This is a genomic window from Anaerosporobacter mobilis DSM 15930 (assembly GCF_900142955.1).
Taxonomy (GTDB): Bacteria; Bacillota; Clostridia; order Lachnospirales; family Lachnospiraceae; genus Anaerosporobacter; species Anaerosporobacter mobilis.
The window spans coordinates 1-57671 of sequence record NZ_FRCP01000022.1 but is presented as its reverse complement, the minus strand read 5'-3'; the positions used below and the strand labels follow the sequence as shown (position 1 = coordinate 57671).

Genomic DNA, 57671 nt, shown 5'->3' with positions numbered 1-57671 from the left:
ATTGATTTCAATAAGGACATGGTTTTTCTTTGCTGCAAGTACTAATTGTTCATAATCAATAGGAAAACGGGAATCATCTGGATGCCCAATTACATTGATATGTGGATTTTCCATAGCTTTGATCAATGCATTGGTATTCTGCGCCATTGTTCCGGGTGCAAGGCAAGGAGTATGAAGACTTGCAATGGCATAATCGAGACCTTTAAGAGTCTCTTCATCTAAGTCTAGTTCCCCGTTATAACCAATAACATTTACTTCTGAACCAAGCATAAGTTCTAAATCCCCGTATTGTCTTTCGACTACCTTTAGATTATGGAAGTAGAATAAGTGACAAGTTCCAGGCATCGCAATGGCATGATCGGATACTCCTAATAATTTAAGTCCTTTTTCCTTTGCTGTATGGATCATCTCTTGCAAAGTATTATAGGCATGTCCACTTGCTATTGTATGTGTATGAATATCTAATTCGTATTTCATAGTATTATCCTTTCTGTGTGTAAGTTAGTGGCGTCAATGATAGAAATTCACGTTTTACTATCTATTTTATTGAATGAAAAATTACCTCTGATAGATGAAGTTTGTCTATATTAACTGTGATTCATTATATACCAATAGAAAAATGGAAACAAGGGGTTAGTATATAAGGTTTCTATTATGACTTGGTAAAAATATAATGAAATAATAAGGAAGATAATATATAATATAAGAGAAAGAAGTATAATATTGTATTTTATTCTGATTATCAGTTTAGGAGGAGTACATATGAAACAAAAGAGTCGGTTGTTTTTTTTGTTACTTATTATCACTTGCATTATACCTATTCATTCGCTAGGAAAAGAGCGCAAAACAATAAAAATTGGTTATATTGATTACGCTAGATTTATAGAAGAAGAAGCTACTGATGAGTATTCAGGTTATGGTGTTGCGTATCTTGAAGAGATATCAAAGTATACGAACTGGAATTATGAATATGTATATGATACTTGGGAAAATTGTTTACAAAAACTTGAGGATGGGGAAATAGATTTCTTATGCAACGCTCAGTATTCAAAAGAACGAGATGAGAAGTTTGACTTTTCAAAGTATTCCTGCGGTAAGGAGTATGGTGTTTTATTAGTGAAATCGGATAACAAGACATTTTATTATAATGATATACAAGCGTTTAATAATTGTGATATCGGTTTCCTAAAAGGCAGCTTTCAGAATAATGAATTTGCAGATTATGCAAAAAAGATGGGCTTTCAATATAATAATAAGGAATATGATACAGATGAGTTGATGCAGAATGCGTTGCAGGCCGGTGAAATCGATGCAATGGTTGCAGGGAGCCTTTCATGGAAAGATACATTTCGAATGGTTGCAAAATTCAGTGTAGATCCGTTTTATTTTATGACAAAAGAAGGAAACGAAGAGTTACTTGAACCATTAGATGATGCAATGAAGCAGATACAATGTAATAATCCTTACTTTGAGATGCAGTTATATGAGGAATACTATGGAACGAGTGTTACATCAACGCAGCCATTATTCACGAAAAGTGAAATGTCCTATATAAATGATACGGAAAATTTGAGAGTTGCATATCTAAAAGATTGGTACCCATATTCTTATTATAATGAAAAAGGAGAGGCAGCAGGTGCATTGATTCAATTATGTAAACGAATAGAGAAGCTGTCAGGTTTACAATTTACATATTATCCTTATGATTCTTTAGAAGATATGAATAGGGATATGGATACTGGGAAAATTGATCTAATATCGGTAATCCCCAATATAAAACAACAATTATCGAACAGGAATATAAACATTACATCGCCCTATTTTACAAATCAGGTAATGTTATTGAGTGTGAAAGAATACATTCATCAAACAAAGGACTTGAATCTTGTAGCAGTTAAGTCTATGAAACATCTTAGTAATTATTTTTATAAACAATTTCAAGTACGCCATATCCTTTGGGCAGATACACTAGAAGATTGTATAGAGGCAATAGAAAAAAAGACAGCAGATTTTGCAGTAATTGATTATTATAATGTTAACAAAGCTTTACGTAACAGTGGAGACGAAGAAATCTTAGTTAATCAAATGGCTAATGCTAAGATTGAAATTACTATGGGAGTACCAAGCGATGCAGATAGTCGACTTATAGGGATCATTAATAATTGCATTCAGTATTTGTCTCCGATGGATTCGTGTGAAACTATTAATATGGAACTTAGCAATCAACATTCCGTATTTAGCCTATCCGCCTTCTTACGTGAGTACAGTAAGATGATTTTAGTTGTTGCACTACTGTCATTATTCGTAATTGTTGTACTGATTATCATTCTACAAAGGTTGTACAGACGAATAGTCGCGTTTGATAAATTAACAGGCTGCTACAATAAACTACATTTTGAAAAACTTGTTCCAAAAATCTTAGCAGAGCAGGAGAATAAACAATACTACATCATGGTATTCGATATCTATCGGTTCAAGTATTTTATCCAGTATTATGGTAGAAAAGTAGGAGATGACTTATTGCAAACTATTATAAGTAAAGTACGAACTTTATTAATAAAGGATGAGATTATTTCCAGGATATCCGATGATGAGTTTGCAATATTAATTGAGAACACAAACTATATTAAGTTAATCCAAGAAATATATTATTTCTTAGATGAAGCAAGGCTAGAATATAAGCTAGATATTCCAATTACTATGAATTTCGGATTATATCAAATTGAGAATCGTAAGGAAGCTGTTGCTAACATGATTGATAAGGCCATCTTGGCACGAAAAGTGGATAAAGATAAAAGACATTCCTTATACGTAATCTATACGGACGAGATGGAGGAAAAGCTAATACTTGAAACACGGATAGAAGAAGAGATGAAGAAAGCCCTAAATGATAAGGAATTTAAAGTATTCTATCAGCCTAAAGTAGATCTTAAGACGAAAAAGCTAGTTGGCGCAGAGGCATTGATTCGTTGGGTAAAGCCAGATGAAACTATGATATTTCCAGATCAGTTCATACCTGTTTTTGAGCGAAATGGATTCATTGAGGAGTTGGATTACTATGTGCTTAATGAAGTCTCAGAGTATATAGTGAATAGAGTTAAGAATGATTTACCTACATTCCCAATTTCGGTAAATCAATCTAGATATCTCTTCTCAAATCCTCAATATGTAGATAATATATTTGCAATAATGAAGAATACGGGAGTAGATGGGCAACTAATTGAATTAGAAGTAACAGAAACTTTCTATATTGAGAATCATACTCGTCTGGTTCGAGTTGTAAATCAACTAAAAGAATGCAACATTAAGATTGCAATTGATGACTTTGGTAGCGGATATTCTTCATTAAATCTACTTACTGAGATGCCAGCGGATATACTTAAGATCGACAGAGAATTCTTAACAGATTCTGAAAAATCACAAGCGAAAAGAGATGTTATAGAAAACGTGGTTGAGCTAGCACATAAGCTTAATATGAAAGTAGTTTGTGAAGGTGTGGAGACAATAGAGCAAGAGAAATTCTTAGAGAATATATCTTGTGACATAGCACAAGGATATTATTATTCTAAACCAATATCAATCAAGGAATTTGCTGTGTATGTTGAGAATCATATATAAAGATCACGGAGGAAACAGATGAAGCGCTGTATTATTATACCAGATTCATACAAAGGAACGTTATCATCCATTCAAATATGCAACGTAATGGAAGCAGTAGTGAAGAAACATTTTCCCTCATGTGAAACGATTAAAGTACCAATAGCTGATGGTGGAGAAGGTACCGTTGACTGCTTTTTACATGCAACTGATGCTAAGAAGATTACGCTTAGAACGACTGGACCATACGGAGAAACAATTGAAACTTATTATGCTAGATTAGGAGATACCGCGGTAATTGAGATGGCGAGTGCAGCAGGTCTTATGTTAGCAATGAACAGTGAATACGGATTAAATCCAAGAAAAACTACCACATATGGCGTAGGTCAAATGATGAAACATGCTATTGAACAAGGTTGTAAGGAGATTATTCTTGGATTAGGTGGTAGTTGTACCAATGATTGTGGGGTTGGAGCAGCTAGGGCATTAGGTACCTGTTTCTTTGATACGATGGGAAAAGAATTCATACCTACCGCTGATAGCTTAACAAAGATAGCTGATATCGACAATAGTATAACACAGGAACTGTTACAGGGGATAAAAGTAACGGCAATGTGTGATATTGATAATCCGCTGTATGGGCCAGAAGGAGCAGCATATGTATTCGCACCACAAAAAGGTGCAGATGCATCTACAGTTGAACTACTGGATTACAATCTACAATCCTTAGCAGATGTAATCGCAGAAGTTTTAGGAAAAAGAGTTAGTAAAATGCCAGGTGCAGGTGCAGCAGGAGGCTTCGGGGCTGGTGTGGTTTCTTTCTTTCAAGGAAAACTTCGTTCTGGTATCGACACGTTATTAGATCTCATTAAATTCGATGAATTGTTAATAGGAACGGACATGGTATTCACAGGGGAGGGACGTATTGACAGCCAAAGCCTTCGTGGAAAGGCTGTAATTGGAATAGCGATGCGTGCGAAGGTAGAGAATGTTCCTGTGATCGCAGTGGTTGGTTCGATTGCAGAGGACATAGAAGCTGCTTATGATATGGGGGTTACATCAATCTTTAGTATTAACCGAGCACCTATGAGCTTTGAAGAGGCTAAGGACTTGAGTGAACAAAATCTTGCTGATACGATGGATTCATTGATGAGGTTTTATAAAATAGGATTAGGAAGTTAAGAGGTCCATTCTACTTAAAAAAAGTACTATGGAATATTTATTCATCTAAAGTTGGTTGAGTTTCTTATGTGATTTAAGTTTTTAATGCAAAGCTCTTATCCGGATAATATAGTTCATAATAATAAAAAGTGAGTTCATTAGTAGATACAATCATAATCGTACATACTTAATGAACTCATTTTTGTTTATTTTATATTCACTAATTTCTATTTTTAATTATAGTAGTTGCTAGCAACTATTAAGCGAATAATTTACTTACCATTTGGTTAACAAGAGCACTGTCTGCCTTACCTTTTACTTTAGGCATAAGGTTTTTCATGATGTTACCTTTGTCTTTGGCTGCGGGAGTGGTAATACCAAGTTCATCTAACACACCTTGAATTGTTGCCTTAATTTCATCTTCGGACATGAATACAGGAGCATATGCTTGCATTACATCAATTCGGAATTGGCAATCCTCGATGAATTCAGTACGATCAGCTGGAGAAGAATCAATACTTTCTTTTAATACCTTGATTTCCTTTAATACTACGCTGTCTTCTTCCTCTTGTGTTAAATCACTTCTTTTATCAATTGCTGCATTCTTAAGAGCAGTTAATAATGCGGAAAGAGCATTTTTCTTTTCTTTTTCGCCTGCTTTCATAGCAGTCATCATATCGCTTCTTACTACGTCAATTTTAGACATAAAAAAGCCTCCTTTATTAATTGAAATGTTTTGGTTGATATCGACATGTGCAAACGAAGTAAGTTATCAGCTAAAAAAGAAACTGTGCTTACTTAGCAAGCAGAGTGTAAATATCTCTTTGACTAGTTTTGCATTAACTTTAGTCACTTATAAGCTATCCATTAACTTTTAAGTAGCATCTAGAATTTATTATATATTCAGAAAGTATCAATTGCAAGGGGGGAGGCTAATCTATTAAAGGAAACTTGAAAGTAACGCCTTGTTAGATCGTCATAAAAGCGCCAAACTGTGCTAGGTATGCTTGGTGTGATTCGTATCTAGAATCAAAACTCCCTACTTTTCTCCAGAATGAGCGATCGTGGTTCAAGTGAAGTATATGGCAAAGCTCATGAATTACGACATAATCGATGGCAGCAGGAGCAGCCATTGATAAACGATAATTGAAGGTTAATTCCTTATTGGAATTGCAGGTTCCCCAAGTTTTTGGTGAATTAACTATAGTTACGCTCTTAGCTTTCACCCCGATTACTTTTTCATAGTATTTCACTCGTTCCTTGGTAATCTCTTTGGTACGCTTAGTGTAGAAAGAGTAAAGGGCGGCCTGAACCGCTTCTTCAGTTTCTGGAATTTCAGTCAACAACTCGCTCAGTTTACACGCTTTCCCTAGGAATAGAAAATTCTCCTCTTCGTCATACTTCTTCTCACGAGAGATATAGGTACGGTTCTCCAAACTCTTATATAACTTAAGGATAGGCTTTTTGTTACTAATTAGGAATTTCTCAAGTTCCTCTATCGGCGTCTTAAGTGGAGCTTTCAAGCTTACAAGTCCCTCTGGGCTTAACTCCATCGTGATCTTCTGACGCTTCGCATATTGCACTTGATAGGTAATTTCATAAGAATCTATTGTAAATTGCATTGGTATGTCCTCCGTTATTATAGACGGTTATTATAATTATAGTGTCAGCTGATGGTTCTAAAGTAAAATTCATTCAGAGTAAATCACATAGTATCATGGTATGAAGATACTATGCAATTCAGATTACTTAATTAATTTTACATTAGAGATACTTTACACAATACTCTTATTATAGAAGATAACACAGAAAAATGAAATATATAATTGTTGAATTGGGAATCCTATGTTAAAATATCATGAGGTATCTCTAAAGATACGGATTTATCAACGGCTATAATAAATATTGAATTAATATATAGAAAGAATAGGTAGTTAAGATGAAAAAAGGCGAAGTTTTCGAAGGCATTGTAGAAAGAGTAGATTTTCCTAACAAGGGAATTGTTATGATAGAGGACACGAAAGTTACCATCAAGAATGCATTACTTGGTCAGAAGGTACGTTTCTCCATTAGTAAGAAACGCCAAGGAAGAGCAGAAGGTAGATTAAACGAGGTAATTGAAAAATCTGTTTTTGAGAATCGTGATGCGTTATGTCCACATTTCGGACCTTGCGGTGGTTGCACTTATCAAACATTTTCTTATGATAATCAATTAAGTCTCAAAGCATCTCAAGTTAAGAAATTAATTGATGAAGTATGTGAAGAGTATGAATTCGAAGGAATCCTTGGAAGTCCTGTGGAATGGGGATACCGTAACAAGATGGAGTTCTCTTTCGGAGATGAAGTGAAAGATGGTCCACTTGCATTAGGACTTCATAAGAAGGGAAGTTTCCACGACATCGTAACCGCATCTCATTGTAAAATCGTAGACGAAGACTATAATCAAATCCTTACAACTGTATTGAACTACTTCAGTGAGAGAGGAATTAGTTTCTATAAAAAGAACTCTCATGAAGGATACTTAAGACATCTACTTGTTCGTCGTGCAGTGAAAACTGGGGAGATGATTATCAACTTAGTAACTTCATCTCAACAACAAGTTGCATTAGGGGAATTTAAGGATCAACTATTAGCACTTTCCTTAAACGGAAAAATTGTAGGAATCGCTCATACCATCAACGATAGTTTAGCAGACGTGGTTCAAAGCGATTCTATGGAAATCTTATATGGTCAAGATTTCTTCTATGAAGAACTATTAGGCTTAAAATTCAAAATCTCCACGTTCTCTTTCTTCCAAACTAATTCACTTGGAGCTGAAGTGCTGTATAGTAAGGCAAGAGAATACGTTGGAGAAACTAAAGACAAATTAATCTTCGATCTATACAGTGGAACAGGAACAATTGCTCAACTACTTGCTCCAGTAGCAAAGAAAGTAGTGGGTGTTGAAATCGTAGAAGAAGCGGTAGTTGCAGCAAGAGAGAATGCAAAACTTAACAAGCTTGATAACTGTGAATTCATCGCAGGCGATGTACTTAAAGTTATTGATGATATTAAAGATAAACCGGATTTAATTGTACTTGATCCACCAAGAGATGGTATTCATCCGAAGGCACTGAATAAGATTATTAATTATGGGGTGGATAGATTAGTATATATTAGCTGTAAGCCTACTTCATTGGCAAGGGATTTAGTAATCTTGCAGGAGAATGGGTATAAGGTAGAGAAAGTTTGTGCGGTGGATATGTTTCCGCAGACGGTGCATGTGGAGACGTGCGTACTTTTGTCCCACAAAAATTCGTAAACATCTCCACCGTTCTTATAAACCGGAAAATTGAATAAAATTGATTTCAGAGGTAGCTCTGATTCATCACATGGGAAAATCTCTATTTCTTTGATTAGTGAAGAAATTAGAGATTTTTTCTCTTCATCGCTGATTTTGTCATACACCTTTTCAAAGTTTGCCAACAGGGTGTAGATGTTCTCTAAAGTAATGGCATCCTGTTCCACAGCCTTGCGGCGTAGCTTGACGTCCTCGATTTTTTCTTCAAGCTCTACAATAACATCGTACAGTCCATCAAGTCGGAGCGTCATATCGTGAAGCTTACGTTCTCTAAAACGAGTATCCTCCGGCAAGCTGTCAATTTCATTTTCAAGACGAGTTTTATTCAAATCGACTTCTCGCAGTTTGATTTCATAATTTTTCAGCTCTCTATCAAGAGTAGAGGTATCAATTTGTTTTCCTATTTTTGATTTAACCTCTGTTGCAAAATCTTGATTTTTAATCAACTCTCTAATTGCTTCAATAACAAGTGGCTCAATATCCGTTTTCTTTAGCATTGCTTTGTAATCACAGCTTTTACCTCTGGCGGTACGAGCTTTACTGCATAAATAATAGTAAATTTCTCTATAGGTACCGTCTTTGTTTGTCCATGCGTGTTTGTTGGTATACATCGGACCGCCACATTTAGGACATTTTAAAATGCCACTTAACAAATGTGCTCTGTCCCGACCTATTTTTGATGGGGCTTTCACACCAGTTATTACACGCTTTTCATGTGCCTTTTGCCAAAGTTCTTCACTTATAATAGCTTCGTGCTGACCATCTGCAAGAATGTATTCCTCTTGATGTACTTGGCGGTATTCATTCTTAGTGCCTTTGACTTTTTCTCTTGTTCGTCTGCCAAAAGCGATTTTCCCAGAGTACACAGGGTTGTCGATTATCATTCTGACAAAATGCGTACTCCATTGTGAAAGAGTACCATTGGCACGTTTGATTTTTTGGATACCCTGCAAATTAAGATAGTTTGCAATTTTATAAAATCCCATATTACCATTTACATATTTATCAAAGATAATTCGTATCGCTTCTGCTTCATTTTCTTGGATATAGAGCTGCTTGTCTTTGAGGTAGTAACCATAGGGAGCAAACCCACCGTTCCATCCACCTTGACGAGCCTTTTCTTTTCGTCCGTTCATTGTCTGCTCTATGATATTTTCACGCTCTATTTCTGCAACGGCAGACAATACTGAAATCAAAAGCTTTCCGCTTGTTTGCGAGGAATCAATTCCTTCCTCAATGCAAATTAAGTTTGCACCAAAGGATTGAACATGTTCCAAAGAATTTAAAATATCGGCTGCATTTCTACCAAAGCGGGAGAGCTTATAGACTAAGATATAGTCAATCTCTAACCCATTTTCAATATCACCAAGCATCTGTTTAAATGCGGGTCTGCCCTCAATGGACTTGCCGGACTTGCCTGCATCTTCATAAATATTTACGATTTCCATTTCTTCTCTGTCTGCAAATCGCTTTAAGCTATTTTTCTGTCCGTCCAAGCTGAAGCCGTCAACCTGCATTTCGGTACTTACACGTGGGTAAAGTACACATTTTTTTCCACTCCTATTCATAGTAGTTAACCTCCAATATATTATTGGAAAATATCTTTACTTCTCATGATTTATCTCATTTAAAACTTCTGCACCATGCTTTTCAATAATCTGAGAAAGTACATTAATAAAATCCTGATATGCTTTGGTTTTCTCATAAGAATTAGGCGGTGCAGCAGACGTATCAGTAGGATTAGATATATTTTTGATATTTTCCATTCGCAATCACCTCCAAGTGTATTGCTTATATAAAGTATAAGCATAGATAACATTTATGAAAAGTTTGTCGTTTCATTATTTATAGTAAAACCAAGCACACCGCAAATTTTCATAAAACAAAAATGCGGTGCGGTTAGTTTTATCTGTTTGCCGTATTTGCCACGCTCCCCGACAAAGGGGATATTTTGAGTTGCTGTTGGCACAGCTATCATAGCCCCACAGTACCGTATGTGCTTGTCCCAAAAGCCACGCATACTGCAGGAACTCCCCCTCAAGTCTGTGGGAGGTCGTGAGAAAGTATCATTATCCCTTATGTGTGTTATTGCGGCGAACGTACCACCGTTCGGTCTAATGGCTGCATTTATCGCTCCGACTGCTGTAATACCCATGCTCATAAAGGCTCTCATCAATTATTTGGTTTCCTATTTTGGCAAGTGTGTTACAGCGGCCATCATGGCGATGCCCATTATATCGCTTTGCTTTTCAGCCACATAAGTTTCGTACTCAAAATATCGTATATTCGATTGTCAAGGAACATGGGGAAGATTATACCTCCCTCTATATACCCTGACTTTTTTCCTTGTGAAACGGAACGTGATTTAGAAAAAACTTTTTAAATATTTCTCTATGGTATGTAAACCTCTTTCTATTCCAATACGGACAGCTTTTTCACTTACGCCTTCTGCTTTAGCAATTGCTGATTTACTCATGCCCATAAAATAATGAGCATAGATTCGCTTTGCCTGCTTGTCCGGCAGAGAAGCAATGGCAGCGTGAAGTTGCTGGCTTGTAAGCTTACGTTCGTAAATCTCATCGAGCGAGAGAGAGACAAACAAGATGTTGTGCTCAATTCCATCGCCACGGTCAAGAGAGTAATGAGCTTTGTAACGGTATTTCTTTCTCTCATATGCTGATTCAGCTCTTACAAATTCCTCAAAGACAGCTAATAGCTCATCAGTCACTTCTACAAAGGTGTCTTGTGTGTAGTAAGGGTAATAATCTTTCAGATTAATTGTTTTCATGGTTTTTACCATCCTTTCGATTTTTTGGTTTGCTGAAGTCGAAAGGACAGCGGTGGAGAACGGCAGCGAGGCTCTATAAACGCAAAAATGCCCGACTGAAAATACAGTCGGGCATAAGTGGAAATATTAACCTTTACTTGATGATGTGTGTGTTCATATTGAAAGCCGTAATTTCCCGCTGGTGGGTGTAGGCTTTTTTTGATGAATAGAAATTAGGTGGAGTATGAGAGCTAAAAATAAACACAGCGATACCTCCTTGATACCGCCGTGTCTACAAAAAAGGGCAACACCCTCCGTTTGTCCAATTTTTCAAAAGGAAAACGGCGGCCTTGCGTTAAATGCGAGTTTCATATTACAAGTCTATTTTCTTCCTCTAAATTGTTTTTTTAGAAGTGACTCTTGTATCAAATACTGCCTGTATGAACCTATCACTTGCGTTTTTTTTTCGTCACTGACATACTGTAAAAAGCACTTAAATAATATTATCCATTCCTCATATGCTATTGCAGAGGTCTGATAATTTGATATTTCATGTCTTATTCTCAGTTCTTTTAATTGCCTGTACGAAAAAATCTTTTTGGAAAAGGTTCTATTATTTTTATAACAATAGCAAATAAAATCACGATATAGCTCAAATTCTCTCATGGTAAATTCGTCAAGTTTGCGCTTTTGAATGTGCAACAAAACAATATCCACATTTGGTTTTGGGGAAAAATCATTGCGAGAAAATCGGTGCACAATCATCATATTGAATTTGGGTTTAAGCAAAAGAGATTTTAATGTAGTTTCCATTGCCCCACAATATTTTATAGCTGCCTGTTTTTGTAATATTAAATAAGTATCAAGGGGCGGATTTTTTGCTTGTGTAATCTTATTAAGAATATCTGATGTAATAAAAAAAGGTATATTAGAAAAAATCTTATAGCTCCTTTCCGGTAAAGGTAATTCCATAAAGTCACCATGAAGCAAAGCAAAACGTTTTTCATTGCTGAACTGTTTTTTAAGATACAATATGTTTTTTTCATCCAGCTCAACAGCAGTAACTCTGCAACCACGGTCAAGTAATGCTTTTGTTATAATTCCTTTTCCTGCTCCAATATCAAGCACCTCATCATTTGAATTGATGTTTGACTGTTGAAGTAATCTATTTATGAGCATTGCATTAATCAAGTAATTTTGAGAAAAATGGATGGGTAATGAATGATTAATCTCTCTATTTTTTCCAACCAAAAAAACACCTCCACTCTGGAAGAATATCAAAATTGCACAATATAATTTAATATATCTTTAGCATACCATTCAGGGCTGGAAATTGATTCCTCCTTCTTGTTTGGCAAAAGAAGAAGCGCCATAAGCTATCAACAGCTTAGGCGCTTTAGTGTTATTCAGTCGATTGTCGTGAATATACAATTTTCTGTATAGTTTTTTCTGCCAAAAAGTACTTTTGAGCTAATTCGGACACGGTTAATCCATTTTGATGTTCAAGCCTTATTTGGTGGTTACGAGATGACACCAATTGCTTAGTGTCCGTATTGCTTCCCCATGATTTACGGTTATCTGCTTTTTTGGGAATATAGACCTTAACACCGTCAACATATTCTTGGATTTGCTCGACAATTTCTTTTGGCAAAACGTCATATATATTAATATAGCTCATTTTGCATCTCCTAATCACTCTATGTTATTTAGGATTAGCAAAGGCTATTTTTCAGTTGCTCACTTTTAGCGTGCAATAGCCCCTGCTATTGCACAGAAATAATTACTCCCATCGTAAATCCACCCTCCTTTGCTCAATTTAGCATAGGCTATTTCATATGGTACGATTATCAAGTGATTGTACTACGGGAAGTATAAACACCAAAAATGATATGGTTATAATTCCTATGCCAGAAATCAAAAACCATTTTTCAACACCTATTTGTTCCGCAAAAAGACCAGAACACAATAAGCCCAAAGGCATTGCGAATGACATTACACTTCCAAGCAAAGAAAAGACCCTCCCTAAATATTCAGGTTTAATTTTCTCTTGGAATAGGGCATTTTGCACTCCATAAAATGGAGCTGACACTCCCATAACCATACAGCATATCGCAAAGGCAATGAAGGCATTTGAGGGAAGTATTCCAGATATGGCAACACCAATTCCCATCATAAGAACCGATGCACCAATGGTAAAAGTACGTTTCTTAAAACCACCCCAAACGCTTAATATGACCCCTCCTACCAACATTCCAATAGCAAAGGCAATTTCCGCTATTGAAGCATGAGTAGGTGTTCCGCCGAAATATCCCATACTCATCAGAGGATATAACGCACTAATCGGCATGTAAAAGAACATATATAATGCGCCAATCCAAAGCAAAGCAAACAGACCTTTATTCTCTTTTAAGACCATGTACCCCGCCTTCATTTCCTGCATGACATTTTCTTCAATGCTACTCGGCAATGGATTAGGAATTGCAATAATCGCCACGGAAATACAAGCTATAGCCGCACCAACAATATCAAGAAGAACGATATGATTTAGGTTCCAAACAGTATACAAGAATGCGGCGGCGGCCGGACTAATAATTGACCCTATGGCTTGTATAGTTTGGCTATATCCCGCACACTTTGTCAGTTGATCTTCTGGCACGAGTAGTGGTGTAGCTGCATTCAATGCCGGCGAGTGAAACGCTGTTCCCATACTTCGGACAAATAAAACCCCCATGATTACCCAGATTGGTAAGTCCATATAGAGGGTAACAATTGCTAATACCCCCCCAGCCGCAGCAATAACTAAGTCAGCTCCAATCATTACTTTCTTTCGGCTATGCCGATCAACAAAAACGCCAGCAAACGGCCCTATAAGCGCTTGCGGCAAGAAACCAATCAGTGTTGCTATGGATAACACCATTGCAGAACCTGTTTCTGCTGTCAAATAAAAAATAATTGACATTTGCAAAATTCCACTACTTATAAGGGAGAATCCTTGCCCAATCAATATTGTAAAATAATCTTTCTTCCATAAATTTTTATTTCGTTGCATATATTTATTCCTCCAAACATTTTTATTGCATAACTCATTGTTTTTTGTGCAATAAAAAATGCAGGTTAACACCCACAAAAGGGCATTAATCTGCATCACTACAAAACAAGGCAAACCAACATTATGCGACTATACAGTCACATAATGTATAAGCACGTGTTTATTCGTAAACGCAAGCGAAAAAAGCCCACAATGTGGATAGATAGTTCTGCTTTTTTATTGCTTTATTTGCGTATACGAATTAACACACGTAAGCCTCCTTTTTTGTTCAAATTTATAATAGTGTATCACGGTTGTTTTTTTATGTCAAGATAAAACAAAGTAAAAATATGCTTTATTTAAGTCAACGCCATGATATGTGTAATCATATCTAAGAGGGTAAGGTGAACAGTAAAATGTAATAGGGTGAAATAATATGAAGCAGGAAAAAATCAAATATGATTTTAAGGCTTTCGGTCAAGCCATAAAAGAAGCTCGAAAGGTAAAGGGATTATCAAGAAATGAGTTAGCAGACCAAATGAACATTGCCCCTCGATATATTGCGTCCATTGAAAACAGCGGACAGCACCCAAGCCTTCAAATCTTTTATGAACTTGTTACTCTTCTAGATGTATCGGTAGACCAATTCTTTTTTCAAAATAAAGAAGCAGATAAATCCACGCAGCGCAGACAGCTTGATAGTCTGCTCGATGATATAAGCGACAAGGGATTGCAAATCGTCACCGCTACCGCAAGAGAGATAAAGGAAGTCGAAACAAAGGACAGATGAATGTCCAAAATACAATTAAATATGAATGAGAAACGTTGCAGCCAATGCGGTTTTGCAGCGTTTTTCTTTTAACATTCTAATAGAATAAGTGCTTTTATAATTGTAGGATGTAAATGTTGAAGTAAAGTGGCAAGCAGGGCATACGGGTGACCACCGTATGCTTTTGCTTGTTGGGGAGTATCCCCAATCCCCACTAAAACGATGATAAATCATCGTGCTACGCTCCCTTTGGGAGCTGATGAAATCACAGTGCAGCTTACCGCTGTTCCTGTGATTTTTCTTTTTCCTTTTGCTCCTGTTCCAGTCCTAAAAGTCTGTCGATATTCGCCTTTGCGGTCAGAATATCTTGCATTTCTTTTTTCGCTGCATGGTACTGCCCATATGCCTTTTTCTTCTCTGAAAGCAAGTCGGTATATTCAGCTTGCAGGGTCTTAACTGTGGGGAGCTTTTTCATACTAAGCTCATCAAAAGCCGCCTTTGCCGCCTTATGCAATGTCAGCTCTGCACGGTGTTCCTCATAAAACTTTTGTGAGTAGCCTGCCTTACGGTAGTCTGTATAAACTTCTCGGGTTTTAGCATAGTTGATGATGTGCTTTTTTAACACTTGTATTTCAGCCATACGTTTTTCGGAGGTCTTAATTTGAGTGTTCAGCTCGTCAAAGGTAGCAGTGCATTTCTTTGCTTTTCCCTCTAAATCAGAATAAGCAAGCAGCTTATGTTCCTGCAAGAAATTGACCGTCTGTGCCATTTGCTTTAGATTGAAAATCTTTGCCCACTGCTCATAGCCTTTGCTCTTGCCTTGCTGTAATTTTGCCTGTATATCCACAAGTAGATTGATTGATTTTTCTTGCCGTTTTGGTTGTTTGGCAGAGGACTTTTTAACCTCTCTTTGGGGAGCTTTACCCTCAATAATTGCCTTAATTTCATCTTCGGAATATCCCTCACCGAGAGAACGCAAACGGATAAATTTCTTTTGCTCCGCACCCTTAAAGGCATAGTGCTTGCCACTTTTTATTTCATAGCCTGCACCCTGCATGAGCTGTAAAAACTCGTCAAAGGTTGTAGGCTTTTTAGCAAGCACTTCATCTATGGTCTGTCTTAATTTATCAGAGTGTGAGAGGGGTTTATTATCGCCAAGCCATTTGCCATAATGCCCCTTAGAGCGTTTGGGCTTTTCAATAATTGAAAGGTTATTTTCAAGACAAATGCGGTCAGATATTTTGGCAATCGCCCGACCGCTGCCAAGAAAATCCCGAAACTTTTTCTCGCAGTCAAGGGTAGTTGAATTGAAGATAATGTGATTATGAATATGGGCTTTGTCTATGTGCGTGGCAACGATAAAGGCGTGGTTGCCTTTGGTGAAGCTCATACCAAGTTCATAGCCGATTTTATTTGCAAGCTCCGGCGATATTTCCTCCGGCTTAAAGGCTTGCCGTATCTGATAGGCAATGACATTGCTTGCTTGTTTTCTGCCTGTAATATCATCATATTGCCGCTTAGAGAGCATAAATTCGGCTTGCACCGTTCGTGGGTCGCACTGGTAAGAGGATAACAGTTCGCCGTCATTTGTTTTGTCGGGATTTTTAGCATAATCAGTGCGGTCGGCAAGACAATCTGCTATGGATTTCCCTTTGTTTTGGTGCATAGAAATAAGCCTTGTGGTAGCGATAATAACACCTCCTGTTTTTAAATTCTCAATTGAAATAAATGTTTTTGGGTAGTATACTTAAAGTAAAAAATTAACTTTTTGAGTTAAATAGAGAGGAATACAATGCGATTAAATTTATTGGAAAATGCAATGGACTCATTGTCCGAAGCTATAGATTACTATGTGAATGGAAAAAACTATGCAGATGAAAGGTGCTATAAATTTTGCATTATCATGTTATATCATAGTGCCGAATTAATTTTAAAAGAGATTTTAGTGCGAGAACACAAAACTTTAATATATGAGCAAATAGACGATTATAAAAATGGAAAAGGCACTAAAACAATAGGACTTAGGGTGGCTTTAATGCGTGTTCGTAATATTTGTGATATTGACTTATTGAAATACCATGGTGCTTTAGTAAATCTTGCGGATACAAGAAATAAAATTCAACATTACGAAGTAAATGAAGAAGCTGAGGTTCTTATTTCGACGATAATATCCGCTTTTTCTGCTATTGAACATTTGGTTTATCATGCACTAAATGAACGCTTTGAAAACTTTGATTCCATAATAGCTCCTGAACAAATTACAACGCTTCATGAGGACAAAGAGGCTTACATAAAAAGGAAAAAAGATATTTCGGATGATATTTGTAGCCAAAATTTATCTAAAGTATCCTTTTCATATTTAGCAAACAAAAATATAAGTATTCCATGTCCTAAATGTGCTGAAACTTTTTTAATTCAAACCCAAGGCAATGCAGTAAAATGCTACTATTGTGGCACTCAATATGAAAACCTACAAGAAATATATATTAAAGATAAAAATTGCATTATTTCAGATACAATGGAGCGGGAGCTTGGAAAACGGAAAACTGTTTTAACGGAATTACTGGAATGCCCAGAGTGCAATTATAAAACATTAATATATGATGAAAGCGATATGACATGGAAATGTGCTGCGTGTGGAAAATCATTTGATAGTCAATCTGTTCAAGATTATATTAGTGAACGGGAATATGAAATTTCATATCAAGGACGAGAAGATTGGGAAGCTGATTTAGCAGATGCAATGGAAGACCCCCATAATAGCCATCTTTGGTAATAAAAAGCAAAGTGATGTAATCAAGGGGCGATAGCACACAAATGCTATCGCCCCTCGTAGTATCAAATGGCTTTCAACCGTTCGTTTATTCCGTCCACCGTGCCGATGAGCCAAGTTGCAAGTATAGGTATTCCGTAAGGGCTGATAAGGTAGGCGGCAAGCAGTGCCTTTAAACCTTCCTCGACTTCCCCCAATAGCACCATTATGGCAAGTGCCAGTACGAACAGGAGAAGTGCAAAAACGGATAGCAGCATGGAGCTGAACAGGCAGAGAAATTGGCACACAAACACGATAACAGACAATATAAGGGTAATGGGGAACAGCAATATTTTCAGCAGTATTCGCATAATACCGACCTCCTTTTCTTTGAGATAAGCATAGCAGGGCTTTTTCTTTCTGTCCATGATACGGATTTCAAATCGCTGCAAGCCGGAGCATGATTTCCTCCGCAGCTCCCCAAAGCCTGTCATAGCTTTTTCGCAAATCCTCAATGTCCTCGCCGTAAATACTGCCTGTTTCATGTACTCGTTTGGTAAGCTGATTTAGGCTGTTAGAGGTTACTCTCAGCACTCGCACAAGCTCTCTAACATCGGCGGTGTCAAGGTGAATAATCAGCCCATCAATCGCCATTTTGCGAAGATAGGCTTCGGTGTTCTTTGTGCCAAGCTCCTGCATTTTCTGTTCTATCAGCTCTTTTTCCTGCTCGGTTACTCTAAGCTGTATACGAATATTTCGCTGTCTGTTTGACATTAGCGTTCCTCTCTTTCTGACTTGATTTTTTTGGAATGTGTAGTGCCTTTTGGCGGCTGCTGCTTTAAGCTGTCTAAGATAGAGGGGCGTTCCCGTTTAGCTACCACTTCGGTGTCCTTGGCTGTTGCAGACCGCATAGCACTCATATTCAGTTCCTTATCCAGTACCGCAAGTCGTGCAGTTTTATCTTTTAGCTCCTGTTCCTGCACAAAGGGTTTTTGCACTTCTATTTTTGCCGCCGCCTGCTGATTATAGAGGTTTTCAAGCTCCTTTTGCACCGCCTGTAACCGTCCCTGCATACCATTTAAGGCATTGTCGATACGGGTGAGATTTCCCCTTGCATCAAGCCCTAATTTCGCTGTGTGGCTCATCGCTCCTTTCAGGGTGAGGGTATGCTCATTGCCAAAGGCGGCATAGCTCAAATACATGGTAAAGCCTTTGTAACTGCCGATTTCCACAGGGTCGCTGTTTTTTATCTCTTTGCAGGCTTCAAGAATTGCTGCCCCTGCATTGTCCTTGTCGGTGAGGGTATCGCCCTTAATGGTAATCCTAAAATCATCTTTGGGCAGTTCGCTGCCCTGTGGCACTTTTGGGGTATGCTCTGCCAGTGTCACCATGTCCTGTTCAAAGCCCTTGATGTAGCCTTTGTGCCGTTCAATGCTTTCGGGGAAATGCTTCAGCAGATTGTCCTCCAAACGGTATTTTGTGCTTTGGTGGTTGGCTTTTAGGAGCTTCAGCCGTGCCGCTTCAATATCCAAGTCATGAGGTAAGCAGGCGAGTTGCCCACTCCCTCCAGAACCGTACGTACACCTCTCGGCGTATACGGCTCGCCATTTACTATCATCTTACGATTTAATCACTTGCGTGGATTGTTTTATGACAGTCAGCACATACGGCAAGGGTCTTTCTATGCCTTTTCAGCATAATTTTCTCCCATTCTGTTATACCTGTTAAATCTTTAAGCCTTTTAACTTGATGTATTTCAACCTCTACATTTATAGCACCACATAACTCACAAGTATTGCTTTTCAGCTTTGTTGCTAAGCTGTTGGGCTTATCATATTTTTTGAGATAGTCAAGTACATCGATTTGGTCGAATAGAGGAGTAGTTTTCCTCTTATATCCGCCATTGTAAAATACAGATTGACGATTTCCAGTTTTAGTTGTGTAGTGAACGGTAAAATTACCATTTTCCACATACTTTGATTTAATCTTAGATACTTTGGTGCGATATTTTGCTCCAAAGGTTTTTAACATACTGTATTTCATAAGGCTGGAAAATTTTGAAATTGCACAGGCATTGCAAGCAAGAGAGTAATAGTTATATAACCCTCTGATTTCCGAATTGTACTTTGATAATATTTCTATATCTGTCTTGTTTATCAACTTTCCACGGTGAATGGCTTTCCAACGGTCTTTTCCATGCTCATTTTTAACTGTTTTAATAGCACCATATTCACGCAATTTGAGTTCCCATTTGTCGTGAGGTATATAGAGTTTTAGTACGCCACTATAAATTCTAACTCTTATCCCTTTGGCATTACGCTTAATTTCCTGGCTTTTAGATACCATGAGGTCATAGCCTAAAAAGCGTGCCTTTTGAGAGGTATGCGTGATTTTTGTTTTTTCTTCTGAAAGTGTTAGTTTCAGCTTTTCTGATACAAATTTTGCAATATCGGCTTTTACTTTTTCAGCATCCTCTTTGCTGCCAATAATGCTGATAATGAAATCATCTGCATATCGCACATATTGAAGTGCCTTATAGTTTGTGTCAAACGGGTGATTTACAGATAGTTTCCTAACCTCGGCTTTTAAGTTTCGCAACTGCTGTGCAGATTTTGCTTTTTCGTCCTTAGTTAGATTGTCCCATACTTTAGACATTGACTTTTTGTACCTACACGCCGTTCCATGCACTCGTTCATATTCTGGATTTCTTTTGCGTTTTAGGGAGTTCCCTAAATCAAAACTTGCCTTGTATTCTTCTATGTAATTATCCAATTCATTGAGATAGATATTTGCAAGAATTGGACTTACACCGGAGCCTTGTGGAGTACCGGAGTAGGTTGCGTGATATTTCCATTGCTCCATATATCCGGCTTTTAGAAATTTCCACATTAGCCCAATAAAGGCTTCATCATTGATTTTTCTGCGTAAAATACTAATTAGTACATGGTGGTCAAAGCTGTCAAAGCAGGCTGTAATATCGCCCTCTATGAACCATGTTGCCCCTGTGAATGTTCTTTGAATTTGTAATAATGCTGTGTGGCAACTTCTTTTTGGTCTAAACCCATGAGAGTTCTTTGAAAAATTGGGTTCATAGATACTTTCTAAAATTAGCCTTACTACTTCTTGTACCAGTTTATCGTCACTTGACGGTATGCCAAGCGGACGTTTTTTGGTGCTGTTTTTCTTTTCAATATAGGTTCTTCGAGCTGGATTTGGTTGGTAGCTTTTATCCTTGATTTTTGCAATGATATTTTCAATTCTTTTGCTACTCATACCATCTATTGTAGAGCCATCAGCCCCCACAGTCATACTACCGTCATTTGCATAGATATTTTTATATGCCAGTAGATAAAATTCGGGGTTGTATAGATTTCTGTATAGTCTTTCAAATCTATATTCTTTGTTTTGTGATTTCTCGCTTAGACTATTTAATACTGCAATTGGATTTCTCATAGTGCCTCTCGCACCTTCCTTTCTTTTGTATTAAAAAAGTAAACTGCTTCCCTTCGCCATGTGAGCGGCTTTCCCGCATCCGTTTTACGGCATTACCTGTCAATTCAGGTTTCTCGGACTACTACGGAAGCTGTGTAACCATGCCCGATTTCTCAGGTTTAGGTCATCCCCATTTAGGTATATTGAAACATAAGCCTTTCATACTGTCGGATACGACTTTCGCCATTTACTTTATCTAAAAGTTGCTTTGTCCTTAATATCACGCAAATGCACAAAATGGAAGAACATCTGCAAGGACGAATTGCGTTTCATCTCATTTCGCAATTAGGAAAAGATACTCCCAAGCTTTGGCTATCATTTAAGCAGTTTAGCTTTTATCCTCATGTATGAAGTTTTATCTCCATATTTACAAGCTTGTTATGAGCTTTATTATCCTGTAAATATCTGCAACTTTCGTTGCAACAACATGCTACACTCCCCACTGGGTTTCCCCTCATGGATAAGTTGTGAGATAATGGGTTGTTTTTTTTCACCTGCCTTTCTCGATATTTTTACCCACCGCTTGCTTAAGGCGGTATTTCAATATTCCCACGCAACTACTTTTAGTGGTAATTACTTATGGGCGCACCATTTTTTCCTTTATAAGCGGATTGCCTGCACACAGAGCCTTAATCTCGGCATAGGACAGTGCCGCTTCGTCTATATCCTCGCAGGAACGGACAGGAGATTTTGAGGTCATAATCTGACTGATGAATTTTTGCTTGTTTTCTATGGTCTGCCAAAGGTAGGCATCAAAGGTATCCTCGGTGACATAACGGAAGATTTTTACCTGTTCGTTTTCGTTACCTTGACGGACAATTCTGCCCGAGCGTTGGGTCAAATCCCCCGGACGCCAAGGACAATCAAGGTCATGGAGAGCGATTAGGCGGTCTTGCACATTCATGCCGGCACCGCATTTTGCGGTGCTGCCAAGGAGGACACGGACATCACCTTTCCGCACCTTTGCAAACAGTTCCTTTTTGCGTGTGTCGGTATTGGCTTCGTGGATAAAAGCTATTTCGTGGGCAGGCACGCCTTTTGCGATGAGCTTATCCCGTATGTCCTCATACACGCTAAATTGTGTTTCGGGGGCTGTTACATCGTCGGGCAGGGCATCTTCCAGTGCTTGAAGCTCCACACCGTTGATTGTGCTGCCGCCTGCCTTTGCCACACGGTCAAGTTTGGGTCTGCCTTTTGGGGTGGACAGGTCGCAGAACAAGAGTTGTGTCAGTTTATCGTCCTTGCCGTCCTCCCATATCCGCATAATATTGTTTATACAGGTGTTTACCTTACTGTTTTCATCATCGGGCAGCATAGGGTTAATCACTCGTTGGTCAAGCCCCAATTTTCGCCCGTCAGAGGTCACCTTCAGCATATTGTCGATAGAGGGGTCTATGCGGTCATTGTGGATTTTAGCGGCTCGTTCCGAAAGCTCCTGCACCAGTTCCTGCTGTATCTCGGTAGGCTTTGCCACCACCGTTTCATAGATAACCTCGGGAGTGGGCAAGTTCAGCTCATCGGCGGTCTTGATGTCGGCAACTTCTTTGAACATGGACATAAGCTCGGGCAAATTGAAAAACTTTGAAAACCGTGTGCGTGGGCGGTAGCCCTTGCCCTCGGGGGCAAGCTCGTTTTGCGTGACCGTTTCCCCAAAGGTAGAAGCCCAAGCATCAAAATGAATAAGCCCTGTTTGTCTGAGAGTGTCATACTGCAAATATCGCTGCATGGTGTAAAGCTCCACCATTGAGTTGCTCACGGGAGTACCTGTGGCGAACACCGTACCTTTTCCGCCTGTCAGCTCGTCCATGTAACGGCACTTTAAGAACATATCACTGGATTTTTGAGCATCGGAGGTGGATAAGCCTGCCACATTACGCATCTTTGTAAATGTGAAAAGATTTTTATAGCTGTGGGCTTCGTCCACATAGAGTCTGTCTACACCAAGCTGCTCAAAGGTAACAACGCTGTCCTTGCGTTCCCTTGCTTCAAGCTTTTTTAATCGCTCAATCAGCCCTTTTTTGGTGCGTTCAAACTGCTTGACAGTAAAGCCCTCGCCGCCGCTTGCTTTTACTTCTCGGATACCTTGCTCGATTTCATCAATCTGCTCACGGAGCAAGCGTTCCTGCCGTTCTAAAGAGACAGGGATACGCTCAAACTGGCTGTGACCGATAATTACCGCATCATATTCGCCTGTGGCAATCCTCGCACAAAACTTCTTACGGTTTTTCGTTTCAAAGTCTTTCTTCGTGGCCACCAAGATATTGGCGGCAGGATAAAGCCTTAGAAACTCGCTTGCCCATTGCTCGGTTAGGTGGTTAGGTACGGCAAAAAGTGGTTTTTGGCACAGTCCAAGCCGCTTGCTTTCCATTGCCCCTGCAATCATTTCAAAGGTTTTGCCTGCACCTACTTCGTGTGCAAGCAAGGTGTTATAGCCGTAAAGGATCTGGGCAATGGCATTGATTTGGTGTTCACGGAGCTTGATTTGTGGGTTCATACCTACAAAATTGATATGGCTGCCGTCATATTCTCGGGGTCTTATGGAATTGAAACGCTCATTGTAGAGCTTAACAAGGGTCTGCCGCCTGTCTGCATCTCTGAATATCCAATCCTTAAATGCATCTTTGATAAGCTGCTGTTTTTGCTGTGCAAGCTGTGTGGCTTCTACATTCAGCACACGGATTTCCTTGCCGTCCGGCTCGGTTTTGGTGTCATAGATACGCACATCACGGAGATTGAGGGTATCTTCAAAAATCTTGTATGCGTTAGCCCGGTCTGTGCCGTAGGTGGCATAGGCGGCAACATCATCATAGCTGATAGAGTTTTTGGCGGTCACGCTCCATTCCGCAGTGAAGTTGGAGTAGTTGACCTTGATACTGCCTTGATTGCGATATGGGGTGTCAAAGAGTTCATACATAAATTCCTGCATATACTCTTTATCAATCCAAGTGCTGCCAATACGCACCTCAATTTCGCTTGCATCTAAATCCTTGGGCTGTGCCTGCTTTAGTGCTTCAACATTAGCCTTGTATTCCTCGTTTGTTTGGGCGGCAAGCTGGGCGGTGCGGAGTTTTTCACGGACATTGCCGGAAAGGTATTCGTCTGCTGTGACATAATGGGGCGGTGCATCGGTGTGGTACAGCTCGGGAACACGGAAGATAACACCGTTAAGCTGTGCTGCAATTTCTTCTTCCGATAGCCCTGTCAGCTCTGCCATGAAAGACAAATCTACCTTTGCTTTTTCCGCAATGGAAACGGCGAGAGCTTCAGAGGGAGTGTCCACGCTTGTGATATTGGCAGCTTTTTTTATGGTGCGTTTTGTGAACATATCCGCCTTGGCTTTCAGCTTGCCGTCCTCGTCCACATCTTCCAAAGAGCAGAGGAGGTAGTAGGAGTTGTCCTCACTAAAAGCAAGGGAGTTGCCACGGCTGTTTATTAGCCCATATTTTGCGGTAAAGGTATCGTAGAGCCGATTGAGCTTGACCTGTTCTGCTTTGATGACTTCATCGCTAAAATCCTCAAGCTGATAGTTGATAAGGTCATTCACGCATTCTCGCAGCTCCACAAGCCCTGCGACACGCTCTTTTGCGGTCTGATTAAGAGCAGGCTTTACCATACGGCTGTTTTCACGAAAGTAAACCTCGCCGTCCACAAGTGTGTAGGTATGGTTTTTCACATTGGGGTCGGCAGGGAGTGACACTTGCTCGGAGATTTCTATATCGGGCAGATCCGCTTCGCTGATTTCGCCCTCAATGTTACGGACAGCCGCTTTTAACTGTTCGGATAGCTCTGCACCCTCGATGGGAACACAGGCACTTTCCATACCAAACTGACCGCTGACCATTTCCATGTTACCGAGTATCATGTGGGGATTTTCTGCAAAATAGCTATTGATAGCAATGTCATTTTCATCAAGTCCAAGGTGTATCCAATCTCTATCCACATCAATCGGATTGTCACGCTTTTGCAAAAAGATTATATCACTGGTGACTTCCGTGCCTGCATTTTTACTAAATGCGTTGTTTGGCAAGCGGATAGCTCCGAGCAGTTCAGCTCTCTGTGCAAGGTATCGCCTAACTTCGGGATTTTTCTTGTCCATTGTTCCCTTGGAGGTAACAAAGGCAACCACACCGCCAGGGCGGACTTTATCCAGTGCCTTTGCAAAAAAGTGGTCGTGAATAAGGAAGTTTTGGTTATCATAGCGTTTTTCACTGAGCTTGTAGTTGCCAAAGGGTACATTGCCAATAGCAAGGTCGAAAAAGCTGTCGGGGAGGTCTGTTTTTTCAAAGCCTGTGATAGCGATATTGGCACTTGGGTAGAGTTGCTTTGCAATTCTGCCTGTAATGCTGTCAAGCTCCACACCATAGAGGTTAGAGCCTTGCATACTCTCGGGCAGCATACCGAAAAAGTGTCCTGTGCCGCAGGCAGGCTCTAAGATGTTGCCTGTGGTAAAGCCCATTTGTCCTACTGCATCATATATTGCTTGAATGACAGTGGGAGAGGTGTAGTGGGCATTGAGGGTGCTTGCCCTTGCCATATCGTACTCGTCCTCAGTCAAAAGGTCTTTTAATTGTAAATATTCGCTGTGCCAACTGTCTTTTGTTTCATCAAATACATCGGGCAAGCCGCCCCAACCGACATATTGGGACAAGGTTTCCTGCTCCTCTTTGGTGGCAAAACGGTTTTCACGCTCAAGGGTCTGCAAGGTGGTAATGGCAGCGATGTTACGCTGAAACTTTTCTCGCTTGTTGCCCTCGCCTAAATGGGTATCAGTAATGTGAAAATCCTCGGCTTGCTCCTGCACTGCCTTGGTTTGTGGATAACGCTCCAAAAGCTGTAAGAAGCTATCACGGCTCTCAGCTCTCAGCACAGGATAAAACAAAGAGGGGTCACGCAGGGTCACTTGATTTTCGGTGATTTCCTCAATCAAAAAAGGCGTACCGTTTTCAAGATAGACGGTATCGCCTTTACTGTAAGGAATAGGGGTGGTTTCCGCTTGTTTTTCCTCGGCAGGGACTACTTTTTGCACCACCTCCCACATGGTTTTGACTTCCTCGGAGGTAAGCACATCAAAGGCATTGATGTTGTTCCACTTGTTGCCATAGGTATCGGGGATATAAAATCGGTTCCAGTTGTTGCCGTCCGTTTCAAAGACAAGCCGCTGTTGGCTGTCCTCCTTTGGAGCAAGCCCCTTGAGGGCAAAACGCTCCCATATTTCTTGCGGGGCATTTACCTCGGCTGAAACTAAATAGCTGTTTTCCTTGACCTTAAAAATGTCGGGATTTTCAGTATCGTACATTTCCAAGGTAAGCTCCGCTGTGTGTGGTGGCTCTATACCGTTCAAGCGGTCTGCCATCGCCTGTGCCTGTTCCTCGGTGTCATAGGTGAGATAGCTGTCCTCTGTATGGTGGTATCTGTCCTTATCGCTGTCGGGGATAGTATTGTCACGGACAATAAAGGGCTGTTCCCACGCATCGGAGGTCTGCTCCACGGTGTGGCGTTCAGCTTCGTTATTTACAAAAAACTTGTTTTGCATAACAAGCTGACCAACAAGCCGCTGCACCTTTGCCCACGGCAGTTCAACGGATAAATCGTCCTTGATTACAGGAAGGGCTGGAAGATTACCGCCGTACTCATTTTTCAGCCAGTCGGCTGTGCCACGCTCACGGCTGTGGCTTTTCATATAGGAAAGCACCCTTGCCTTGCTGTCCTCGTCACCGTTCCAATCAAGCAAAGCGGTTTCAATATCGGATTGGGTGATTTCTGCCTTTATTTCGGGAGCAGCCGTCTGTATGGTATCAGTTAATGCAGATTGCGGTTGTAGCTCTGCTGTTGGTTGAGGTACAATATTTTCAAGCCCAACAGCAGCAAGCTGCTGTTCCTCATATTGTGCTTTTTCCTCCGCTGTTAAATAGCGGTCTGTGGCTACTAATGCATGGATATGTTTTTCAATTTCCGTCCACTTGACAGTGCTTTTGCTGTTGGTATCATAGTGGTCTATGGTCATGCCTTTTGACGGCTGATAATCTATAAAACCGCTTGTACCATCTGAAAATGTATGGCTGTGACCATACCACCCAAACTCATTTTTAAGAAAGTCAACTGCCGCCTTTTCGGTAGGGTTTTTCTTATAAAACCCATAGACACGGAGTTTGCCGCCTTGTGTACCTGTGCCGTGCTTTAGCTCGTATTCAATCTCACTGTGGGGCATAGAAAAAGCGGACTGACCTTGCGTGTTTTCACGCTCTTGTCTGTCCGCTATGTTCTGTATTTGTTCCTGCTCGGAGGGGAATAGGGTTAGCTGTAAATAAGCTCCGTCAGTATGATTTCCTCCGCTTGGGTTTTGAGGTTGTTCATGTGTCCCACCCATTCCAACTGCTGTGTCATCTTGTCCGGCGGCACTTGGGTTTTCTGCAAGTCTGCCATTATCTGCTCCAGTCGCCTGTTCGCCGTCTGGTCTATCTCCAGTAGGTGGGCTTGCAGCTTCTCGCTCAGTAACAGGTGGCTGAACAGGGCTTTGCGGTGTTCCTGCAAGTAGGTTTTCCTCATTCTGCCGTACTTGCCGAGGGGCTGTGTCGGCTGCTCCTTCAGTTTGATGTCGGGTATCAGATAATCCCCGTTCCGGCTGTAAGTGATTTCGTTCATATTCGTTTCTCCTTTCACGCTCTGTTTTGATTATGGTGAGTGATATTTGTCTGAAAACCTGTTCACTTTGCTCACTGACCGCCGTACCCAAAAGGCTGACAGCAGCGGAGGTGTTAAAGTCAAAGATAGGAGAAAAATCTTCATGCTCAAAGTAGCTTTCAGTATCCAGTCCACACCGTTTCATAAGGGTGTAGGCAATGCTGACGGTGGCAGCATTTTCAAAAGCTGCTTTGAGGTTATCCTCGTCATAATCCTCTAAAAAGCTGTTTTCAGCAAAATAGGGTAAGTCCTCTTTGTGGTTATCATAATACTCTGCCGCCAAATCTTTGGCAATGTTGTAAAATCCATCGGCAAGATTATCACCGCTTACACCAAATTTGTCCTCGAGCATTTCTAAAAGGGGCTGTTCGTGGTGTTCTTTCATTTCCCAAAGGAAAGGGCGGCGAGAATTATCTCTGCCGCCCGTATCGGAAACATCAAACACATATTTCAGTTTTGGGGTATCACCTGTGGGGTCAAGCAGGGCAATACCCGTAGAGCCACGGCGAACATATCTGTTCATTTTACTGTTCCACAGCTCATAATCGGCACAAGCCGTTGCATCGGGTCTTTGTGCATAAATCATAAGTTGTTCATGGTAGGGGTATTTATATAGCCGCCCCACGGTGGCAAGAAAGCCTGTCCAGTTGGCAAGGCTGCTTGTCAGCCTTTCGGCGGTATGCTCTGCAAGCTGTGCAAAGGCTTGAGTTTTTGTTGGCATAAAAATCTCCTTTCGTTTTTGAGTAATAAAAAAATGCCTATAGACTATTACGTCGGCAGGCATTTTGCTCGTGAAATTTCATTTTCAAATGCTGTATAAGAGGGCTTGTTAATGTATTTACCAGTGCATTATATAAAATATCCACAAGTGATAAGTAACATAAAAGCGAGCAGACCACTTATCGAAAAATGCAACCCTTTTTTATAGTCTTTGAACTTTAGGTCGCATATTTTCGCACAAATATAAATTTGTGATGAAATATCATTTAAATAATTATCATCATTAGTTTCTTTAAGTCTGTCTAAGAATTTTGTATAATTTGAGTGTATAGCAATAGTAGAGAAATATATGATAGAGTTGCTGCACATTTTTTCATCAGCTCCTAAATTCCTCATATCAATTTTAGGTGTAAGTGTCTTTATCAATTTATAACCACCATACAAAAATGCACACAAGGATAAAGTTACTAAAATCAAAAAAGCAATATTACCAAATGAAGGATTTGACCATTTTTCTTGTATCACATTTAGAATGATGGTGGCATAGTCAAGAGCAAAAATTACACTCAAAGCAACCCCAAAAGCTCCTAACATAATAGAAGCTTTGTTGTCACAATTTTCTATCCATGCAATATTTCTATCTAAAATTTGGTTTAAATCATCTTTATCTAATTTCATAATCCAATCCTCAATTCGTTCATTTTTTTTAATATTTTTTTACAATCATCGTTGTTCCATTGCCTGTTTTCCAATATGCTACGCATTCTACTAGATAATCTGCTTTTACTCAATACATCAATAGTTATACTTTCATTTAGCCATGAGCCATACTCTGCTTGAATACATAGAGCATCATATGCTTCATCAAACATATTAAAACATATATAGATTCTAACCAAATAACAATCTAAATCACATTTAACATCAATTTCTGACTTTCCAAACTTGTTTCCTAATTCAAACATTAGATTAATTTGTTTTAACCAAAAATCTTTCCCCGAGATTGTAACAATCTCATCTTTACAATGAGTGTCAGAGAATAACTTTTTGTGCAAATTATATTCGTCCCAATGCAGTTTGATTTCCTGTTTGTTGAGTACATTTTGTTTCGCTATTAGTTGGTTTTCTTTAGTTTTCAGTTGAGCTTCTTTGGAGGACAAAGTGTTCTGTTTTTGTTGGCATTCCGTTTCACGCTTTTTCACTTCTTCTAGTCGTTTTGAAAGTTCCATTGACTTTTTAGAGATTTCATCAATTAAAAGCAATGATTGCTCTTTGGTATCATCAAAAATTTCTTGAACAAACGAAATATCTGTATCTTTATTTGTAGCTTTTACAGGTTCTTGACTTATTGCATCATCTAAATCAAGATAATATTCATGAGATACAAAGCCTTTGAAAGCCTTGCTACCTTTAATACGGCTACATTCATTCCAAGCAGATTTATCGTTTGACTCGCTGTATGTCTTACTATCAATAAAAATTTCGCAGGAATTAGCCAACCCACAATAACGACTTGCATAATTTGTTGTTTTACCTGTCCATACAAGTCCCATTTCATTTTCTGAAGTGTCGTCTTGTTCTTTGCCACGCATACCAACTTTAGTTACAAGTACAGTGCCAGTACATATACCAACACCACAAGCGATAGATAGACCATCCATATTCTTTGATAGTAATGGATTAAGGCAGTAGTCCATCATTGTAATTATGTATCGAGCTGCTTGAACAGCTTTAGCGGAAGAAGTGACTTTTTCACCACCATCAACACTATCTTGAAAAACACCCATGACTCCGTCTCCGGCAAACTGACGAGTTTCTCCACCAGAATATCTGATAGCTTGAATAATCATTCTTATGAATGAACGATAAATCTTCACCATCTTCTTAGATTTCAAATCATCTGTCAAATCAGTAGATTTTCTCATATCAACAAATAAAACCGAGAGTTTACCACGAAACACCTTATTATTATCCTGTGTATCATTTAAGGTTGGTATTTTATCCGAAAGCTCAATTTCTTCAACTTTTGTATCCAATGATTTTTGAATTGCATTAAGAGCTACTTCATATTCAGTTTTACTGATAAAATTCTCCATTGTTATCACCGCCTTAGAACATATATTAAAGTATAATTTAATTGCTTAATTATTACATTATACCATGTACAAAACGAAAACAATAGGTATACATTTTGATGTGAAAATGAGTAGACTTTCGCCTACTCAAAATCGGGAATAAGCTCACCCGAAAGGCTCTCAAATTCCTCATCACTCATAGCGGATAGCTTTTTCAAAACTGCTTTGGTAAGGGTAAGCAGTTCTGTTTCATCTGCTACAAGGTGGCTTTGCATTTCTGTAAGCTCTAAGAGCAAATCTGCTCTTGAACCTATATTATAAATGCACATCAAATTACTTTCCTCTACTGTAAATCTACTCATAATCATAACTCCATTTCTGCACCTTTTAGGGGTGCTTTTTTTGATTTTTCCTGTGTCTGTGGCGGCTTTGCAAGCTGTTCCATAACCGATTGCTTTTCCTCTCTGCGTGTGGCAGCAAGCAAATCCATAAGGGAAATTGGTGTGCCACTTTTGGATTGTTCCTCAAGCTCTGCCACGGTAGGCTCATTGTTGATGATACCGTCAATCTGATTGTAATTCTGCTCGGTGGACAGCTCGGCAGTGCGGAGGGGGTTATCTTCATTCACAATAGCAAAGGCACGGGTGCCGTTACCCATAATAAGATACGCTCCGTTATCCGAAGAATGGTGGTAGCCGTAGCCTGCTTGCTCCATCTGCTCCTTGGTCATTGTTGTAAGTGAAAAGCGACCTCTTGGGGTATCAATTTTTTCGCCTGTTACATAGCTGTCCGGCACGAGAGGTGTCGGCTCTGCAAACTTTGGCAGCTCAACAAAGTCGAAACTATCGCAGTAATGGTATGTTACAACGCTGTCTTGCTTGATAGCAACGATGTCACTGACCGACAAAGAATGTCCTTTAAAATCGGCAGGGTGGTCATTGTTAAACCTATCCCATAATTCTTCAAGCCTATCTCTTTGGGTGACATAGTTGGTAAACGGCTCAGAGTAGACAAAGTTGTAATTATCATGTTCTACGGTCAGCCCCTTGCTATTTATCCAGTCAAGCCCCTCAAAGCGGTAATCTCTAAGCTCTGCACCGTCCTTTAGCTGATAGATAGCAAAGGCATTGTCGGTGCGTTCCAAAAAGAGCTGTTCTGACATATCGGGGGAAGATTTACTATCGCCCTCATGCTCCTGCAGGTCAAGCCAGTCCGTTTTCTCAATACCGAAAAGTCCATCGTGATTATCAATATCTTCACGGTCAAAAGCCATTGCTTCGGTGTTGTCCTCATAAAGCAGATATACCGTCAAATCCTGTTCCCAAAGCTCTGCGGCTCGTTCCTTTGAAAGCGGTAGCAGTTCATGGTCGGTGTAGCCATAGGCATTGCGGTCATCAATGCTAACTGTGGGGTCGGGCATAGGATAGTCATGTTGGACAGGCTCATCAATTCGCTGTTCCTCGGCAGCTCTGCTTTCAAAATGTTCCTTGAGGTCATCAAAGCCGTTCCAAACATCGTCAAGCACCAGTTTACCGTCACCATCCACAATGATACAGGCAGCACCGTCACCGTGTTCCTCATGCTCAAGAAGATAGTATTTTGTGCTGTCCACAACCTCGGTATCAATGACATACCATGTGCCGATATGTCCATCCACCTCAATGTTATAGCCGTCCTCGGTAATCTGCACTTTATTAAGGTCGGGGGCTTGCTCCAGCACAGAGATTTCAGCGGTCAAATCAATGCCACGCTCTTTTATAATTTCAGCAAAGTGCGTATCAATGCCGGTTATCAGCTCTGACGAGGTTTTGTTGATGGTTTCCAGTGAAGCCCGAAGCTCGGCAAGTTCCTTGCCCTTGCTCCAAGAAGCAATATATCCCAAGCTATTCTCGGCGGTCTGTATGCCGTAATAGCTGCAAACGGCAAAGGAAATGCTTTCCGCTTCAACTTCCTCTGTGTTGCGGTTTTTGGGCTTATTGGGATTTGCAGTTTCGTCCTGCTGTGCTTGCAGCTCTTTTTCCATTTCTCGGTTATGCAAAAGAGAATGTGCCACCTCGTGAATGGCGGCAGAAATGGTCTGTACTTCGCTCATACCCTCACGAATTGCAATGCGTTTTTCTTCTGTGTGATAGTAGCCGTCCGTATCCTTGGGCAGTGGCATAATTTCAATAGGAACAGGTGCGGTGCGTTTAATAGCTTCCATGAACACATCAAATTGTTTTACATTGCCTGTTAAATCGCTTGCAAGAGTGGGCAACGGCTCACCCTCGGTTTGGGATACATCAAATACAGATACTACACGGAACATGGGTATCTGTACTTCCACCTCCTCAGTCTGCACCTTACCGTTTACATCAAGGAGAGGGGCTTTGGTCAGTGGGTCGAGCTTTTCTCGTTCCTCCTTGATTTTATACGGCGTGGGTGCAATGATTTTAATACCTTTTTCACCTTTTTTAACAAATCGTGAAAAGCCATCTCGCCATTTATTGAAGCCTGCCACAAGAGTGGCATCGGGCTTTTGCATGGAGATAAGTAAGGTGTTGTTCAAAGAGTATTTGTGAAAGCGGCTCATGGTCTGAAGATAGCTTTTATATTTGTCGCTCTCAAAAAGCTCCTTAATGCCAATTTCAATGCTATCGGTTATTTCTTTTAACCGTTCTTTGGGGTTTTGTTTTTCTGCCATAGTGGGGTACTCCTTTCTGATTTTGGGCATAAAAAAAGCATCTATCAAGATGATAAATGCTTTTATAGTTTCTTAAATATTAAATTCTGCTTTTAACTGTTCTAAAATAATCTTATCGGTTTCTATCCTTTCCTCAAATTCTTGCACAATATTTTCTATGGCAGATGTGATTCCGGTAATGTTATATTCTATATCCTCGTCACATGCATCTCCTACATTTCCTTCATCATCAAAATCAACAAATCCGTAGGTAATGCTTATATAACCTTCTCCTAAAGATTCATTGCGAGAGTTAAACAAACAGATATCTAATTGGTCACTGCCACCATTATCACAGCTAAGATACAACTCATCCATTTTTAATGTATATTTTATTTTGCCTTTTCCACAGAAACAGACATTGTCACCATATTCAAGACTATCTGGTAAGCTGTTTTCGTATTCAGATAAATCGTATTCAACAGCTTTACTTTCCAGTACATCAAAAATGCTTAGGATACCACCGATATTTGTTTCGACAAGAAAGTCTGAGTTTTCTGAAAAATGCTCATTCCAAGTAGTTGTGAAATGGCTTACCTCATCTATCTCAATTGCAGAAATAAAATCAGGAAGTTCTTCTGAAAAAAAGTAGAACAGTTCTTCAACATTACTATAACATTTATTTAGTCGTTCAAATAAGGAAACAACGGTTTCGGCAAAATGAGATTCTCGAAAGCTTTCCAGGAAATTGTCTTCAAAACTCCCAAGAGAGGATAGTCCAACAGATTCTCTTTCATAATCATCTATCTCAGCGTCAAGCATTAGCCTATCCTGTTCTTCATTTTCACGAAGTTCCTTTTCAAATTCCTCTGACAGTTTTGCTTCTTCTACCTCAGTTTTCAAGTCTGCTCCAACCAATTTGTTAAATTGCGTTACATATTTTATTTTGCTATCTAATCCTCTTTTTGATAAATCATATAAGATATCTTCGTGGAGTTTTTCTTTAGCATCTCTGTTTGAAAAATCACTGGTATTCCCTGTGACAAAAATTACTGTATCACCATCTGCCATGTCAATTAAGTCATTAATGTGCAACAATGTTTCTGTAATTAGCCCATCCGCAAATGATTCTTTTTTCTCAATATGGAAAGGAGCTTTTTTGTATATTCTCCTTTGCAAACAAGCAGCATTAAGCGTTGCGTTGTCCTCAACAAGAATAGAATTGGGATGCTGAAAAACCCTTTGTATTAGCAACTTGATTTCGCTAAGATACTGGGTGTGGCTCGTTTCATATTGTTGCTTCAAAGTGTTAAGCTCATTCTTCGAGTTCTTTTTATAATCTTTTACCTCAAATCCCTCAATAGTGTAACCATTTACACCATATATTTGGTCAATTGCATCGATTGCACTTTTAATCTTTTTACCTACTTCAGATAATTGTTCTTCTATGTGCCGATAAGTTTCATGAATGACAATGGCAGGAATAACGAGCTTAACTTGGTTAAAATCTAATAGTTTTATAAATGTATTTACTAATTCTTTAGACACATTGTTTTTTCTATCAATAATCATGTCTAAAAATATATTAGTGTCCAAAAGCAAATATTTCATAGATATCCTCCTTATTGTGTTTTCCACATTCTTTAGTGCGAACAATTATATTATATCACAAGCAAGCTGAGAAATTATACCAAGAAATTGTTAATATTGTAACACATGATTCTTATTTCTTCTTAGCCCCAAACTCCATTATGAAATTCACAAACTGCCCTCCAGTATCATCAAGGACAGCAATGCAATCATAGGTTTTGCCTGTCTTTTCGGAATAGCAGCCTGTGAGTGATACTTTTCCGTTTTTCAGAAGTTCTGCAACAATCGCCTTTGTTACGGTCTTTTTCTTTGCTGTGAAAAAGCGATTTTCTTTCCAAATGGCAAAATTACAACACTTATCAGAACAGCAAAAGCCCTTTTTGTTCTCGGTTATATCACCACCGCAGCGAGGGCATTTGCCCATGCTCTCACGGTCAGAGGGGAAAAGAGTATCAGCTCCCTTGATTACTTCATAGGTCTTTACAAGAGCAGAGGTCATGTCCACAATCTCCAATAGGAACGCATCGGCGGTCAGCTCTCCATACTCTACAAGTTTCAGCTTTTCTTCCCATTCGGCAGTCATAAGCGGTGACTGCACCTGTTCGGGCAGGACGGTGATAAGGGCTGTGCCTTTGTGGGTGGCGGTGAAATATTTTACCTTTTTATCCCCTTTTCTTTCCGCAAGTCCCGACTTAATCAGCTTTTCCAAAATGCCTGCTCTCGTTGCCGGAGTGCCAATGCCCTTACGCTCGGTATCGACCTCGGCTTTGTTGGCATTTTCCATTGAAGAAAGCAGGGTGTCATCTGTAAAAGGTTTGGGAGGTGAGGTTTTACCCTCCTTGATTTCAGCCTTTGCGGTTAAGACATCGCCCTGGGCGATACTCGGCAGGGCTTGGTCTTTATCTTCCTTCTCCTGCTCACCCTTATAGAGCTTTTGCACTGCCTTAAAACCATCTTGAATGACGGTTTTGCCTTTGGCAGTAAAAACAGACTCACCGCATTTTGCTGTGATAACTGTTTCGCTAAAACGGTGGGTATCGCCAACGGCAACCAAAAGACGAATAGCAAGAAGCAGCAGAGTTTCACGCTCTCCGGCAGGTAAGCCCTGCATATCAAGTCCCTTGATATTCATAGTGGGGATAATGGCATGGTGGTCACTGACTTTGGAGCTGTCGATTACCTGTGCCGTGTTCACAGGCAACTCGGCAGCTTTGGGCACAAAAAATCCTGCCGTAGCTTTTGCTAAGGCAGGAATAGTGCTTTCTATATCCTCGGTTAAAAATCTGCTGTCTGTTCGGGGATAGGTGATGTATTTCTTTTCATAAAGGCTCTGTGCGTACTGTAAGGTCTGCTCGGCGGTAAAACCTAACAGCTTATTGGCTTCACGCTGCAAGGTGGTAAGGTCATAGAGCTTGGGCGGTTTTTCCGTTTTTTCCTTTTGCTCCACGCTCTCTATGGTAACGCTCTGACCGTCACAAGCCTGTAAAACTTCCTTTGCTTGTGCCTTACTTTTTAGCTTTTCACCTACAAGAGAAAAATCGTTACAAGTAAGGTGTAGTGTATAAAACGGCTCGGGCTTAAATTCAGAGATAGCTACATCACGCTCACAAATCATAGCAAGGGTGGGTGACATCACTCGCCCAATGTTTAGGGTCTGCCCATAAAGTACAGAGAAAAGACGAGTGGCATTGATACCAACAATCCAGTCCGCTTTTGCCCTGCATAGTGCCGCTTGATAGAGATTTTCATATTCCTTGCCGTCCTTTAGATTTTTAAAGCCCTTTTGAATAGCGGTATCCTCAAGGGAGGAAATCCAAAGTCGCTTGACAGGCTTGTTACAGCCTGCCTTTTCATAGACAAGGCGGAAGATTAGCTCACCCTCACGCCCTGCATCGGTGGCACAGATAACTGTATCTACTTGGTTGTCGTTTAAGAGCTTTTTCAGCACGGTAAACTGCTTTTTGGTACTGGCTGAAACTTGGTACTGCCAAAGGGCAGGAAGTATGGGTAAGTCCTCATACCTCCATTTTGCATATTTTTCATTATAGCTATCAGCGGCGGCAAGTTCCACCAAATGCCCAACGCACCACGATACAATGTAATTATTTCCCTCGATGTAGCCGTCTTTACGGCTTGTCGCACCCAATATCTTAGCGATACTCTGTGCAACGCTTGGTTTTTCTGCAATGACTAACTGCATATTTTTATCCCTCCTTATCCTGTTTAGTGGCTTCGACTTTTTCATGCACAACAATCAGTTTGCGGATTTTCTGCTCCTTTTTGGGCGGTCTGTCCTTGGTAGGAACAGAAGAATATTGCGGCTTTTGCATCATCATTTTTTCATATATGCTATCGGTAAAATAGGTCATTTTACATCGTCCTCACTTTCATCGGTAGTTTCCTCTTGTTCCTCAGAGATAGGCTCGTATTCCTCGTCATCGTCCTCATCGCTGTAATCATATTCATTTACATTGGGGTTGCTCTGCGGCTTTGCCTTATTCTTTACAACCTTGAAATAGTAGAAAATGCCGCCACCAATTAAGCTCACCGCAAGGACAAGTGCCAAAATCCCCATTGGATTGCTTTTTTCTTTTTCGGGCTGTGGCTCGTCAGCAGGCTCGGTTACTTCGGCAGCTTTGCCTGTGCATTTTGTTTTGTCGGTGCTGCATACAGGGCAATCGGCATTTACTGCACCCACTTCGCATTTATCGGTGCAAGAGCAAACTTTAGGCTCTACTGTGCCGTCCTCCATAAGAGCAAGCAAGTCGGCTTCATCTACCATGTTGAGCAGATACACATTATCCGTATCGCCTGCTCGGTCGATTACAAGATAGAAGTAGTTGCCGTTTTTAGATACGGCGGTAATGAACTGTTTATCAATATCGTCTGTTCTCTCCACATCGTCCACAAGGGTCAAATTACCCTCAGGAGTAAGAGGAGATGATGGAGTTTCGGTTACTTCGGGGGTCGGTTCAACATAATCTTCGCCGCCACCTGCAAAGGCTGTGGTGGAAAAAACGGTAAAGCAAAGTACCGTCATAAGCATAACGGCGAAAATACGGATTTTAGTTTTCTTCATTCTTGATTTCCTCCTGTTTTTCAGATAAAAAAGGCACACCGCTTTTGCTGCGGTATGCCGTAATCACATCGTTTAGATTTTCTGTGCTGATTTTTGCACCTCGGATAAGCCCGATAATTTCAAGGTTTTCAAACTCGGTCTTTTGCTTATTCAGCTCGTTCCATTTCTCTTGCAAAAGCACCATTTTGTCCTCGATTTTTTTCATGTCGGACAACACTTTTTTCAGTTTTGCGTTCAAATCGTTTCCTCCTTAATTCATAAGTCCATAGCCCATAATCACGCTGCTGTTTAGGTCATAATCTCGGACTTTACAGGCATCGCCGGAGTTACCCTCCACGGTATAGACACGGCTACCGTCTGTGCCAATAACAATGCCCACATGGTCGGAATGTCCATCACCCTCCCAATCAAAGAAAATAACATCGCCGGGGGCAATGTCACCGTATCCACGGCTTGCCCATCGTCCGTTTGAGGAGAAGTAAGGCACACCTTGGCTCTGACAGGCGGCAAACTTAGGCTCACCGTATCCTGCTTGGTTAAGAACCCACGATACATAGCAGGCACACCATTCCACACGGCTATTAAAGCCATACCATGACCAGTAGGGCTGACCGCCCACATTGCCTACCTGTGAAAGTGCAATATCCACGGTGTTTTGGTTGCCTTGTCGTTCTCCGTTTACAAAGTCAACACCGCTTAAATCGGTGGAAGGGCTGCCGTCTATCGAGCCGCCGCCAAAGAGCAGGGGTTTGTTACCCTTGGTTTGCAGATAAACATTGTACATTTGTAGCTGTTCGGCGGTAAGCAGGCTGTTTGCCACGGTATTTATGGAGTTGTTTGTGAGCTTCACATTCAAGATGTAATAGTCATAGGGTACTTCCACGGTATAGGTATCAGAATGGGAAGTGCCGTCCTCATCTGTCCATGAGTCTGTTCTCGTTTCGGTGCGATAGCGTACCTCCACCGTTTCGGTAAGCGTGAGCTTGTACTGCTTTTCAAAAACCCTCTGCAATTCACCCTGCACCTCACTTGCTGTAAAATACTGCTTCAAGGCAGTGAGGTAAGAAGCGAGCTGATGAGGGTCGTGTCCTATGGTAGCTAAATCATAGCGGTACTCATCATAATCGGGATAATCCCTTTCGATACTATCAATCTGTGCTTGCAGTGCCGTTTCCAGTGAGGTGTAATCGTCATTTGCGGAAATAAGCTCCTCGTTTTCAGAGGTGTACGAGGTTGACACCACATTGGATATTGCCCCTTGAAACATCACCGAGCAGGAGGACACCGCACTGCTGATAACGACAATAAGCAGAAGCAAGGCAAGAATAATAAACAGTACCTTTGGATTTTTGGTAATTGCCGCCGCTGCTTTTGATACGGTATCTGCACCTTTTTTAACTGCTGATTTTGCGGTAGTGGCTGTGGTCTGTGCGGTTTTTGCTCCTTTGCCGTACCTTGTGGCAATGTACTGCTTTTTGATAGCTCTCTTTTGCTGAAAGCGAGAAATAGGGTTGCTTGCCGACTGCGGATTATCTCTTAAACTTTTCGCATAAAGGACATTTACATCGGCTTGTATGCTCTTTTTCTCATCCTTTGCCAAGTTGCGGTAGGGCTTTAGCTTGTGGGAATGGTAGGCACTTTGAACACGGCGAACGGTAAATTCTCCTGCCTTTTCTGTACTGTGTGCCGCTTCAAGACCCACATTGTCCTGTTCATCTTCACTGATTTTCTTATGCACAGCAGATAGGGCGGCTCTTTGCGGAGCTTTTTTAATGCCATGTGTAAGTTTAGAGGACGGCTTGGGTTTATCCACTTCTTCAAAATGCAAACGCACCTTTGCTTTGCCTGTTTCGGCATCAAAGGTGCGTTCCTTGGTTTTGACTGTCTTTTTGGGAATGTTGGCTTGAGCTTTTTCCAGTCTATCAGCGGCTTTTTCAGATTTTGCTATGGGCTTTTCTAAAGTGGGGTCGGCTCGTTCTTCCTCGGTAAATTGAAGCCTTGAAGTCTTAAACTGCTTTTTTGTTTTTTGGCTCAAATGAAAAATTCTCCTTTCCATGCAAAAAAGCCGCCTGTATTTTCTACAAACGGCTTTTACGCAATTATTATTGTGTTGTTGCGATTTTGCTGACCTCGGCAAAATCGTGAAAAATCCTTATTCATCAAGGATTGGCGGTTCTTTTTTCGCTTTCAATTTTTTCAGTTGCTCTCTGCCAACTTCTGCAATGCTTTTTTCGGGAGTAGGTAAATCCTCCGGCATTGTACCATCGTTTTTTCCTATGGCTTCACGCACAGTTTGACCGACTTGGTAGTGAATACCGCTTGCAGTTTCAAGCCCCTGTGGTTGTTCCCTACGGAGCTTTGCTTCGGTTTGTGTAATGCGGAACAGATTTGCACCTAATTCCTCACTACCCATGTGGTCGAGTATTTTTTCGCTTTTTTTAAGATTTTTGCGTTTGTGAATATCAGCAGCAGTTAAACCGCCATATAAACCCATATAGCCTGCATTTTGAAATTGTGCATATTCCAGTTGGTCGGTAATCCCTGCTTCATGTGCCGCTTCTACAAGCATAGCGTTCCATGTTGTAACCTCGCCACGAATAACAAGCCTTTTATTATCCTCATCAAGTCGATTAAAAGCATCTGCAATTTCCTGTCTGCGTGTTTGGATAGCAAAATAGGTTTGACCAAGAGCAATCGGCTCTTTGCGAGGGTCACCGTTTTGCACAATCAGATAGCAGGCATAGCGAGAAAGCTCATAATCCTTAACAGGCTTTGTGGTTGCACCTGCATCTACGATTTTGCTGACCTCAACAAAATGGTCTGCACACTCAAATCCACTGTTTTGGCAGGAGAGCATTGCCTTGTCGATAACTTTGGAAAAATTACGCCACTGGATATAATCAAGCACCAATGACAGCTCACGAGCGTACCAAAACTCTACACCGTTTTCATCGGAGTGCTTAATATCTTCAAATTGTTTGTATTCCTTTGCATTTAGGGTTGCCAATTATCTCACCGCCTTTCTTTTGAAATTATAGCATATTTTTTGACGAATATAAACGAAAAAGTTACTCTTGCTTGGTTTCATCAAGCTTCGTAGTCATAATGCCGTAAAGCTCGGTGTTTTTCGGGAATTTATCCACGAATGGCAAAATGACATTGCCGTAAAAGAGCAGTCCCTCACCGACACCGCTGCCTGTGACATAGGAGAGCTGATGGGGCGAGATATTAAGCTGCTTGGCAAGTATCTGTCTGTCACCTGCGGCTTGGTTTAGCATATACACAAAGTCGCTGTTTTCAAAGATATTTTCCACTTCTCTTGAAGATAAAAGGTCTTTGATATTCTGTGTAATGGCTGTGGGAATACCACCCCACTTACGAAAGCGTTTCCAAATCTCAACCGAGTAGGCGGCGGTCTGTTCCTCTTTCAAAAGCAAGTGAAATTCGTCCATATAGTAGCGAGTGGAGCGTTTTTCCGCACGGTTGACCGTTACCCTGTTCCAAACTTGGTCTTGCACCACAAGCATACCGAGCTTTTTAAGCTGTTTGCCCAGTTCCTTAATGTCAAAGCAGACAAGGCGGTTTTGAATATCTACATTGGTTTGGTGGTTAAAAACGCTCAAACTACCTGTGACATAGATTTCAAGGGCAGAACGGATATGCTTGGCTTCTTTTTCCTCTTGCCTGCCAAGGGCATCATACAAATCACCTAAGATTGGCATTTTAGCAGGGTCGGGGTCGGCAAGATATTCGGCATATACAAGTGTTACGCAACGGTCAATGATGGATTTCTCAACAGGTGTCAGTCCGTCCTTGCCACCAACAATCAGCTCACAAAGAGAGAGGATAAAATCACTCTTTAGGGCAAGGGGGCTATCGTCCTCAGAATAGTTAAGGTTAATATCCATTGGGTTAATGTACTGGCTGCTTGTGGGAGAGATTTTAATAACCTGTCCTTTGAGCCTTTGCACAAGGGAAAAATATTCGCCCTCGGGGTCACATACGATGATGTCATCGGTTGTGATGAGAAACACATTGGTGATTTCTCTTTTAGCAGAGAAACTCTTGCCACTGCCGGGTGTGCCAAGGATTAGCCCATTGGGGTTTTTAAGCTGCTTACGGTCTACCATAATAAGGTTGCTTGAAAGAGCGTTCAGCCCATAATAAAGAGCTTCACCGCCAGATTGAAAAAGCTCCTGCGTGGTAAAGGGTACAAAAATAGCGGTGCTTGAGGTGGTCAAGCTCCGCTGTATTGGTACAAGGCATTTTCCAAGGGGCAAAGAGGACATGAAGCCCTGTTCCTGCTGATAGTCAAGCCTTAAGAGGGTGCAGTTGTGTTTGTTGGCGATACCGCTTGCTTGCAGCAGGATATTGTCCAGTTCTTTTTTGCTGTCAGCGGTATTCAAAACAAGGAATGTCATTAAGAACATTCTCTCGTTACGGCTTTGTAAGTCGGCAAGGAGCTTCTTTGCTTCACCGCCGTAGGTGGCAAGGTCGGAGGGGATAATATCCATATCATATCCTGCCCGTACTGCCTTTTTTTGTTCCTCAATCTTCATTTTATCGAGGTCGGTAATCTTACGCTTAATGGTCTTGATGGCTTTCATCTGGTCTACGGACTGAATGTGCATGGTGACAATGAGGTTGCTTTCCATTTCCAAAAAGTCTGACAGCACACGGTCATTCAACTCGGGGGCGAGTATCTGCAAGAATGACATTGCACCATATTTATCCCCTGTGCGGAAAGTACCTTTTTCCTTAAACTCAAAGGAGGACGGAGCAATAAAGTCCTTGGTCGAAAGCCCCGAAGGGGCAAGCCATTTCCATTCAAAAGCAAAGGGGTCATTTCCACCCATTCTAAGAATGTTGTGCATGAGCTTCAGCCGTTCTCTGCCATCAAGGGAAGTGAGCTGTACCCCAAGCCGCTTAAAGGCATTCCAAAGGTCGTTTTCAATGCGTTCCAAACGGGGCTTGGCAATTTTGATGTTATCCGCTTCAATAGCGAATGTGAGATACTTTGTTTTTACAAGCCCGTTGTTACCCCTTGAAAGTTGATTGTGCAGCATATCCGTATACTCTGTTCGGATACTGTCAAAATCATCTGCCTGTGGAGCGATATAGATGCTTTTTTCATAGTCCTTTGCGTTGGCTGTGGTGTTAAGAAATGTGAGCTGAAATTTGATTGTGCTGTCAAAGTAGTTGAGGAAATCGCACCAACTTTCAAAGATAGCGGTCTTGTCATCGTTCTGTGCAATCTGATAATTGATGTCACCAAATTGCAGGGTTTTGGTATAGAGCTTATCGCCCATATGACAGATACCATCGGAGAAAATATGACGGTAAGGAATACTGTCCTGTGCCGATTTTACTCCTTTGGGCTTGTTATTCGCCCTTTGCACCGCAGTTGCGATGCTCTGTCTTTCTGCCCGAGTAAGTTTTACGAGCTTCTTTTCGATTTTTGACAATGCTATTTACCTCCTTGTCTAATTGATATTGCCGTTCCAGTAGAGGATAAAAATTATCCGTCATATATGGTCTTTTCTTGGGGTTTAGAAAACGCACCGCCACATAGTTTTTGAGGATTACCTCAAGTGGCTGCCCGTGCTTTTCATACATGGCAAACATAAATAGCGGCAGCATGATAAACATCATCACCAGTACCGCAGGGCTAATGCCGATGTAGTCCTTTAGAATAAAAAAAGGCGGTAATCCTACCGCCAGTGCCGCTGAAAAGCAGATGAGCTGCCGTTTGGTGAGGTTTAGCATAACCTTTGTTTTCACATTACTTAAATCCTTGGGAATTGGTACATAAGCCATAAATTCTCCTTTCTGCCCTATGGGGCAAATTCAGTTAGTGTGCTGAAAAAATACTTTTAGCCAGTGTCCCTGTCTTAAAGAGAGAGAAGCAGAGCAGTACCGTGTACATCATACAAGTCCAAATTGCTCCGATGGGGTCACCGTCTGTTGCGATGGACTGAATAAGCACCGCATAAATGCCAACGCACACCATAATAAGAAAGCCTTGAAATGCGAGGGCAAGCAAAGCCTTGAGATAGTTTTGTCCCATATTCCATTCCTTGCTTTGCATAGTGGCGATGGGGATAGCTCCGAGAGAGGTCATAAGGTAGATTTCAAGCATTCTTCCGTACACGATAATAAAGATGCAGACGCTTAATGCCCACATGATAATCCCCATGAGAAAGCTTTGCAGATACAGTCCTAAAAGTGTGCCTATATCCATTTCAAGCAGACTTTCACGCAAGGCATCTATGGTTTCTATCCCTATGGCAGTATCGGTGAGGATTACCCCTGCCGCATTAGAAATAACCGACTGTGCCACATCAAATATCCCCATCATAATGGGAAATGTGTTTGTGACCAGTACCACGGCGATAAAGGTTTTCATCATCCACTTAAAAATGTCTGAGGGTGGGAAGTCGTGCAGATTGTTTCTGTCAATGACCATTTGTATCAGCTCGTAGCACATCACAAAGGTCAAAATTATTCCGGCTATGGGCATGATAACGGTGTCCGATAAGTTCTTAATCATAGAAAAAACACCGCCATTCCACGCTGACGGTGTTTTTCCTACATCTCCGGCAATCCTTGCTACTTCCGAATTGATGTTATCGAACAAGCCTGTTAAATTACCCATAATGCCGTCAACGAGTAGATTGGTTATCCACTCGTTGATTGCATCAAGGATAAAATCCATAAGCTACTCCTTAGAACAATCCGGAAAGAAGCGGTACAAGGGTCATGCCAATCAGTGCTACGCCACCGCCTGCCATGAGCTGCTTCATGCCTTGTGATTTTGCACCGGGGTTATCATTGCCGTAGCCCTCCAAGAGATTGATAACTCCCCAAATGCCAAGTCCTGCACCAAGAGCGATTACGAGTGTCTGCAATACGGTTACTGCCTGATTAAAAAATTCCATAGTTTTATTCTCCTTTAAATTTGTTTTTAGTTTGGTTGATAGACTTCTGCAATAAAAAACGCTGTACACTGACAGCTTTAAATCGCCACAATCATAGGCAACACCTCCTTTCCATGCGGCTGTATCTATATAAAAAGCACCACCGTAAACGGCAGTGCTTATTGCCCGTCTGAGGGCTTTGGTTCGGTTGTTTCTTCCTTGCTTATGTCATAGACCTCGTACACATCACTTCCTTTGAGCTTTAGTTTTGTGGATAAGAATTTTTCAATATCAAAAGTGTTCTTTTTATCAAAGTCGGATAGGTGCTTGTATTTCGGGTGCTTTGTGATGTCATATTTCTCACTGAAAAATGGTCGCACACCTCTAAGCTGCAAGATACATTTACCGCCGTCCATAACAGAAAGCTCGTCCATGCTCATAAGCTCTTTTCCAAGCCGCTGATAATTGATACCATAGCTGCGTTGACTGCCCCTTGTGTCGGAGGTATTGAACATATCAATGGTTTCCTTACCCAAGGTTTCGGTTAAGTCTTTGAGGGTGGTTTTCTCCTTACCGCCGAGAAAAATCATGCTGTCACAGTTGCCAATTATGGTATCTGAATTGTCCTTGTAAAGTGCCTTGAGCTGTGATTGTGCCTGCAACACAAGGCAAGCGGAGATTTCTCGGCTTCGTATTGTTGCCATTAACTTTTCCAAGTTGGGTATCTGCCCGATATTGGCACACTCATCAATTAAGCACCGCACATGAACAGGCAGCCTGCCGCCATATACATCATCTGCTTTATCGCACAGTAAATTAAAAAGCTGTGTGTAGCACATGGAAACAAGAAAATTGAATGTGGCATCGGTGTCGCTGATGATGATAAACAGGGCAGTTTTTCTGTCCCCAAGAGTATCAAGCTCAAGTTCGTCATAGGCGGTCAGCTCCCGAAGCTCTTTAATGTCAAAGGGAGCTAATCTTGCACCACAGGAAATAAGGATAGATTTTGCGGTTTTGCCTGCGGCTAATTTGTACTTCTTATATTGCCTTACAGCAAAGTGCTGTGGGTCTTTTTCCTCAAGCCTGTCAAACATCAAATCCACATTGTTCTTAAACTCCTCATCGTCCTCACGGACTTCACTGGCATTGATAAATTCAATCAGTGTTGTGAAATTCTGCTCATGCTCGGGGGCTTCATAGTAGATGTAAGCAATGAGGGCGGTGTAGAGCAAGGTTTCTGCTTTCACCCAAAAATCGTCACCTGCTTTGCCCTCGCCCTTGGTGTTGGCAATTAGGGTGGTGACGAGCTTCAAAATGTCCTTTTCACTTCTGATATAGGCAAAAGGGTTGTAGTGCATAGATTTTTTGAAATTGATGGTGTTTAGGATTTTCACCTTGTAGCCCTCACGAAGCAGCAGCTTGCCGCACTCAATGACAATTGAGCCTTTGGGGTCGGTAACAACATAGGAGCTGTGGCACTGCATAAGGTTTGGTTTCAGCCAAAACCTTGTTTTGCCCGAGCCGGAGCCGCCCACAATCAGCACATTTTTGTTTCGTGCAGTCTTGGGGTCTTTGGGGCGGTTATTCATTGTCAGCCGTTCCGTTTGGGTGAGTATTACATTATTTTTAAATGTAGGGTCTACATACGGCTCAATGTCTTTTGCATTGCCCCAACGAGCAGAACCATACTCCACACCCTTGCGGTACTTCTTGGCATTTTTGCTGCGTACATAAATTATCAGCCGTAGCAATACACCAATAGCAAGCCCAATCAGTAAATCCGTTGGATAAAAGGACGGTAGCGGTACTGCAAAGGCTTTTGAAAATCCATTGCCTAAGCTTAGTATCTTTTCTCCAAAATCAACACCGCTTGCATATCGCCACGCTTCGGGCAACTTGGTAAACAGCAGCCCCAACACAAGGTAAGGGATATTAAGAATAAGGAGATTTTTCATCTTTTTACTCATAGGCTCTGCTCCTTGTCTTTGTGTTTTACCTTTTGGATAACGGTATTTTTCGCAAGTGCCGCAAGTTTTCTAAGCTCCGCAAGCACAGATGGACGAGCCGCCTTTTTCACCATATCTGCGGTGTATTCCTTAAAAGCATTGGTAATGGCATCAGCATCTTTGCCTTTGAAAAACACCACATATTTCGGCGGTATTTCGTGCTTGTCTTTCATCACAGCAAAGTCCACACCGTATTTCTTTGCCACACGCTCAAAATCTTTGATGTTTTGGTCGGTAATTTCAATACTGGTCATGCCTTGCCCTTGCTTTGCAAGCTGTTTGACCGATTGTTTCCCCTGTGGGATAGTGGGGTGGTTTTGCTTATCTTTTAAGTGTGCAAGCAGCTTGACGATAGCTTTTTTTAACTCTCTGCCTGTAAGTTTGCTTGCACTGATAGCAAGAGCAACGGTTCTTTGCTCCACATCTTCCTGCATGAAAAATCCCTCCTTTCATTTTTGGGTATGGAAAAAGGCACTCTGCAAATTTCTTTACAAAGTGCCTAACGAGCAGGGCTGTATAAATCGTGGTTTACCAAAGCCGAATAGTAGCTGTCTATGGTAGAAGGTGCATTAAACAGTGTTGCAAGCAAATATCGCTTAATGTTCCGCACATAGGTGGTGTTTTTGTCTAAGCACTCAAACACATATTCGATATGGGATGAGGTGATTTTCAGCATCTTGTCTTTCACAAGCCTTGCAGGGTAATCCTCTCCGGCAATATTAATGGTGTCCTTGGTGGAACACAGGGTTTCGATGATGATGTCGGCTACTTCGTCCAAACGCTCACGCATACCGATTTTGCCGTACTGCTTAAAATGCTCGTACTCAATATTCTCATAGACCGTTTGCTTTATTTCTTCATAGCCATCGTATCCAATTCCATCATATCCTGTGCTTTTCGGTTGCCCGTAAGGATAGGATTGATAAGGAGTTGATGTTTCTGTATTGAATAAATCTTTTTTTGGTTTATCAATAGTTTGTAGATAAGTATTTAATTGGTGGGGTTCTTCCAAGATAGGCTCACCCTGTTTAGGGGTTTCCTGTATTGGTTTTTCCAATATTGGATTATCCAAGATTGGATTTTCCCGTTTAGGTTGCGACCCAATTGTATCAAGACTTTGCGGCTGCTCTAAAATGGTGTACTCGGTGGTGGTGAGCTGCCCTTTGTCGTTGCGTAGTCGCTTGCGAAGAACATAGCCCTGTTCCTCAAGCTCTTTTATCGTGCCGTTAATGCTGTCTATGCCGTCCTTGCAGATGTAGGCAAGCCCTTTTACTGTGTAATCCCAATCCTCGGGGAGCGACAGCATAAGGGACAGCAAGCCTTTTGCTTTAAGTGAAAGCTCTTTATTTCGTAAATGGTGGTTCGCCATAACGGTGTAATCCCTTGTTTTTTCTATTCTGCACACAGCCATTTCCTCACTTCCTTTCCTGCTACAAGTAGCTGATACAGAGGTCAGCTTCAGCGTGTACGTTCTTTGGGACGGTCATAGAAAATATTACCCTTTGAAATCTTAGCGTGTTTAAGAATTTTAATTTCTTTACGGCTTTGGCTCTCCATCGCTTTTTGATAGCCTGCATCAGTGAGGAACAGCCGCATACGCTCACCTTTATCGCCAACAGGAGAGGAATGGGAAAGCACCTCAAAGACAATCATGTGCCGTGTGTCCTTTCCAAAGCGTTCCAATGCCATAATGTCATGCCCTGCCAAAACAGGCTCACCCGACTTTTTTCGGGCTTCATCAAGCAATTCGCCTATGGTTTTATTCTTAGTCATAGTGGCAGCTCCTTTCTAACGCTCCTGCTGTTGGGTACGCTTTTTATGCCATGTTTCCAGTAATTTCAATATGGTTTCCTCCATTTTCTGCGGTGTATAGGACTTGGGGAAATACTTGCGGAGCTTATCACTGGTCAGCGTTACCTTGTCCAGTTCGCCTTTCTTTTCCTCGCTCATAATGGCACACATGGCTTCAAGGGTGCATTTGCCCTCGGCACTAAATTTTTTAAGCCGCTGTGCCTGTGAAAGAGAGGGGGTTGCCTGTTCCATATCCATTGCTTCGAGTAAATTGGTCTGTTCCTCGGGCTTTAGATAGGACAGCTCCACGGCAGGGTTAAAGGCGATTTTCTTATCGTCTACCATATCAAGAAGCTCGGGGATAAGTTCGGTAAGGCGGATAAAGCGTTGTATTTGTCTTGCACTATCGGGAGCATTTTCACTAAGAATATTAACACTTCTTAAATTGTCGCCAACTTGGCTACCATTTTCTTTTGACGGTCTGCCTGCCTTTCTCTTGATAGCATCTAACTTTAATTTATATGCAAAGGCTCGTTCACTTGGCAGGATATTTTCTCTCTGTAAATTGCTGTCCACCATAATGATAGTGGCGGCATCATCGTCAAGATTTCGGACAATAACAGGCATTGTTTCAAGCCCTGCCAGTTCGCTTGCCCTGTGCCTGCGGTGTCCTGCTACAAGCTCATAGCCGCCCTCGTCACGGGGACGAGCGATTGCAGGAACAAGCACACCATATTCCTTGATACTTTGGGCGGTGTCTGCCATTGCTTCATCGTCTTTTACCTTAAATGGGTGGTCTTTGAATGGAAATAGCTCTGTCAAGGCTATCTCCATAACCTTCTCTCTGCCTGCATCGGCTCGGCTTTCTTCAGTGGAAAACAAATCATCTACCGATGTCAGATTTATGTTTTTGGCGGAGCTTTTCAATCTTCAACACCTCCTTTGTCAGTTCTCGGTAGCTCTCGGCAACTTTGCCCTTTGGGTCATGGGCGAAAATACTCTTACCCTCGGCACTAATCTCGGCGGCTCGTACCGAATGGGGAATGTCCGTGGCAAACACCTTGATTTTACCGCCGTAGGTATCACGGAGCAGGGTGCTGATGTCCTTTGCAAAGTTGGTGCGGTTATCTACCATAGTCAGCAGAATACCGTCAATGGTTAGCTTGGGATTTATCTGCTTGCGTACCTTGTTGATGGTCTGTAAAAGCTGTTCTAAGCCCTTTGCAGGGAGATACTGAGCCTGTACAGGAATGATTACGCTGTCTGCCGCCGCCAGTGCATTGACGGTGAGCATACCAAGGGAGGGCTGCGTATCAAGCAGAATATATTGATAGTCTTTTTTCACCGTATCAAGGTACTGCTTTAGGATTGTTTCTCTGCTCATGGCATTGATGAGGGATACCTCCATGCCGGACAACTCAATATTGGCAGGGAGTAAGTCCACACCCTCGGGGTGGGATAGGATGCCCTCTTTGTGTTCCAGTGGAGTATCGGTGATGACCTTGCCCATAACGGTAGCAAGGGTGGTGGGGATATTGTCAGGCTGTGCGTGTCCTAAACTGATTGACAGTGAGCCTTGTGGGTCGCTGTCTACAATCAAGACTTTTTTGCCCTCCTGTGCAAGCCCTATGCCTAAATTGGCACAGGTGGTTGTTTTTCCGACACCGCCTTTTTGCATAGCGATGGCAATTACTTTTGCGTTCAAGTTTTGTTCCTCCTTTCGATTTTGGGCATAAAAAATTGCCCCTTATAAAATAAGAAGCAATTTTCATATTCATATTTAGTTTTGTATTACTTCAAAATAAGTTAGGGCATCTTTGATAGCAGCTACTTGAATAGGAGTGGGGTGCTTTCTTGGCTGCTTTAGTGTTTCTACTGCATTGGGAGCATCGTACATCGGTAAGCCTAAATCACGTTTTACTTCAGCGATGTATGCTGTGTGTACTTTAAAGCTGTATTTATCAAGGATATATTCCTTTATCAGCTTGTAAGTTATTCTTTGTTTTGGCTTGTATGCGTCTGCTTTTTCCACTATACTATTAAGAGGTATCATTCCAACGCTGTTTCCAAAGTCCACAGATACGTTGATATAGCTGTCTGGAGCTTTGTGGGTCTTTGGTAATACCGTTGAGACTATTGTAAGACTACAAAGGCAAACTATATAGAAATCCTTGAATTTACGCACTTTGTAAAGATTTTTCAATTTGATGGAAATGGTTCAAATTACAGAAACAAACAACTAATTGATCGTGTTAAGGTTTCAGTAGTGGTAGACCTCGTTAGTGGGATTACATGTGATAATGAAGACGAAAGTTAATTAAATAATGCTTATAAGCAGGTTATAGGGATATATGAATCATGTAAAATTGATTTGTATGTCCCTTTTTATGTATTGAAATTAATAATGATAGGAAGGAGTATTAGGGATATTTTGGGGCAAGGAAAAAGAGAGGTTCCCGATTCCCTCTCTTTACCTTGGTTGAATAACCTGTAAGAACTAAATGTTCAAAAGAAATATGTATTAGTGAAATAATTATATTGGAATTATAACAAACGCGGAATTATATGTAAATTAATGGAGGGCAAATATATGAGTAAATGTAAAGTTATTGCTATAGCAAATCAAAAGGGTGGAGTTGGTAAGACAACAACATGTGTAAATTTAGGTATTGGGTTAGCAAGAGAAGGTAGAAAGTCTTATTAATTGATGCTGATGCACAAGGCAGCTTAACAGCAAGTTTAGGATTTAAAGAGCCTGATAGTTTACAGGATACATTAACCACAGTATTATTAGCTACAATAAATGAAGACGATATTGATCCACGCAGGGGGATTCTTGCACATGATGAGAATGTTGATCTTTTACCTGCCAATATAGAGTTATCAGCACTTGAAGTTACATTAGTAAATGTTATGAGTAGAGAAACTACTCTTAAAACTTATATAGAAAGTATACGTGATCAATATGACTATATATTAATAGATTGTATGCCTTCACTTGGAATGATTACAATTAATGCCTTTGCTGCAGCGGACTCGGTACTGATCCATGTACAAGCGCAGTATTTACCTGTAAAGGGACTTCAACAATTAATTCAGACCATAGGTAAGGTTCGTAGACAAATTAACCCTAATCTTACTATTGAAGGAATATTGCTAACTATAGTAGATAGTAGAACAAATTTTGCTAAAGGGATTATCAATAAACTAGAAGAGGCCTATGGACGAAATGTGAGAATATTCGAACAATACATACCAATATCAGTGCGCGCTGCAGAGACAAGTGCAGAAGGGAAAAGTATCTACATGCATGATCCAAAATGCACGGTTGCTAGTGCATATAGTAACTTAACTAAGGAGGTATTGGAAGATGAGTAAAGTAAATAGCGCAGCCAAAGTAGAATTTCAATCCTTTGATACCTTATTTGGTGAAAATAACAATGTAGATTTCAAACTTGATGAGTCTGAGAAAGTGACAGAGGTAGAATTATCTGAATTATTCACGTTTAAAGGTCACCCATTTCGTGTTTTAGACGATGCAAAGATTGAGGAAACAGTAGATAGTATACGAAAATATGGTGTCCTAAATCCTGCTCTAGTGAGACCTAGAGCAGGGGGAGGATATGAACTGTTATCGGGACATAGAAGAAAGCGTGGTAGTGAACTAGCGGGTTTAACATCTATGCCAGTAATAATTCGAGATTTCAGTGATGATGAAGCTGTAATTATAATGGTTGATTCTAACATTCAACGTGAAGAGTTATTGTTTAGTGAGAAGGCTTTTGCTTATAAGATGAAAAGTGATGCAATGAAGCATCAAGGAAGTAAGGGTGAAAAAAATACGGCTGATAAAATTGCTGAGAATACTGGAGAGAGTGGAAGAACAATACAACGATATATTCGTTTAACATATCTTATAAATGAACTGTTGGAATTAGTAGATCAAAAGAAGCTAACATTTGGAGCGGGAGTAGATTTATCTTATCTAAAGGAAGAGGAACAAGTGTGGATATTAGAAATATCCAAGCAAACACGGCATATCCTACGCCTCAACAAGCGGAACAACTAAAACAATATAGTAGTCAAGGAAAGTTAACAGCAGACATTGTACAGTTATTATTAGAAAATCATAAGTCTGCCCCAAGAAAAGTAGTAATTAAACAAGATAGACTAGCGGGATATTTTGAAAAAGAGTATACAAGTAGACAGATTGAAGAAATAATATTTCAATTATTAGATGAATGGTCAAATAAACAACGGGGTGAATAAATGGAGAACTTAAACTTTAATTACTATTATGGCAGCCAAGCAGAGCAATTTTCTTTTTACCGAATACCAAAATTACTATTTACAGATGAATACTTTGATAAAATATCCAGTGATGCCAAGATCTTGTATGGCGTCATGTTAGATCGTATGTCCTTGTCAATGAAAAATGGGTGGGTTGATAAAGAGAATAGAGTGTATATTATATTCACAATTGATGATGTAAGAGAAATGATGCGTTGTGGGGAACAGAAAGCTGTCAAGCTATTAGCAGAGCTTGACAGTGTTAATGGTATTGGCCTTATTGAAAAAAAGCGTCAGGGTTTAGGTAAACCCAATCTAATTTATGTTAAAAATTTTGTTCGTAATATTGAACAGGGAAAAGTGCGAGAGTTCCAGAACTGTGAAAATGAGGAGTTCAAGAACAATGAAGATGAACAGTTACAGAACAGTGAAAATGCACAGTTCAAGAGTTGTGATGATGAAGAGTTAAAGAACAATGAATATTCACAGTTCAATAACTTTGAAAATCATAGTTCAAGAATTGTGAATATCACAGTTCCAGAACTGTTAAAATCACAATCTAATAATACTAATATAAATAATACTGATATTAGTAATCAATCTATATCTAATCTATCTAAAAGTGAAGTAAAAGAGATGGATATGATGGATAGGACCAGTGAAGAGGAAAAGTTGAGATCTAATACAGCACTACATTCTTCAGCAGAAGGGGGGAGTGTGTCTAAGTATATGCGATATATTAGACAACAAATTGACTACGATTGTCTTGTTGCAGATTTTGCAAAAGATGAGATAGATGAGATTGTGGATCTAATGATTGAAACTATTTGTATTAAACGTGATACGATCTGGATAGCAGGAGCAGAACAGCCATATGAACTTGTAAAGAGTAAGTTCATGAAGTTGAATGCTATGCATATCAGATATGTGATTGATTGCATGAAAGAGAATCGAACAAAGGTAAGAAATATAAAAAATTATATGCTAACGGCTTTGTTTAATGCTTCGTCGACGATAAATATGTATTATCAGGTTAAAGTGAATAATGAGAGTTAATATGGTCGCTAAATTATAACACATATTAAAGAATATTGTGTAGAAATGAAAATGATGGTTTAGGGAATAACCGCACATCGAAAATTTAATATTGATAGTTGGATAAATGTGTATATAATAAGAGTGTATACCAATTAATTTATCTACCATAGCAATAGGAGAAGCATATGTCAAACGTATCTCAAGATGCATATAAAAAAAAGGTTTAAAGATATTCTAGAATCTATATTTGGTGGTTATATCCCAGCACATTATGAGTGGTTTTCATTGTAGGATATAAATAGAATCTTATATAATTATCAAATGTAAAACTTTATCATATTCTATATCAAGATGGTGGTGGGTAATGAAACAAATCAAAAGGGATAACGAAAATTAAATAAAAAATAGTAAATTTTTATAGTTGATACTATTTTTCGACTTTTGAGATTAATATATTTCAAGGAGATAATAGGGGAATGCAAAATACAGAAAACTTAAGACCATTTGGTACTTTAGAAAAAGATAATGATATATGTTATAAAGGTAGGTGGCATCCTACAGCTGTACCTTGTTTTGAAAGTATATTAAAAGAAGGCTTACTTTCGGATATGCCAAAAAGTCTTAGAAAAAATATAGCATATAGTTTGCAATATATGCAGTATTTAGAGTTGCAACTTGATGAACTTAATTTACATAATGTTATTATTACAATGATATATAAAAACTATATAATAACAGGAACATCAATAATAGAAGGTATTTTTTGTTATCTCTTAAAATCAAGCGATTTATGGAAGCAAAAGTTATGGGAACTTGATAGTGTTATAAAATCAAATGAATATAAGCAAAATTCCATGAAATATAAGTTGGAAACATTTATTTATAAAAAAATTGATCCTGTTGATGATGAAATGAATTTTGATTCTATGATTAAAAAAATGGAGTCTAAAAATATATTAAGTTTAAATCATAAAGCATATCCATACATAAAAAAGCTGAAAAGACTAAGAAATAAGGTTCATCTTCAAATTAATGAGCATGAAGATGATACAGATTGGTTTAATTTTAACTACATTGATTACCTATGGATGAGGTATGTGCTTCATAAAGTATTAACGGACGATGCATTTAAAAATAAAAGCGGTAAATATATTGATTTCATAAAGTGCAATCATGAAGAAATTGAACAATTAAATAATGATATTAAAAGAGAATGATTAATATAGTAAATTAGTAGCATTCTAATAACTTGAGATATATGTGATATATGTATTATGTAGATTAAGGTATTTTTAACATAGGAGGCAGGCAAGTTGAATACAGAAAGAAATGCGGAAGAAATACTAAACAAACTAGAGAATAATCATGATGAAGAAATAGTTAGAGGTGCGGAAAGTGATTTTGAAAAGTGTTCTAATCTTGTTAGTCAATGTGAAGCGTGTTTAGTAAGTAATGAAATTTTTATAGTAGACAACAAGCAAATTTTTAATACTAATGTGATAGGAAAAGATGCTTCTTTAAAGAGATACAATCAATTAATTAATGAATTAAATGAGGCTGAAGATATAAGGAATCTTAGTATTAAAATAGGAGACAAAAAGCACGAGATCGACAATGAAGATGGATTTACAGTTTATTATCCTAAAATCAAAGGAAATAATAATACTTCTATTGATGTTGAAATAATTACGGGAGTAGCAGATTTTATCGAAAAAGTTCTAAGTAATCAAAAAGAGTTACATCATAAAGTATTCTATCGTGGACACGGGGATTGGAAATTCAAAATGCAACCAGGAATACATAGAACGGGAAGAGAAAAAATTTTGGAAACTGAAAGTGAAAATATTAGAGAAATTATTTCTTCATATCCACAATATTTTGGAGAATGTAAGACAGCGTTAGATTATTTATCAGTCCTACAACATAATGGTTTTCCAACTAGATTGTTAGACTTTAGTGAAAATCCTTTGGTTGCCCTATACATGGCATGTTCTACAGAATTAATCGAACATGCGGATACGATAAAAATATCAATTCCAAAAGATTATTTTAAGTTTTATGATAGCGATACTGTTAGTGTGTTAGCAAACGTCGCTTTATTTGATGATAATTTTACTGTTGATGATGGCGTAGATAAAGAAAGTTTTAATCAGCGCAAAGATGTAGAGAGGCTAGTCCATCAAATATGTAATGAAAAATCTTATTTTAAAACTCAAATTATTCCTGAGGATTTAAAAAAAATCATATTTGTAAAACCAAAACAAAATTTTGATAGAATCGCTCATCAAAGTGGCCTATTTGCTTTGTTTGGAATGGGAAAAACCAAAACAAAAATGCCCACAATAGAAATGCTAAACCCACCATGTAAAATTACTCATTATATAATACCAGCAAATTGTAAGAAAAAAATATTAGATGAGTTATCATATATTCACATAACAAGGGCAAGCATTTACTGTGATCTGGAAAATGTATCAAAATATTATTTGGAAAAATCAGAAAAAAATTTAGATGCAATCAAAAAATAAGATCATACGGAGAAGTCATTAAATATTTATTATTATATGTTTAAATTAGATGTAAAAAGGAATATACAATTTTATTATGTAGATGTTTATGTCATAACATTATAAATTGTTCCTCTTCGATTAAGTAATATGCGAGTAGTTATAAATTAAATAAAAAAACTACTAACTAATAATAGGCTAGTAGTTTTTTTGTACAAAAACTAAAACTTAAGCAAGTAAATTGATATCTATACTAGTGTAATAATTAAAATTATTAATAGAATTACAGCTAAAATAGCTGAAAAGGAAAAAGAAATAATTGAGATTATTTTCGTGATTTTGGGATTATTATGAGTGGCTTTTATTATTGAATATACTACGATTGTAATTAATTGACCAAATAACATGGGATACAAGATAGACTTCATTATAACTCACCTCTTTATTTTGATATTTAGTTGATAATATTAATACGGTGGTGGGCTATGACTCCCACTTTTCAATCACCCACGCATGATTGCAGGCTACACCGTCTTTCCACTGTTACAGCTTTACAGTCATGCACATACCGTAACAGGGAGACAATTTTATTATAAGCATATAAAACATTTATATCAAGATATTACGTAACAATTAGGTAGATAATTAGGATTTAGAGAACAAAGTACATTAAAAACTCAATATTGATAGTTGGTATGATTTATAGTATTTTTTTGTAAGACTATTATTACAATCTACAGTTTTATACATCCGCAACCGATAGTTGCGTGATATCTGGTGGTGGCAACCCAGTCATTTTTGCTAAACTATAGAAAACCAGAAAGGGGAAAGTTTAATATGAGTACTTTTGTAACATTTTATGCCATTGTGATGGTTATCAGATTTATTATCATGATTGCGTTTATTGGATTGTTCGTGCTTATTGTCCGCGCTCTTTTGAAATATATAAAATCAAAAGACGTTCGACAGGAAAAATCTGCGGTGAGAAAATCTCTTGGAGAAGCGTTGAAGGAGCATCGTACCCGTTGTAAGATGACGCAAGAGTTTGTGGCAGAAATGATTGGGGTGAGCAGACAGGCAGTATCAAAATGGGAAAGCGGAACTTCTGACCCAAGCACATCTAATTTGTTTGCAATTGCAAAGTTATATGGCATATCTGTAGAAGAATTATTGAAAGAAGTTGAATAAGCTTAATTGATTGTGTGGAACTAATTAGCATAATCCGAAAGAAAAAAACAGAATATATATTTCAAAGCTACTAGCTATCAATATGAGGTCAGTAGTTTTTTTGTATTAAAACTGATATTTGAATCTGTAAACCTTGCTAATAAAAGTCAAGTACTTTTTTGAAGTATTTATGTAGTAAAAAAGGGTAACTTTAATAGACCTCATTTACAGGAGAAGAAATG

Annotated in this window: 47 protein-coding genes and 3 pseudogenes (1 of these 50 running past the window's edge); 12 read left to right on the top strand and 38 right to left on the bottom strand. The window is 39.8% G+C overall.

Annotated elements, in window-relative coordinates; all coding sequences use genetic code 11:
* Positions 1-477, bottom strand: the 5' portion of a protein-coding gene (locus BUB90_RS19500; protein WP_073290581.1) for a phosphatase. 237 nt of this gene lie to the left of the window's left edge; only the first 477 of its 714 coding nucleotides appear in the window; the start codon lies at positions 475-477; the stop codon falls past the left edge of the window.
* Positions 478-762: 285 nt separating this feature from the next.
* Between BUB90_RS19500 and BUB90_RS19495 the strand changes: the two genes are divergently transcribed.
* Positions 763-3618: an EAL domain-containing protein gene (locus tag BUB90_RS19495; RefSeq protein WP_073290580.1), complete on the top strand. Its 2856-nt coding sequence runs from the start codon at positions 763-765 to the stop codon at positions 3616-3618.
* Positions 3619-3636: 18 nt separating this feature from the next.
* Complete coding sequence (locus tag BUB90_RS19490) at positions 3637-4779, top strand: glycerate kinase family protein (RefSeq protein ID WP_073290578.1); 1143 nt, start codon at positions 3637-3639, stop codon at positions 4777-4779.
* Positions 4780-5017: 238 nt separating this feature from the next.
* On the opposite strand, the gene BUB90_RS19485 is transcribed toward BUB90_RS19490, so the two are convergent.
* Together BUB90_RS19485 and BUB90_RS19480 are read right to left on the bottom strand one after the other, a co-directional pair.
* A complete protein-coding gene (locus BUB90_RS19485) occupies positions 5018-5464 on the bottom strand; it encodes a GatB/YqeY domain-containing protein (protein WP_073290576.1) in 447 nt (148 codons plus the stop codon).
* Between the two features lie 262 nt (positions 5465-5726).
* Complete coding sequence (locus BUB90_RS19480) at positions 5727-6380, bottom strand: M48 family metallopeptidase (RefSeq protein ID WP_073290574.1); 654 nt, start codon at positions 6378-6380, stop codon at positions 5727-5729.
* 317 nt (positions 6381-6697) lie between these two features.
* Here BUB90_RS19480 and rlmD point away from each other — a divergent pair.
* Positions 6698-7987, top strand: a pseudogene (rlmD, locus tag BUB90_RS19475) (23S rRNA (uracil(1939)-C(5))-methyltransferase RlmD); the annotation flags it as partial.
* On the opposite strand, the gene BUB90_RS24485 reads toward rlmD, so the two are convergent.
* From BUB90_RS24485 to BUB90_RS19445, 7 genes are all read right to left on the bottom strand, one after another.
* On the bottom strand, positions 7888-9666 hold the full coding sequence (locus BUB90_RS24485) for a recombinase family protein (RefSeq protein ID WP_408605964.1): 1779 nt from the start codon (positions 9664-9666) through the stop codon (positions 7888-7890). The pseudogene rlmD and the gene BUB90_RS24485 overlap by 100 nt on opposite strands.
* A gap of 36 nt (positions 9667-9702) precedes the next feature.
* A complete protein-coding gene (locus BUB90_RS23655; protein ID WP_170865539.1) occupies positions 9703-9864 on the bottom strand; it encodes a hypothetical protein in 162 nt (53 codons plus the stop codon).
* 53 nt (positions 9865-9917) lie between these two features.
* Positions 9918-10118 (bottom strand): hypothetical protein, encoded by a 201-nt coding sequence (locus tag BUB90_RS23320; protein WP_139241818.1) that lies wholly within the window; start codon positions 10116-10118, stop codon positions 9918-9920.
* Between the two features lie 345 nt (positions 10119-10463).
* The gene (locus BUB90_RS19460) at positions 10464-10886 is read right to left on the bottom strand and encodes an RNA polymerase sigma factor (protein ID WP_073290568.1); all 423 of its coding nucleotides are present in this window, start codon (positions 10884-10886) and stop codon (positions 10464-10466) included.
* A 360-nt stretch (positions 10887-11246) separates the two neighbouring features.
* On the bottom strand, positions 11247-12116 hold the full coding sequence (locus BUB90_RS19455) for an rRNA adenine N(6)-methyltransferase family protein (protein ID WP_073290566.1): 870 nt from the start codon (positions 12114-12116) through the stop codon (positions 11247-11249).
* Between the two features lie 151 nt (positions 12117-12267).
* Entirely contained in the window at positions 12268-12543 is a 276-nt protein-coding gene (locus BUB90_RS19450) for a CD3324 family protein (RefSeq protein ID WP_073290564.1), read from the bottom strand.
* A 153-nt stretch (positions 12544-12696) separates the two neighbouring features.
* Positions 12697-13914 carry an MFS transporter gene (locus BUB90_RS19445; RefSeq protein WP_073290562.1) on the bottom strand — a complete coding sequence of 406 codons (1218 nt, stop codon included), beginning with the start codon at positions 13912-13914 and terminating at the stop codon, positions 12697-12699.
* Positions 13915-14329: 415 nt separating this feature from the next.
* Between BUB90_RS19445 and BUB90_RS19440 the strand changes: the two genes are divergently transcribed.
* Entirely contained in the window at positions 14330-14683 is a 354-nt protein-coding gene (locus tag BUB90_RS19440) for a helix-turn-helix transcriptional regulator (RefSeq protein WP_073290560.1), read from the top strand.
* 256 nt (positions 14684-14939) lie between these two features.
* Here the strand turns inward: BUB90_RS19440 and BUB90_RS19435 are convergent, their stop codons facing one another.
* On the bottom strand, positions 14940-16352 hold the full coding sequence (locus BUB90_RS19435; protein WP_073290557.1) for a relaxase/mobilization nuclease domain-containing protein: 1413 nt from the start codon (positions 16350-16352) through the stop codon (positions 14940-14942).
* 102 nt (positions 16353-16454) lie between these two features.
* Between BUB90_RS19435 and BUB90_RS19430 the strand changes: the two genes are divergently transcribed.
* Positions 16455-17438: a hypothetical protein gene (locus BUB90_RS19430; protein WP_073290555.1), complete on the top strand. Its 984-nt coding sequence runs from the start codon at positions 16455-16457 to the stop codon at positions 17436-17438.
* Positions 17439-17500: 62 nt separating this feature from the next.
* Here the strand turns inward: BUB90_RS19430 and BUB90_RS19425 are convergent, their stop codons facing one another.
* The 27 genes and pseudogenes from BUB90_RS19425 to BUB90_RS19295 form a co-directional block, all read right to left on the bottom strand.
* Positions 17501-17866 (bottom strand): CD1845 family protein, encoded by a 366-nt coding sequence (locus tag BUB90_RS19425; RefSeq protein WP_139241817.1) that lies wholly within the window; start codon positions 17864-17866, stop codon positions 17501-17503.
* Positions 17853-18188 carry a plasmid mobilization protein gene (locus BUB90_RS19420; RefSeq protein ID WP_073290551.1) on the bottom strand — a complete coding sequence of 112 codons (336 nt, stop codon included), beginning with the start codon at positions 18186-18188 and terminating at the stop codon, positions 17853-17855. The genes BUB90_RS19425 and BUB90_RS19420 overlap by 14 nt, the downstream gene beginning before the upstream one ends.
* On the bottom strand, positions 18188-18946 hold the full coding sequence (locus tag BUB90_RS19415) for a hypothetical protein (RefSeq protein WP_073290549.1): 759 nt from the start codon (positions 18944-18946) through the stop codon (positions 18188-18190). The genes BUB90_RS19420 and BUB90_RS19415 overlap by 1 nt, the downstream gene beginning before the upstream one ends.
* Positions 18947-19040: 94 nt before the next feature.
* Positions 19041-20867 carry a reverse transcriptase/maturase family protein gene (locus tag BUB90_RS19410; RefSeq protein ID WP_073290547.1) on the bottom strand — a complete coding sequence of 609 codons (1827 nt, stop codon included), beginning with the start codon at positions 20865-20867 and terminating at the stop codon, positions 19041-19043.
* A gap of 616 nt (positions 20868-21483) precedes the next feature.
* The gene (locus tag BUB90_RS24555) at positions 21484-28308 is read right to left on the bottom strand and encodes an SNF2-related protein (protein WP_456297824.1); all 6825 of its coding nucleotides are present in this window, start codon (positions 28306-28308) and stop codon (positions 21484-21486) included.
* A gap of 128 nt (positions 28309-28436) precedes the next feature.
* Positions 28437-28985 carry a hypothetical protein gene (locus BUB90_RS19395; RefSeq protein ID WP_073290543.1) on the bottom strand — a complete coding sequence of 183 codons (549 nt, stop codon included), beginning with the start codon at positions 28983-28985 and terminating at the stop codon, positions 28437-28439.
* A complete protein-coding gene (locus BUB90_RS19390; protein WP_073290540.1) occupies positions 28982-30403 on the bottom strand; it encodes an adenylate/guanylate cyclase domain-containing protein in 1422 nt (473 codons plus the stop codon). Before BUB90_RS19390 ends, BUB90_RS19395 begins: the two co-directional genes overlap by 4 nt.
* 122 nt (positions 30404-30525) lie before the next feature.
* The gene (locus BUB90_RS19385) at positions 30526-30744 is read right to left on the bottom strand and encodes a transposon-transfer assisting family protein (protein ID WP_073290538.1); all 219 of its coding nucleotides are present in this window, start codon (positions 30742-30744) and stop codon (positions 30526-30528) included.
* Between the two features lie 2 nt (positions 30745-30746).
* Positions 30747-33065 carry a YodL domain-containing protein gene (locus BUB90_RS23825; RefSeq protein WP_073290536.1) on the bottom strand — a complete coding sequence of 773 codons (2319 nt, stop codon included), beginning with the start codon at positions 33063-33065 and terminating at the stop codon, positions 30747-30749.
* 72 nt (positions 33066-33137) lie between these two features.
* Entirely contained in the window at positions 33138-34655 is a 1518-nt protein-coding gene (locus BUB90_RS19375) for a PIN domain-containing protein (RefSeq protein WP_073290534.1), read from the bottom strand.
* A 112-nt stretch (positions 34656-34767) separates the two neighbouring features.
* Positions 34768-36834 (bottom strand): type IA DNA topoisomerase, encoded by a 2067-nt coding sequence (locus BUB90_RS19370; RefSeq protein ID WP_073290532.1) that lies wholly within the window; start codon positions 36832-36834, stop codon positions 34768-34770.
* A 4-nt stretch (positions 36835-36838) separates the two neighbouring features.
* Entirely contained in the window at positions 36839-37003 is a 165-nt protein-coding gene (locus tag BUB90_RS23635; protein WP_170865537.1) for a hypothetical protein, read from the bottom strand.
* Positions 37000-37713 (bottom strand): DUF4366 domain-containing protein, encoded by a 714-nt coding sequence (locus BUB90_RS19365; RefSeq protein WP_073290530.1) that lies wholly within the window; start codon positions 37711-37713, stop codon positions 37000-37002. The genes BUB90_RS23635 and BUB90_RS19365 overlap by 4 nt, the downstream gene beginning before the upstream one ends.
* Positions 37700-37951 (bottom strand): DUF4315 family protein, encoded by a 252-nt coding sequence (locus tag BUB90_RS19360; protein WP_073290528.1) that lies wholly within the window; start codon positions 37949-37951, stop codon positions 37700-37702. Before BUB90_RS19360 ends, BUB90_RS19365 begins: the two co-directional genes overlap by 14 nt.
* 12 nt (positions 37952-37963) lie before the next feature.
* Positions 37964-39769: a C40 family peptidase gene (locus tag BUB90_RS19355; RefSeq protein ID WP_073290526.1), complete on the bottom strand. Its 1806-nt coding sequence runs from the start codon at positions 39767-39769 to the stop codon at positions 37964-37966.
* 96 nt (positions 39770-39865) lie between these two features.
* Positions 39866-40720: a DNA damage-inducible protein D gene (gene dinD, locus BUB90_RS19350; protein ID WP_073290524.1), complete on the bottom strand. Its 855-nt coding sequence runs from the start codon at positions 40718-40720 to the stop codon at positions 39866-39868.
* 61 nt (positions 40721-40781) lie between these two features.
* Entirely contained in the window at positions 40782-43169 is a 2388-nt protein-coding gene (locus BUB90_RS19345; protein WP_408605966.1) for a VirB4-like conjugal transfer ATPase, CD1110 family, read from the bottom strand.
* The gene (locus tag BUB90_RS19340) at positions 43096-43530 is read right to left on the bottom strand and encodes a PrgI family protein (RefSeq protein ID WP_073290520.1); all 435 of its coding nucleotides are present in this window, start codon (positions 43528-43530) and stop codon (positions 43096-43098) included. Before BUB90_RS19340 ends, BUB90_RS19345 begins: the two co-directional genes overlap by 74 nt.
* A gap of 34 nt (positions 43531-43564) precedes the next feature.
* A complete protein-coding gene (locus BUB90_RS19335) occupies positions 43565-44428 on the bottom strand; it encodes a VirB6/TrbL-like conjugal transfer protein, CD1112 family (protein ID WP_073290518.1) in 864 nt (287 codons plus the stop codon).
* Positions 44429-44438: 10 nt separating this feature from the next.
* A complete protein-coding gene (locus BUB90_RS19330; RefSeq protein ID WP_035293577.1) occupies positions 44439-44651 on the bottom strand; it encodes a Maff2 family mobile element protein in 213 nt (70 codons plus the stop codon).
* A 158-nt stretch (positions 44652-44809) separates the two neighbouring features.
* Positions 44810-46597 (bottom strand): VirD4-like conjugal transfer protein, CD1115 family, encoded by a 1788-nt coding sequence (locus tag BUB90_RS19325; RefSeq protein ID WP_073290516.1) that lies wholly within the window; start codon positions 46595-46597, stop codon positions 44810-44812.
* A complete protein-coding gene (locus BUB90_RS19320) occupies positions 46594-47070 on the bottom strand; it encodes a PcfB family protein (protein ID WP_073290514.1) in 477 nt (158 codons plus the stop codon). Before BUB90_RS19320 ends, BUB90_RS19325 begins: the two co-directional genes overlap by 4 nt.
* A 65-nt stretch (positions 47071-47135) precedes the next feature.
* Entirely contained in the window at positions 47136-48047 is a 912-nt protein-coding gene (locus tag BUB90_RS19315) for a DUF6017 domain-containing protein (RefSeq protein ID WP_073290512.1), read from the bottom strand.
* Positions 48048-48094: 47 nt separating this feature from the next.
* The gene (locus BUB90_RS19310; RefSeq protein ID WP_073290509.1) at positions 48095-48409 is read right to left on the bottom strand and encodes a DUF5720 family protein; all 315 of its coding nucleotides are present in this window, start codon (positions 48407-48409) and stop codon (positions 48095-48097) included.
* A gap of 15 nt (positions 48410-48424) precedes the next feature.
* Complete coding sequence (locus BUB90_RS24550) at positions 48425-49354, bottom strand: ParB/RepB/Spo0J family partition protein (protein ID WP_073290507.1); 930 nt, start codon at positions 49352-49354, stop codon at positions 48425-48427.
* Positions 49311-50132, bottom strand: coding sequence for a ParA family protein (locus BUB90_RS19300; RefSeq protein ID WP_084139384.1), 822 nt, complete (start codon positions 50130-50132; stop codon positions 49311-49313). Before BUB90_RS19300 ends, BUB90_RS24550 begins: the two co-directional genes overlap by 44 nt.
* Before the next feature lie 75 nt (positions 50133-50207).
* Positions 50208-50561, bottom strand: a pseudogene (locus BUB90_RS19295) (hypothetical protein); the annotation flags it as partial.
* Positions 50562-51017: 456 nt separating this feature from the next.
* Here BUB90_RS19295 and BUB90_RS19290 point away from each other — a divergent pair.
* The 7 genes and pseudogenes from BUB90_RS19290 (at position 51018) to BUB90_RS19265 (ending at position 57450) form a co-directional block, all read left to right on the top strand.
* Positions 51018-51805 (top strand): annotated as a pseudogene (locus BUB90_RS19290) (ParA family protein).
* Complete coding sequence (locus BUB90_RS19285) at positions 51798-52496, top strand: ParB/RepB/Spo0J family partition protein (RefSeq protein ID WP_330393813.1); 699 nt, start codon at positions 51798-51800, stop codon at positions 52494-52496. The pseudogene BUB90_RS19290 and the gene BUB90_RS19285 overlap by 8 nt, the downstream one beginning before the upstream one ends.
* Positions 52433-52696 (top strand): hypothetical protein, encoded by a 264-nt coding sequence (locus tag BUB90_RS24245; RefSeq protein ID WP_330393812.1) that lies wholly within the window; start codon positions 52433-52435, stop codon positions 52694-52696. The genes BUB90_RS19285 and BUB90_RS24245 overlap by 64 nt, the downstream gene beginning before the upstream one ends.
* Positions 52697-53773 carry a DUF6017 domain-containing protein gene (locus BUB90_RS19280; RefSeq protein WP_073290503.1) on the top strand — a complete coding sequence of 359 codons (1077 nt, stop codon included), beginning with the start codon at positions 52697-52699 and terminating at the stop codon, positions 53771-53773.
* Between the two features lie 458 nt (positions 53774-54231).
* A complete protein-coding gene (locus BUB90_RS19275; RefSeq protein WP_073290501.1) occupies positions 54232-54972 on the top strand; it encodes a hypothetical protein in 741 nt (246 codons plus the stop codon).
* Positions 54973-55068: 96 nt separating this feature from the next.
* Positions 55069-56283, top strand: a complete 1215-nt coding sequence (locus BUB90_RS19270; RefSeq protein ID WP_073290499.1) for an FRG domain-containing protein — start codon at positions 55069-55071, stop codon at positions 56281-56283.
* An 816-nt stretch (positions 56284-57099) separates the two neighbouring features.
* Complete coding sequence (locus BUB90_RS19265; protein WP_073290497.1) at positions 57100-57450, top strand: helix-turn-helix domain-containing protein; 351 nt, start codon at positions 57100-57102, stop codon at positions 57448-57450.
* Positions 57451-57671 lie beyond the last annotated feature (221 nt).

What these genes read in the sequence shown, in the direction of transcription:
- BUB90_RS19495 (WP_073290580.1), top strand. Translation starts at nt 763, where the DNA reads ATGAAACAAAAGAGTCGGTTGTTTTTTTTGTTACTTATTATCACTTGC.
- BUB90_RS19490 (WP_073290578.1), top strand. Translation starts at nt 3,637, where the DNA reads ATGAAGCGCTGTATTATTATACCAGATTCATACAAAGGAACGTTATCA.
- BUB90_RS19485 (WP_073290576.1), bottom strand. Translation starts at nt 5,464, where the DNA reads ATGTCTAAAATTGACGTAGTAAGAAGCGATATGATGACTGCTATGAAA.
- BUB90_RS19480 (WP_073290574.1), bottom strand. Translation starts at nt 6,380, where the DNA reads ATGCAATTTACAATAGATTCTTATGAAATTACCTATCAAGTGCAATAT.
- BUB90_RS24485 (WP_408605964.1), bottom strand. Translation starts at nt 9,666, where the DNA reads ATGAATAGGAGTGGAAAAAAATGTGTACTTTACCCACGTGTAAGTACC.
- BUB90_RS23655 (WP_170865539.1), bottom strand. Translation starts at nt 9,864, where the DNA reads ATGGAAAATATCAAAAATATATCTAATCCTACTGATACGTCTGCTGCA.
- BUB90_RS23320 (WP_139241818.1), bottom strand. Translation starts at nt 10,118, where the DNA reads ATGCGTGGCTTTTGGGACAAGCACATACGGTACTGTGGGGCTATGATA.
- BUB90_RS19460 (WP_073290568.1), bottom strand. Translation starts at nt 10,886, where the DNA reads ATGAAAACAATTAATCTGAAAGATTATTACCCTTACTACACACAAGAC.
- BUB90_RS19450 (WP_073290564.1), bottom strand. Translation starts at nt 12,543, where the DNA reads ATGAGCTATATTAATATATATGACGTTTTGCCAAAAGAAATTGTCGAG.
- BUB90_RS19445 (WP_073290562.1), bottom strand. Translation starts at nt 13,914, where the DNA reads ATGCAACGAAATAAAAATTTATGGAAGAAAGATTATTTTACAATATTG.
- BUB90_RS19440 (WP_073290560.1), top strand. Translation starts at nt 14,330, where the DNA reads ATGAAGCAGGAAAAAATCAAATATGATTTTAAGGCTTTCGGTCAAGCC.
- BUB90_RS19430 (WP_073290555.1), top strand. Translation starts at nt 16,455, where the DNA reads ATGCGATTAAATTTATTGGAAAATGCAATGGACTCATTGTCCGAAGCT.
- BUB90_RS19420 (WP_073290551.1), bottom strand. Translation starts at nt 18,188, where the DNA reads ATGTCAAACAGACAGCGAAATATTCGTATACAGCTTAGAGTAACCGAG.
- BUB90_RS19410 (WP_073290547.1), bottom strand. Translation starts at nt 20,867, where the DNA reads ATGAGAAATCCAATTGCAGTATTAAATAGTCTAAGCGAGAAATCACAA.
- BUB90_RS24555 (WP_456297824.1), bottom strand. Translation starts at nt 28,308, where the DNA reads ATGCCAACAAAAACTCAAGCCTTTGCACAGCTTGCAGAGCATACCGCC.
- BUB90_RS19395 (WP_073290543.1), bottom strand. Translation starts at nt 28,985, where the DNA reads ATGAAATTAGATAAAGATGATTTAAACCAAATTTTAGATAGAAATATT.
- BUB90_RS19390 (WP_073290540.1), bottom strand. Translation starts at nt 30,403, where the DNA reads ATGGAGAATTTTATCAGTAAAACTGAATATGAAGTAGCTCTTAATGCA.
- BUB90_RS19385 (WP_073290538.1), bottom strand. Translation starts at nt 30,744, where the DNA reads ATGAGTAGATTTACAGTAGAGGAAAGTAATTTGATGTGCATTTATAAT.
- BUB90_RS23825 (WP_073290536.1), bottom strand. Translation starts at nt 33,065, where the DNA reads ATGGCAGAAAAACAAAACCCCAAAGAACGGTTAAAAGAAATAACCGAT.
- BUB90_RS19375 (WP_073290534.1), bottom strand. Translation starts at nt 34,655, where the DNA reads ATGAAATATTTGCTTTTGGACACTAATATATTTTTAGACATGATTATT.
- BUB90_RS19370 (WP_073290532.1), bottom strand. Translation starts at nt 36,834, where the DNA reads ATGCAGTTAGTCATTGCAGAAAAACCAAGCGTTGCACAGAGTATCGCT.
- BUB90_RS23635 (WP_170865537.1), bottom strand. Translation starts at nt 37,003, where the DNA reads ATGACCTATTTTACCGATAGCATATATGAAAAAATGATGATGCAAAAG.
- BUB90_RS19365 (WP_073290530.1), bottom strand. Translation starts at nt 37,713, where the DNA reads ATGAAGAAAACTAAAATCCGTATTTTCGCCGTTATGCTTATGACGGTA.
- BUB90_RS19355 (WP_073290526.1), bottom strand. Translation starts at nt 39,769, where the DNA reads ATGGAAAGGAGAATTTTTCATTTGAGCCAAAAAACAAAAAAGCAGTTT.
- BUB90_RS19340 (WP_073290520.1), bottom strand. Translation starts at nt 43,530, where the DNA reads ATGGCTTATGTACCAATTCCCAAGGATTTAAGTAATGTGAAAACAAAG.
- BUB90_RS19335 (WP_073290518.1), bottom strand. Translation starts at nt 44,428, where the DNA reads ATGGATTTTATCCTTGATGCAATCAACGAGTGGATAACCAATCTACTC.
- BUB90_RS19330 (WP_035293577.1), bottom strand. Translation starts at nt 44,651, where the DNA reads ATGGAATTTTTTAATCAGGCAGTAACCGTATTGCAGACACTCGTAATC.
- BUB90_RS19325 (WP_073290516.1), bottom strand. Translation starts at nt 46,597, where the DNA reads ATGAGTAAAAAGATGAAAAATCTCCTTATTCTTAATATCCCTTACCTT.
- BUB90_RS19320 (WP_073290514.1), bottom strand. Translation starts at nt 47,070, where the DNA reads ATGCAGGAAGATGTGGAGCAAAGAACCGTTGCTCTTGCTATCAGTGCA.
- BUB90_RS19315 (WP_073290512.1), bottom strand. Translation starts at nt 48,047, where the DNA reads ATGGCTGTGTGCAGAATAGAAAAAACAAGGGATTACACCGTTATGGCG.
- BUB90_RS19310 (WP_073290509.1), bottom strand. Translation starts at nt 48,409, where the DNA reads ATGACTAAGAATAAAACCATAGGCGAATTGCTTGATGAAGCCCGAAAA.
- BUB90_RS19285 (WP_330393813.1), top strand. Translation starts at nt 51,798, where the DNA reads ATGAGTAAAGTAAATAGCGCAGCCAAAGTAGAATTTCAATCCTTTGAT.
- BUB90_RS19280 (WP_073290503.1), top strand. Translation starts at nt 52,697, where the DNA reads ATGGAGAACTTAAACTTTAATTACTATTATGGCAGCCAAGCAGAGCAA.
- BUB90_RS19275 (WP_073290501.1), top strand. Translation starts at nt 54,232, where the DNA reads ATGCAAAATACAGAAAACTTAAGACCATTTGGTACTTTAGAAAAAGAT.
- BUB90_RS19265 (WP_073290497.1), top strand. Translation starts at nt 57,100, where the DNA reads ATGAGTACTTTTGTAACATTTTATGCCATTGTGATGGTTATCAGATTT.